At 71.4% G+C, this 54,978-nt stretch carries 58 protein-coding genes, 1 tRNA gene and 1 pseudogene (2 of these 60 running past the window's edge); 25 read left to right on the top strand and 35 right to left on the bottom strand.

Going from position 1 to position 54,978, the window contains the following annotated elements; all coding sequences use genetic code 11:
- The 4 genes from FVE25_RS03710 to FVE25_RS03695 form a co-directional block, all read right to left on the bottom strand.
- Positions 1-5: the 5' portion of a LacI family DNA-binding transcriptional regulator gene (locus tag FVE25_RS03710; protein ID WP_157244929.1), read on the bottom strand. Its footprint begins 985 nt before the window's first position; only the first 5 of its 990 coding nucleotides appear in the window; its start codon is at positions 3-5; the stop codon falls past the left edge of the window.
- A 173-nt stretch (positions 6-178) separates the two neighbouring features.
- Positions 179-802, bottom strand: a complete 624-nt coding sequence (locus FVE25_RS03705; protein ID WP_157244928.1) for an HNH endonuclease family protein — start codon at positions 800-802, stop codon at positions 179-181.
- Between the two features lie 391 nt (positions 803-1,193).
- Positions 1,194-2,279, bottom strand: a complete 1,086-nt coding sequence (locus tag FVE25_RS03700) for an nSTAND1 domain-containing NTPase (RefSeq protein ID WP_343046128.1) — start codon at positions 2,277-2,279, stop codon at positions 1,194-1,196.
- Positions 2,280-2,371: 92 nt separating this feature from the next.
- The gene (locus FVE25_RS03695) at positions 2,372-3,829 is read right to left on the bottom strand and encodes an MFS transporter (RefSeq protein WP_246266586.1); all 1,458 of its coding nucleotides are present in this window, start codon (positions 3,827-3,829) and stop codon (positions 2,372-2,374) included.
- Between the two features lie 123 nt (positions 3,830-3,952).
- On the opposite strand from FVE25_RS03695, the gene FVE25_RS03690 reads away from it, so the two are divergent.
- Positions 3,953-4,975 carry a GlxA family transcriptional regulator gene (locus FVE25_RS03690; RefSeq protein WP_157244925.1) on the top strand — a complete coding sequence of 341 codons (1,023 nt, stop codon included), beginning with the start codon at positions 3,953-3,955 and terminating at the stop codon, positions 4,973-4,975.
- Positions 4,976-5,066: 91 nt separating this feature from the next.
- Here the strand turns inward: FVE25_RS03690 and FVE25_RS03685 are convergent.
- Together FVE25_RS03685 and FVE25_RS03680 are read right to left on the bottom strand one after the other, a co-directional pair.
- A pseudogene (locus tag FVE25_RS03685) lies at positions 5,067-6,257 on the bottom strand (serine hydrolase domain-containing protein); the annotation flags it as partial.
- Between the two features lie 159 nt (positions 6,258-6,416).
- The gene (locus FVE25_RS03680; protein ID WP_157244924.1) at positions 6,417-6,788 is read right to left on the bottom strand and encodes a DUF1048 domain-containing protein; all 372 of its coding nucleotides are present in this window, start codon (positions 6,786-6,788) and stop codon (positions 6,417-6,419) included.
- A gap of 37 nt (positions 6,789-6,825) precedes the next feature.
- Here FVE25_RS03680 and FVE25_RS56940 point away from each other — a divergent pair, with 37 nt between their 5' ends.
- The gene (locus tag FVE25_RS56940; RefSeq protein ID WP_425489470.1) at positions 6,826-7,089 is read left to right on the top strand and encodes a hypothetical protein; all 264 of its coding nucleotides are present in this window, start codon (positions 6,826-6,828) and stop codon (positions 7,087-7,089) included.
- 641 nt (positions 7,090-7,730) lie between these two features.
- Here FVE25_RS56940 and FVE25_RS03670 read toward each other — a convergent pair.
- The 4 genes from FVE25_RS03670 to FVE25_RS03655 are packed head-to-tail and all read right to left on the bottom strand — an operon-like array spanning position 7,731 to position 9,267.
- Positions 7,731-8,057 (bottom strand): DUF1048 domain-containing protein, encoded by a 327-nt coding sequence (locus FVE25_RS03670; RefSeq protein ID WP_157244923.1) that lies wholly within the window; start codon positions 8,055-8,057, stop codon positions 7,731-7,733.
- A 1-nt stretch (position 8,058) separates the two neighbouring features.
- Positions 8,059-8,415, bottom strand: coding sequence for a DUF1048 domain-containing protein (locus FVE25_RS03665; protein WP_157244922.1), 357 nt, complete (start codon positions 8,413-8,415; stop codon positions 8,059-8,061).
- A complete protein-coding gene (locus tag FVE25_RS03660) occupies positions 8,412-8,738 on the bottom strand; it encodes a PadR family transcriptional regulator (RefSeq protein WP_157244921.1) in 327 nt (108 codons plus the stop codon). Before FVE25_RS03660 ends, FVE25_RS03665 begins: the two co-directional genes overlap by 4 nt.
- A 46-nt stretch (positions 8,739-8,784) precedes the next feature.
- Positions 8,785-9,267 (bottom strand): MarR family transcriptional regulator, encoded by a 483-nt coding sequence (locus FVE25_RS03655; RefSeq protein ID WP_246266582.1) that lies wholly within the window; start codon positions 9,265-9,267, stop codon positions 8,785-8,787.
- A gap of 85 nt (positions 9,268-9,352) precedes the next feature.
- Between FVE25_RS03655 and FVE25_RS03650 the strand changes: the two genes are divergently transcribed.
- From FVE25_RS03650 to FVE25_RS54260, 4 genes are all read left to right on the top strand, one after another.
- Positions 9,353-9,838 (top strand): serine hydrolase domain-containing protein, encoded by a 486-nt coding sequence (locus FVE25_RS03650; RefSeq protein ID WP_157244920.1) that lies wholly within the window; start codon positions 9,353-9,355, stop codon positions 9,836-9,838.
- Positions 9,835-10,062, top strand: coding sequence for a hypothetical protein (locus tag FVE25_RS03645; RefSeq protein ID WP_157244919.1), 228 nt, complete (start codon positions 9,835-9,837; stop codon positions 10,060-10,062). The genes FVE25_RS03650 and FVE25_RS03645 overlap by 4 nt, the downstream gene beginning before the upstream one ends.
- Before the next feature lie 64 nt (positions 10,063-10,126).
- Entirely contained in the window at positions 10,127-10,300 is a 174-nt protein-coding gene (locus FVE25_RS54265) for a hypothetical protein (RefSeq protein WP_219825283.1), read from the top strand.
- Between the two features lie 17 nt (positions 10,301-10,317).
- Positions 10,318-10,533, top strand: a complete 216-nt coding sequence (locus FVE25_RS54260) for a hypothetical protein (protein WP_219825282.1) — start codon at positions 10,318-10,320, stop codon at positions 10,531-10,533.
- A gap of 12 nt (positions 10,534-10,545) precedes the next feature.
- On the opposite strand, the gene FVE25_RS03635 is transcribed toward FVE25_RS54260, so the two are convergent.
- The 5 genes from FVE25_RS03635 to FVE25_RS03620 all read right to left on the bottom strand — a co-directional run bounded on the left by FVE25_RS03635 (position 10,546) and on the right by FVE25_RS03620 (position 13,515).
- Complete coding sequence (locus FVE25_RS03635) at positions 10,546-10,908, bottom strand: ArsR/SmtB family transcription factor (RefSeq protein WP_157244918.1); 363 nt, start codon at positions 10,906-10,908, stop codon at positions 10,546-10,548.
- 30 nt (positions 10,909-10,938) lie between these two features.
- On the bottom strand, positions 10,939-11,268 hold the full coding sequence (locus tag FVE25_RS03630) for a hypothetical protein (RefSeq protein WP_157244917.1): 330 nt from the start codon (positions 11,266-11,268) through the stop codon (positions 10,939-10,941).
- A gap of 244 nt (positions 11,269-11,512) precedes the next feature.
- The gene (locus FVE25_RS03625; RefSeq protein WP_157244916.1) at positions 11,513-12,907 is read right to left on the bottom strand and encodes an FAD-dependent oxidoreductase; all 1,395 of its coding nucleotides are present in this window, start codon (positions 12,905-12,907) and stop codon (positions 11,513-11,515) included.
- Between the two features lie 28 nt (positions 12,908-12,935).
- A complete protein-coding gene (locus FVE25_RS53705; RefSeq protein WP_181019431.1) occupies positions 12,936-13,073 on the bottom strand; it encodes a hypothetical protein in 138 nt (45 codons plus the stop codon).
- A gap of 94 nt (positions 13,074-13,167) precedes the next feature.
- The gene (locus FVE25_RS03620; RefSeq protein ID WP_157244915.1) at positions 13,168-13,515 is read right to left on the bottom strand and encodes an ArsR/SmtB family transcription factor; all 348 of its coding nucleotides are present in this window, start codon (positions 13,513-13,515) and stop codon (positions 13,168-13,170) included.
- A gap of 57 nt (positions 13,516-13,572) precedes the next feature.
- Here FVE25_RS03620 and FVE25_RS03615 point away from each other — a divergent pair, with 57 nt between their 5' ends.
- Together FVE25_RS03615 and arsM are read left to right on the top strand one after the other, a co-directional pair.
- Complete coding sequence (locus tag FVE25_RS03615; protein WP_157244914.1) at positions 13,573-14,613, top strand: flavin-containing monooxygenase; 1,041 nt, start codon at positions 13,573-13,575, stop codon at positions 14,611-14,613.
- Between the two features lie 100 nt (positions 14,614-14,713).
- Positions 14,714-15,508, top strand: coding sequence for an arsenite methyltransferase (arsM, locus tag FVE25_RS03610; protein WP_157244913.1), 795 nt, complete (start codon positions 14,714-14,716; stop codon positions 15,506-15,508).
- A 342-nt stretch (positions 15,509-15,850) separates the two neighbouring features.
- Here the strand turns inward: arsM and FVE25_RS03605 are convergent.
- Both FVE25_RS03605 and FVE25_RS03600 read right to left on the bottom strand, forming a co-directional pair.
- Positions 15,851-15,927, bottom strand: a tRNA-Pro gene (locus FVE25_RS03605).
- A 107-nt stretch (positions 15,928-16,034) separates the two neighbouring features.
- Positions 16,035-17,681 carry an alpha/beta hydrolase gene (locus FVE25_RS03600; protein ID WP_157244912.1) on the bottom strand — a complete coding sequence of 549 codons (1,647 nt, stop codon included), beginning with the start codon at positions 17,679-17,681 and terminating at the stop codon, positions 16,035-16,037.
- Between the two features lie 203 nt (positions 17,682-17,884).
- Here FVE25_RS03600 and FVE25_RS03595 point away from each other — a divergent pair, with 203 nt between their 5' ends.
- The 3 genes from FVE25_RS03595 (at position 17,885) to FVE25_RS03585 (ending at position 21,205) form a co-directional block, all read left to right on the top strand.
- Entirely contained in the window at positions 17,885-18,679 is a 795-nt protein-coding gene (locus FVE25_RS03595) for a carbonic anhydrase family protein (RefSeq protein ID WP_157244911.1), read from the top strand.
- A gap of 91 nt (positions 18,680-18,770) precedes the next feature.
- Positions 18,771-19,913 (top strand): epoxide hydrolase family protein, encoded by a 1,143-nt coding sequence (locus FVE25_RS03590; RefSeq protein WP_157244910.1) that lies wholly within the window; start codon positions 18,771-18,773, stop codon positions 19,911-19,913.
- A gap of 41 nt (positions 19,914-19,954) precedes the next feature.
- Positions 19,955-21,205, top strand: coding sequence for a cryptochrome/photolyase family protein (locus FVE25_RS03585; protein ID WP_157244909.1), 1,251 nt, complete (start codon positions 19,955-19,957; stop codon positions 21,203-21,205).
- Here the strand turns inward: FVE25_RS03585 and FVE25_RS03580 are convergent.
- Positions 21,183-22,406 (bottom strand): ion channel protein, encoded by a 1,224-nt coding sequence (locus tag FVE25_RS03580; protein ID WP_181019430.1) that lies wholly within the window; start codon positions 22,404-22,406, stop codon positions 21,183-21,185. The genes FVE25_RS03585 and FVE25_RS03580 overlap by 23 nt on opposite strands.
- Positions 22,407-22,467: 61 nt before the next feature.
- Positions 22,468-22,857, bottom strand: a complete 390-nt coding sequence (locus FVE25_RS03575) for a MarR family winged helix-turn-helix transcriptional regulator (RefSeq protein WP_157244908.1) — start codon at positions 22,855-22,857, stop codon at positions 22,468-22,470.
- A gap of 20 nt (positions 22,858-22,877) precedes the next feature.
- Here FVE25_RS03575 and FVE25_RS03570 point away from each other — a divergent pair, with 20 nt between their 5' ends.
- On the top strand, positions 22,878-23,897 hold the full coding sequence (locus FVE25_RS03570) for an MDR family NADP-dependent oxidoreductase (RefSeq protein WP_246266580.1): 1,020 nt from the start codon (positions 22,878-22,880) through the stop codon (positions 23,895-23,897).
- Here FVE25_RS03570 and FVE25_RS03565 read toward each other — a convergent pair.
- The 3 genes from FVE25_RS03565 to fusA form a co-directional block, all read right to left on the bottom strand.
- Positions 23,875-24,195: a DMT family transporter gene (locus tag FVE25_RS03565; RefSeq protein ID WP_157244907.1), complete on the bottom strand. Its 321-nt coding sequence runs from the start codon at positions 24,193-24,195 to the stop codon at positions 23,875-23,877. The genes FVE25_RS03570 and FVE25_RS03565 overlap by 23 nt on opposite strands.
- A 28-nt stretch (positions 24,196-24,223) precedes the next feature.
- A complete protein-coding gene (locus FVE25_RS03560; protein ID WP_157244906.1) occupies positions 24,224-24,553 on the bottom strand; it encodes a DMT family transporter in 330 nt (109 codons plus the stop codon).
- 115 nt (positions 24,554-24,668) lie between these two features.
- Positions 24,669-26,672 carry an elongation factor G gene (gene fusA, locus FVE25_RS03555; RefSeq protein ID WP_157244905.1) on the bottom strand — a complete coding sequence of 668 codons (2,004 nt, stop codon included), beginning with the start codon at positions 26,670-26,672 and terminating at the stop codon, positions 24,669-24,671.
- A 489-nt stretch (positions 26,673-27,161) separates the two neighbouring features.
- Between fusA and FVE25_RS03550 the strand changes: the two genes are divergently transcribed.
- Positions 27,162-27,587: a hypothetical protein gene (locus FVE25_RS03550; RefSeq protein WP_157244904.1), complete on the top strand. Its 426-nt coding sequence runs from the start codon at positions 27,162-27,164 to the stop codon at positions 27,585-27,587.
- A 30-nt stretch (positions 27,588-27,617) separates the two neighbouring features.
- Here FVE25_RS03550 and FVE25_RS03545 read toward each other — a convergent pair whose 3' ends face one another.
- From FVE25_RS03545 to FVE25_RS03530, 4 genes are all read right to left on the bottom strand, one after another.
- On the bottom strand, positions 27,618-28,043 hold the full coding sequence (locus tag FVE25_RS03545; protein ID WP_157244903.1) for a hypothetical protein: 426 nt from the start codon (positions 28,041-28,043) through the stop codon (positions 27,618-27,620).
- An 87-nt stretch (positions 28,044-28,130) separates the two neighbouring features.
- The gene (locus FVE25_RS03540; protein WP_425489469.1) at positions 28,131-28,727 is read right to left on the bottom strand and encodes a hypothetical protein; all 597 of its coding nucleotides are present in this window, start codon (positions 28,725-28,727) and stop codon (positions 28,131-28,133) included.
- On the bottom strand, positions 28,724-30,109 hold the full coding sequence (locus tag FVE25_RS03535; RefSeq protein ID WP_157244902.1) for a selenium-binding protein SBP56-related protein: 1,386 nt from the start codon (positions 30,107-30,109) through the stop codon (positions 28,724-28,726). The genes FVE25_RS03540 and FVE25_RS03535 overlap by 4 nt, the downstream gene beginning before the upstream one ends.
- A 45-nt stretch (positions 30,110-30,154) precedes the next feature.
- Positions 30,155-30,676 carry a DUF6609 family protein gene (locus FVE25_RS03530; RefSeq protein WP_157244901.1) on the bottom strand — a complete coding sequence of 174 codons (522 nt, stop codon included), beginning with the start codon at positions 30,674-30,676 and terminating at the stop codon, positions 30,155-30,157.
- Between the two features lie 88 nt (positions 30,677-30,764).
- Here FVE25_RS03530 and FVE25_RS03525 point away from each other — a divergent pair, with 88 nt between their 5' ends.
- On the top strand, positions 30,765-31,415 hold the full coding sequence (locus FVE25_RS03525) for a class I SAM-dependent methyltransferase (RefSeq protein WP_157244900.1): 651 nt from the start codon (positions 30,765-30,767) through the stop codon (positions 31,413-31,415).
- Positions 31,416-31,499: 84 nt separating this feature from the next.
- The gene (locus tag FVE25_RS03520; protein WP_157244899.1) at positions 31,500-32,429 is read left to right on the top strand and encodes an alpha/beta hydrolase; all 930 of its coding nucleotides are present in this window, start codon (positions 31,500-31,502) and stop codon (positions 32,427-32,429) included.
- Between the two features lie 529 nt (positions 32,430-32,958).
- Here the strand turns inward: FVE25_RS03520 and FVE25_RS54950 are convergent.
- Positions 32,959-33,282 (bottom strand): hypothetical protein, encoded by a 324-nt coding sequence (locus tag FVE25_RS54950; RefSeq protein WP_181019485.1) that lies wholly within the window; start codon positions 33,280-33,282, stop codon positions 32,959-32,961.
- An 87-nt stretch (positions 33,283-33,369) separates the two neighbouring features.
- On the opposite strand from FVE25_RS54950, the gene FVE25_RS54945 reads away from it, so the two are divergent.
- Complete coding sequence (locus FVE25_RS54945) at positions 33,370-34,437, top strand: acyltransferase family protein (protein WP_246266579.1); 1,068 nt, start codon at positions 33,370-33,372, stop codon at positions 34,435-34,437.
- Between the two features lie 84 nt (positions 34,438-34,521).
- Positions 34,522-35,046, top strand: coding sequence for a snapalysin family zinc-dependent metalloprotease (locus FVE25_RS03500; protein WP_157244895.1), 525 nt, complete (start codon positions 34,522-34,524; stop codon positions 35,044-35,046).
- Positions 35,047-35,465: 419 nt separating this feature from the next.
- On the opposite strand, the gene FVE25_RS03495 is transcribed toward FVE25_RS03500, so the two are convergent.
- Together FVE25_RS03495 and FVE25_RS56165 are read right to left on the bottom strand one after the other, a co-directional pair.
- Positions 35,466-36,326 carry an alpha/beta fold hydrolase gene (locus FVE25_RS03495; RefSeq protein WP_157244894.1) on the bottom strand — a complete coding sequence of 287 codons (861 nt, stop codon included), beginning with the start codon at positions 36,324-36,326 and terminating at the stop codon, positions 35,466-35,468.
- Between the two features lie 135 nt (positions 36,327-36,461).
- On the bottom strand, positions 36,462-38,033 hold the full coding sequence (locus tag FVE25_RS56165; RefSeq protein WP_181019429.1) for a PQQ-dependent sugar dehydrogenase: 1,572 nt from the start codon (positions 38,031-38,033) through the stop codon (positions 36,462-36,464).
- A gap of 206 nt (positions 38,034-38,239) precedes the next feature.
- Between FVE25_RS56165 and FVE25_RS03485 the strand changes: the two genes are divergently transcribed.
- Entirely contained in the window at positions 38,240-39,820 is a 1,581-nt protein-coding gene (locus FVE25_RS03485; protein ID WP_219825279.1) for an alpha/beta fold hydrolase, read from the top strand.
- Here FVE25_RS03485 and FVE25_RS03480 read toward each other — a convergent pair.
- From FVE25_RS03480 to FVE25_RS03460, 5 genes are read right to left on the bottom strand one after another with little or no spacing between them, the layout of a single operon-like run.
- Complete coding sequence (locus tag FVE25_RS03480) at positions 39,801-42,434, bottom strand: sugar-binding protein (RefSeq protein ID WP_157244892.1); 2,634 nt, start codon at positions 42,432-42,434, stop codon at positions 39,801-39,803. The genes FVE25_RS03485 and FVE25_RS03480 overlap by 20 nt on opposite strands.
- 19 nt (positions 42,435-42,453) lie before the next feature.
- Positions 42,454-43,233: a carbohydrate ABC transporter permease gene (locus tag FVE25_RS03475; protein WP_157244891.1), complete on the bottom strand. Its 780-nt coding sequence runs from the start codon at positions 43,231-43,233 to the stop codon at positions 42,454-42,456.
- Positions 43,230-44,108 (bottom strand): carbohydrate ABC transporter permease, encoded by an 879-nt coding sequence (locus FVE25_RS03470; protein ID WP_157244890.1) that lies wholly within the window; start codon positions 44,106-44,108, stop codon positions 43,230-43,232. Before FVE25_RS03470 ends, FVE25_RS03475 begins: the two co-directional genes overlap by 4 nt.
- Entirely contained in the window at positions 44,105-45,454 is a 1,350-nt protein-coding gene (locus tag FVE25_RS03465) for an extracellular solute-binding protein (protein ID WP_157244889.1), read from the bottom strand. The genes FVE25_RS03470 and FVE25_RS03465 overlap by 4 nt, the downstream gene beginning before the upstream one ends.
- 4 nt (positions 45,455-45,458) lie before the next feature.
- On the bottom strand, positions 45,459-46,607 hold the full coding sequence (locus FVE25_RS03460) for a PfkB family carbohydrate kinase (protein ID WP_246266577.1): 1,149 nt from the start codon (positions 46,605-46,607) through the stop codon (positions 45,459-45,461).
- A 122-nt stretch (positions 46,608-46,729) separates the two neighbouring features.
- Between FVE25_RS03460 and FVE25_RS03455 the strand changes: the two genes are divergently transcribed.
- Together FVE25_RS03455 and FVE25_RS03450 are read left to right on the top strand one after the other, a co-directional pair.
- On the top strand, positions 46,730-47,488 hold the full coding sequence (locus tag FVE25_RS03455) for a DeoR/GlpR family DNA-binding transcription regulator (protein ID WP_157244888.1): 759 nt from the start codon (positions 46,730-46,732) through the stop codon (positions 47,486-47,488).
- Positions 47,485-48,831, top strand: a complete 1,347-nt coding sequence (locus FVE25_RS03450; protein ID WP_157244887.1) for a 6-phospho-beta-glucosidase — start codon at positions 47,485-47,487, stop codon at positions 48,829-48,831. Before FVE25_RS03455 ends, FVE25_RS03450 begins: the two co-directional genes overlap by 4 nt.
- Here the strand turns inward: FVE25_RS03450 and FVE25_RS03445 are convergent.
- Positions 48,772-49,962: an acyltransferase family protein gene (locus FVE25_RS03445; RefSeq protein ID WP_157244886.1), complete on the bottom strand. Its 1,191-nt coding sequence runs from the start codon at positions 49,960-49,962 to the stop codon at positions 48,772-48,774. The genes FVE25_RS03450 and FVE25_RS03445 overlap by 60 nt on opposite strands.
- A 210-nt stretch (positions 49,963-50,172) precedes the next feature.
- Here FVE25_RS03445 and FVE25_RS03440 point away from each other — a divergent pair, with 210 nt between their 5' ends.
- The 5 genes from FVE25_RS03440 to FVE25_RS03420 all read left to right on the top strand — a co-directional run.
- Positions 50,173-51,243, top strand: a complete 1,071-nt coding sequence (locus FVE25_RS03440) for an iron-siderophore ABC transporter substrate-binding protein (RefSeq protein ID WP_157244885.1) — start codon at positions 50,173-50,175, stop codon at positions 51,241-51,243.
- Positions 51,244-51,253: 10 nt separating this feature from the next.
- Positions 51,254-52,282, top strand: a complete 1,029-nt coding sequence (locus tag FVE25_RS03435; protein WP_157244884.1) for a FecCD family ABC transporter permease — start codon at positions 51,254-51,256, stop codon at positions 52,280-52,282.
- Positions 52,283-52,320: 38 nt separating this feature from the next.
- Complete coding sequence (locus tag FVE25_RS03430) at positions 52,321-53,352, top strand: FecCD family ABC transporter permease (RefSeq protein ID WP_157245485.1); 1,032 nt, start codon at positions 52,321-52,323, stop codon at positions 53,350-53,352.
- On the top strand, positions 53,331-54,134 hold the full coding sequence (locus FVE25_RS03425) for an ABC transporter ATP-binding protein (RefSeq protein WP_157244883.1): 804 nt from the start codon (positions 53,331-53,333) through the stop codon (positions 54,132-54,134). The genes FVE25_RS03430 and FVE25_RS03425 overlap by 22 nt, the downstream gene beginning before the upstream one ends.
- An 81-nt stretch (positions 54,135-54,215) precedes the next feature.
- On the top strand, positions 54,216-54,978 hold the 5' portion of the coding sequence (locus tag FVE25_RS03420; protein WP_157244882.1) for a DUF6745 domain-containing protein. It continues 323 nt past the right edge of the window; the window shows 763 of its 1,086 coding nt (coding positions 1-763); its start codon is at positions 54,216-54,218; its stop codon lies off the right edge, out of view.

Genomic DNA, 54,978 nt, shown 5'->3' with positions numbered 1-54,978 from the left:
GGCACGCAGACAGCGTACTCACGCTACGCAAGAATCACCATCACTACGCAAAAACTCGACACGTGCGGCTTCCGAGCCGCTTTCGGCGTACGGCTATCGCCTCCGGGCAGGCCGCGCGGTGTCGCAGTCAGCCAGAGAGCCGTTGATCGTGCTCATGTTGCTGCGCGGCGCAAGGGTTTCAGGCGCAGAGAGCGAGCATCTCCCGGAGCGAGACCTTCTCCCGGGCGTCGATGCTGAGCTTCCAGAACCATTTGACCTGGATCCAGGCTCGGGCGTAGGTGCAGTGGAACGACCTGGCCGGTGGCCGCCACCTGGCCGGGCCCAGGCCGCCCTTGGCCTCGTTGATGTCCTGGGTCACCGCCCACAACTCCGGCCGGACGAGATCGTTGGCGAACGCCCGCCGCTTGGCGGTCGTCCACGCCCAGGCCCCGGACCCCCAGGCTTCGTGAAGGCTGACCAGGTGGTCAACGTCCAGGTCGGACGCCCGATGCCGGATCGCGCCGTCGTACGGGGAGCGCCAGGTGCCGGAGACTGCCGCGCAGGACTCATCCCGGACAACGTCCTGGCCGTCGCGTTCCAGCACCATCTCGCGGGTGTCGCAGGCGGCGTCGTACCGGCTCCAATGAGGGAAGAGCGCGCGGTTGTAGCTGCTGTTGTGACTTTCGGGAGCCACGGTGAGCTCGGCCAGCCGGGCTACGGCCGCCGACCGGGAAGGGATGCCGGCCGGGGCAGCGGAGGCGGGCGTGACGGTCAGCGTGAGGGTGGTGAGGATGACGGCGAGCAGGGCGGCCGAACGCGGCATGGGTGTGCCCTTCCGGCTGGCCGGCCGTACGAGGTGATCTCGCAGGGGAAACCAGCAGCCGGTCAGGGATATTGACAACCAGCTTTGCCGATGGGAGTCAGGCGAGTAAACCTGGGATGGCGGGCGACCGAAGGCATGATTCGGCCGCGTCCACGGATGTGGTGCATGAGCCGATCTTCGCGTGATCCTGTGCCTGCGTGGGTGGGTCGCCTGGGATCACTCGCAGGCGGGCTTCGGTCCATCTGACTCAGGGTGCAGGTGCTCAACGAGCACCGAGGACACTGGGTCGGCCGTGCCCATGGCGTGCAGGCGCCGCCCGTCCGCAGCGTCCCAGACCTCAACCCTGCCCTTCTCGCCATCCCCGATCCTGCCGGCGGAGATGATCACGGGCTTACCGTTGAACTGCCCCATGGCCACCGCGGAGACCGAACTGACCACGGTGGACAGGACGCCCCGGCGAGGATCGGCCCAGGCTTGATCCAGCCTCAGATGTTTCACTCAAGGCGAATGCCGTTGCCGCCAGAAGCCGGGAAAGGTCGGGGTTGGTGTCAGCCAGCTCCACACTTTTGGTGGCGACTTTCTGCGAGAGGATGGCCAGCCGCTGGCGCTCGGCGTCGCGGGCCGCGTTTTCGGCGTTCACGGCAACACCGATCGCGGCGAGCAGTGCCAGGGTCAAGGATGTGGCCACGACACCGATGCCCCACCATCTGGCCCGCTTCGCCCGTTCGCGGGCCTGGATACTGGCCTGGAGAAACCGAGCAGAACGCTCAGACAGGGGTGGGAAGCCGGAAGGATCTTCTTCCCATCGCAGCTTCGCCTCCTCGGCCCCGGCCAAGCGGGTCCCCCCATACAGGTAAGAGGGGTCCTCCTGGTGGTCAGCCCAATTCCGGGCCTGGTGATCGAGCTGCTGGCGGGCGAGCAGTACGGCCCGGTTGACATTGATCCATTCACGTAGCCGAGGCCACGCGCGGATCAATGCCTCGTGACTGATTTCGATCGTGTCCGCGCCCACGGTGAGCAGTCGCGCTGCGGCAAAACGGTCCAGCGCCTGCCACGTCTCATGACGCTCGTCCGCGGTTGGCAACAGGTCGTCGAAGGGGATTTTGATGCGGGTGTCATCGGCGCCTTCGCCTAGTTGTACCAACCGTGGCAGAAGCTGACGAATGGCCTGCTGGCCGGGTAAGTGCAGTCCGGCCAGAGTCGCGTCGGCGGGCTTGGCCAGCGCCCGGCTGACGCCCCCGGTCGCCAGATAGCCGCCGACAGTCAGCATGCCGCCCTCTCGGCGCTGCCAGGTGGCCGGCAGCACGTGCGACAGCAAGGGCAATACGCTGCTCGGACCTTTACCGCCCAGGTCAGCGCCGACGTCCTCCAGCAACAGGTCGGCCAAGGCGGGCTGGACAGTGAGTCCCGCCACCCGAGCGGGCTCCTCACCGGGGCTCGGTGGTGATTGCGGAGTTCGTGCCCGCGCGCCGGGCAGCCGGGCATTGCAGTCGCAAGGCGTTGGCGCCGCTGCCGGAGTAAGCGCATCGGTTGGGGATTTGCCCCGAGCCGGTCACCCGGGTTGGCCGGTCATGGTGCCGCGCTGAGGGGATCGTGCAGGTCGGTGGGCGCGGAGTCGTTGTTGTGGGTGGCCTTGGGTTTCTTCAGCAGGAGCGCGAAGAAGGCGCCGATGACGGTGATGGCTCCGGCTGTCAAGCCTGCGGTGCGTATGCCGTCGAGGACCTGGCCGGGTGGTGCGTCGGCGGCGAGGCCGGCGTTGGCGATCGCGACGAGGACGGCGAGGCCGAGCGCGCCGCCGATCTGCTGGCTGGTGGTGGCCAGCGCGGAGGCGACGCCTTCCTCGCCGGTCGCCACGCCGGTGGCGGCTGCGGTGAACATGGTGACGAATGTGCTGCCTGCGGTGAGGCCGTAGAGGACCAGTCCTGGCAGGACAGCCAGGAACGAGCCGCCAACCGACATCCCGGCGGTGAGCACGCCCACGCTGAGGCCGGTGGTCACCATGCCGGTGAACAGGGTGGCGCGGACGCCCCAGCGAGCGATGACCCTCGGCACGATCTGTCCGGCGGCCAGCATCGACGTCAGGGCCAATGGGAGGAAGGCCAGACCGGCCCGCAGCGCGTCGTAACCCAGCACGGTCTGCACGTAGGTGGTGAACAGGTAGTACGTCCCGCCCAGCGAGATCTGGTAGGCGAGGATCACGGCCATCGCCGAGGTCAGGCTGGCATTGCCGAACATATGCAACGGTGCGAGCGGGTTCCTGCCGCGCCACTCGACCAGCACGAACAGGGCTAGGAGCACCACTCCGGCGCCGAGGGCACCCGCCGCACGCGGCGTGGCCCACCCGGCTTCGGGACCGGAGACCAGGCCCAGGACCAGCAGGGTGGAGCCCGCGGTGGCCAGCAGCGCGCCGGGCACGTCGAACCCGCCCGCGCCGTCAGGGCGTGGCACATCGCCGGGGAGCAGGGCGAGGGCGGCCGGTACGGCGAGCAAGGCCAGCGGGACGTTGATGAGCAGGACCCATTCCCAACCCGCGTAGTTGGTGAGCACGCCGCCCAGCAGCGCCCCGGCCGCCAGGCCGAAGCTTCCCGCCGCACCCCACACGCCGAGCGCCCGGTTGCGTGCGGGCCCCTCGGTGAACGCGCTGGTGATCAGCCCGAGTGTCGCCGGGGTCAGCAGCGCACCGCCCAGCCCCTGGACGGCGCGGGCGGCCACCAGCATGCCCGGACCGGTCGCCAGACCGCCCGCCAGCGAGGCGAGCGCATAGATCGCCAGAGCGAGCACGAACATACGCCGCTGTCCGAGCCGATCGACTGCGCGGCCGCCCAGCAGCAGGAACCCGCCAAAACCAACGGCATAGGCGCTGACCACCCACTGCAACGACTGCGCCGTGAAGCCCAGGTCACGGCCGATGGCGGGCAGGGCAACGTAGACGATGTTGTAGTCGACGGCGATGAGGAACTGCGCGAAGGCCAGCAGCACCAGCAGGAGAAGGGGCCGCCGTCGGGCCCCGGAAACGACTTCGGACACAGGTGATCCGTTCCTTAGGAGAATGAACGTGGAGGGGGAGCCGAGCCGGCTCGGACCCACTGTGCCCGGGAGGACCGGAGTACCGTGAGTGGCCAGAATGCCAAGCTGTTGGAGATTCCGGCCATGCATCGCGTCGCCGTCGTCGCCGTTCCTCCGGTCACGACCTTCGACCTGTCCATCCCCGAGCTGGTTTTCGGCCACACGACCGTGGACGGCCGTCCCGGCTACCAGGTGCGCGTCTGCACGCCCGATCCCTCAGGACCCGTCGTCAGCACCAGCAGTCTTGAGGTCATGGTGCCCCACGGCCTGGGGATCATCGATGAGGCCGACACCGTCATCGTCACCGGCACCGGTGCCCGCGAGGACGCCGACCCCCGCGTGTTGTCGGCCCTGCGCCGCGCCGCCGCCGACGGAAAGCGCATCGCCTCCATCTGCACCGGAGCGTTCGTGCTCGCACAGGCCGGACTGCTGGACGGGCGGGGCGCGACCACCTACTGGCTCTACTCCGCGCAACTGTGCCGCCGGTATCCGTCGGTCGACGTCCGCCCCGACGTGCTGTTCGTCGAGGACGGCCCCGTCCTGACCTCGGCCGGCCTGGCCGCCGGCATCGACCTGTGCGTGCATATCGTGCGTACCGACTACGGATCGGCGGTCGCCAACCAGATCGCCCGCCTGACCGTGGTCGCCCCGGTACGTCCGGGCGGACAGGCCCAGTTCATCGAAACGCCGCTGCCTGCCGAGAACGGCCGCTCGCTCGCGAGCACGCGGGAGTGGGCGCTAGAGCGACTCGACGTACCCCTGACCCTCAATGACCTCGCCGAGCACGCCGCCATGAGCGTCCGGACCCTGACGCGCCGGTTCCACGCCGAGACGGGCCTGAGCCCGCTGCAGTGGCTGCTCCACCAACGCCTCGACCGCGCCCGCCAGCTCCTCGAAACCACCCACCTGCCGATCCAGCAGGTCGCCCAACAGAGTGGTCTCGGCACCACCTACACCCTGCGCAACCATCTCCTGAAACGCCTGGGCCTCACACCCAGCGCCTACCGCGCCGCCTTCACCCACCGGCCCGGCTACGAACCCCGCAGGTTGGAGACTCCGGGGGTTCCGGATCGAGTCACGCGGCCGTCCGACCCCAACACCGATTGAGCCCACGTCTGTGCGGCCCTCGACGGCCACGTCCGGGTCCGGGGGTGGACTTCCCGGCCTGGGTGGCCTGGGTGTCGGGTGTCGGGGGTCGTTATCCGAGGCAGGCACGGACGGCGTTGGCCAGGTTCGACACTCGCGGGTCGTCGGGGCGCAGATCCCACAGGTTGGTGACGTAGCCGAAGCCGACACCGGCGTCGGGGTCGGCGAAGCCGATCGAGCCGCCGGAGCCGGGGTGGCCGAACGACCTCGGTCCGAGCATCGGCAGCGGCGGGCAGCCTCGCATGAAGCCGAGCGCCATGTTGAAGGAGCGGTAGGCCGGGATGTCCAGCCCCGGCGGCAGCCCGTGCATGCGCGTCCTGCCGGTCTGCACCGCGATCGCCCGCTCGACCGTGGCCGGTTCGAGCAGCCGCACGCCGTCGACCTCGCTCACCGTGGCGGCATACATCCGAGCCAGCGATCGCGCGTCGGATACTCCGTTGGCGGCCGGGAACTCCGCCGCCCGCCAGGCCCGCGTGCTGTAGTACGCGATCGCGGGGTCGGCCATGTTGTCCAGCGCGCCGCCGAGCGACCCGGCGCGCATCGCCACCGAATCCGGACCCCACCCCGCGCTCATCCACGCGATCACGGTGTCGGCGTCCAGCCCGGTGCTCTTGATCATTCCGGCGGTCAGTTCCTCCACGTCGAGCGGCGCGTTGTCGATACGGGCCAGGCGTGGCTCGTGCTCCTCGGGCAGCCCGATCCAGGTGCTCAGCCCGAGCGGAGCCGCCACCTCCTCGGCGAAGAACGTGCCGAGCGACTTGCCGGAGATCCGGCGCACGACCTCCCCGACCAGGAACCCGTAGGTGACGGCGTGGTAGACGTGCTCGGTGCCCGGCTCCCACAGCGGCGGCTGCGCCTCCAGCGCACGGATGACCGGACCCCAGGCACACGCCTGCTCAAAGGTCAACGGCCCGTCGACAACCGGCAGACCGGCCTGATGCGACAGCAACCAGCGCACCGGGATCCGCTCCTTACCGGCCGCGCCGAACTCCGGCCAATACTCGACCACCGGGGCGTCGAGATCCAGCTCACCACGCTGCGCCAGCATGTGGGCGCAGATCGCGGCAGCCCCCTTGGTCGTGGAGGCGACCCGGACGATGGTGTCCTCGCCCCACGCCCGGTCCGGCTCACGCCCAGCCGGGCCATCCACCTCCCGACCGGCCACACCACCCCACAAGTCGACCACACGGCGGCCGTCCACGTAGACGCAGCACGCCGCACCCAACTCGCCGGGACTGTCGAAGTTCGCGCGGAACGCGTCGGCGACCCTCCCTCAGCCATCCTCGACACCGTACTCATTCGTCCTACTCACCACTGCTGCAATCCCTTCTGAAGATCTGAAACTCACAGAACCGACATTTCCGTGACCATGCACCGGTTCGATTCAGGCTCGTGCGCACGGTCATCGGGGCGTCTGTTCCTGGGCGCGCGTGATGGCCTCGGACAGCTGCTTACGCGCAAGGGCGGGGACATAGCCACCCTCGGTGTACTTATGGACGAACGCCTCAACGAACTCCACCGGGTCCTTGCCGACGACCTCGCGGATCGGCGCCCCATTCGCCGCGGCCTGTTCGAACAGGTCGGCGAGGTCTTCGAACCTCGACGCATCGCTGTCACCGTCGGTCGGCACGAAATGCATCATGTACCGCTCGATCGCTTCGACCGCCGCGCGATAGCTGGGTGGCAGCTGCTCCTTGCGCGCCTTGTACTGCCGCCACCGCAGCTTGGAGCCGATCACCTTTGCGATGACGCCGCCCTTTTCAGCGTTGGACATGGTTACCTGCCTCCTTTGCGGAGCTGTTGGAGCGTCCGTGAGGAGGCTCCGGTTTCTAAAACTCGTCGAGGTGCTCGTATCCCTGAGCGTTGAGGGAGTACACCTTGCGCGGCGGCCCCTTCTCCGACGGGATCTTCCGCACGTCGACGAGGCCGCGCTGTTCGATCCTGACCAGCAGCGCGTAGATGGTGCCCTCGGCGATGCCGGAGAAAGCCCTGATCCCGTGGCGTATGCGGACCGGCCGGACAAGATCGCCAGGACTACACCCCTTCAGCTACTCAGTAATACCAGCTACCGGTAGAACGTAACACTGACTACCGGTATATAGCAACACCGAATAGCAGGGTGGAGGCCGAGACCGTAAGCGTGCGGCTTTGATCAAGGGCTGGCCGGGCGAGATGCCCCGGGACAGGCTGGTCCGGCCCGCGATGGCGTCGGCAAGTGCCCAGCCGGCCTGGGCGAGGGCCAACCGCTGGGGCGGGGTCTTTGCGCAGCCGTCCGGCCAGCAGCCCGGTCGGCGGGCCGGCCTGCACCGCTGCAACAGCTCCTCGCTCACTCCGCAGACGACATCTGCCCCGAGGCGGCGCGCCTGCGGCTTGCCGTACACCACCCCGCCCGCCCGGCACGCGGGGCGGACTGCAGCGCGCATCTCGCCGCCCACCCGCCGACAACGCGGGGCGGCACCACGCCCAGCGGCGGCAGCGCTCGTCCACGACGCCAGTCCTAGGCGCGCTGGGCCGCGCTCACCGTGGTGCAGCACGCACCTCCGCGGATCCGCGGGACGGGCCACCGCATCCTCACCGCTGCCGGCCGGTCTCATCCCGGCTGCAGATGTCTGCGTGATCAGAGAGTGGCGAAGCTCCTGCCCGCCGGGCGCCTTCTCGGCGGTGAGGATGGCCAGGGTGTCGGTCTGGGGCGGGGTCGACCCTGGGGCGGCGGGTGCTACTTCCCAGCTGTGCCGGGTTCCCCCATGATGGATTCCTGATAAAGGTCCGCGTAGGTGCGCGAGTCTTTCACCAGGTCATCGCAGAAGGCCGCGACGTCGTTGCCGATGAGCTCCAGGATTCCCTTGCCGGCCGCCACGCCCTCCTCGAAGAAGTCGACAAGCCGCGGGAGCAGGGAGCCGTCAGCCATCCCGACCGGCCCGACCTTGAAGAAATACCGCTGAATCTCCTGGTAGACGATCTCATAGTCCCGAGGGAGCGCCTTGACCCGGGCCTTGTGCGCCCGCCACTGCCTTTTGCCCTCGATGATGTCCTGGATTCCCATATCAGCCTCCTAGCCGGCCCAGTTTCCTTGCGACGTTCTTGTTCAACTGCTCGCGCCACCGGTCGCGAACGCTCCGGGCTCCTTCATCGCCGACCAGCGCCGCACAGAAGCCCGTGATGTCGTCACCCAGCACCTCGTGGATGCTCTGCCCCTCGGACGCCGTCTCTTCGAGCAGTCCCAGAACACCGTCGAGAATCGGCATCAGATTGCGGCCCGTGAAGTCCCCGTAAGGGGAAAGATGATCCTTGACCTTTTCCCACGCCGCCTGATGATCGGCCGGCAATGCTGCGACCCGGGCTTCGAATGTCTTCCATTCCCTGCTGAGGTCACTACCGGTGATGGTCTCCCAGAAGTTCATTCCCCGCTCTCCTTGAGCTTGTTGATCCGTGATGAGACGTACTCCCATTTCGCCCAGAACGTCGTGAGTTCTTGGCGTCCCGCGTCATTGAGCGCATAGAACCTGCGCGGCGGGCCTTGCGCGGACGGTCGCTTCGTGACCTGGACGAGCCCCTTCTTTTCCAGCCGCAGCAGGATGGTGTACACCGTCCCCTCGATGACGTCGACGAAGCCGAGCTCGTTCAGCCGACGCGTGATGGCATATCCATAGGTCTCCTCGCCGCCGATGATCTCAAGCACACAACCCTCTAGCGTGCCCTTGAGCATCTCCGTCAGGTCCTCCATCCCTGCCCTCCTGACCCACATCGGTACTCCGTGGCACCGAATACCACTATACGGTACCACAAAGTAGCGGAAGCCAGGCGAGCGGCGATCGACCTCGAGGGGAGTTCTCGGACTCGATTCGTCGGAGTAGATGGATCTTCCGCCAGAGGTTGGCCGAGCGTACAAGGTCCTGGTTGACGTGCTCGAGGAAGCGGCTAGCGCCCTGGAGGCGGGCGCCGCCGGGCGTGGCGGCACCCAGCACACTGGCTCCCTGCTCGACGATTTCCGCCAGACCCATGCCCACGCGGGCACTGGCCAACAGCGCCCGATACCAGACGTCATCGTCGATGACGTAGCGGTCGCGTCGCTGCCGAGGGTCGCGCTCGCGCCGGATCAGCGCTTGCCGTTCGAGGTACTGGACGGCCTTCGAGATCGAGGCCGGGCTGACGTGCAGTTGCTGGGCCAGGTCGGCCGAGGTGAGGCTACCCGAGTCGGTGGCGTACAGACAGGCCAGCACCTTGCCCATCATGGGCGGCAGCTTCGCGAGCAACGAGACACCTCAACATTGAGTGAGTAGAAAACGAGATATAGCGTGTCCGTCATTCCAAAACCGAGAAGCAGGTGTTCGTTCATCCATGGAATGGAGGGGAAATGCCACCGTTGATTCCCAGGACAGCGACCCGGATCGCTACCACGCCGTGACCGAGCTGCGCCTTCCCGGCATCATCGCGACGGTCCGCGGCCGCCATGGCACCTGGTCCGGTACGGCAGGCGTGGCCGACACCCGGGCCGGGCGCAAACGCCAGGCGCAGGAGCGCTTCCGCATCGGCAGCATCACCAAGACCTTCACCGCCACGGTGGTGCTGCAACTCGTCGCCGAAGGCGAGCTCAGCCTGGACGACACCGTGGAGACGTGGCTGCCCGGGCTGCTGCGCGGCGACGGCTACGACGGCCGTCTGATCACCATCAAGCAGTTGCTCAACATGACCAGCGGCCTCTTCAATTACGCGCTCGACAAGGAGATGCTGCGCCGGTTCTACACGCCGGCCTTCCTCAAACACCGCTTCGACGCCTACCGCTGTCCCTCTCCCCCGACCCGCAGTCCAAGACCTACGACGTGACCGAGTTCAACCCCTCCGCGGCATGGGCGGCAGGAAGCATGGTCTCCAGCACCGCCGACCTCGACCGCTTCTTCACGGCTCTGCTCGTGGGCAAACTGCTGCCACCGACCCAGCAGCGCCAGATGTTCGACAGCAAAGTGGTCCCCGACGGAAAGTGGACACCCAACAGCACCTACGGCCTCGGCATGTCATCGGTGAAGCCGTCCTGTGGCACCACCGTCTGAGGGATGGGCGGCGCCGTACCCGGCTCCTGGTCCTACGCGTGCGGCAACACCGCCTGACCTCACGTTGACCCTCCACAACGCCGTACCTATCGCGGCGACGACTGCCGGACTCATCCGCGAATATCCCACCGCTCCGGGGACGCTGCCCCTGCCCGGCCCTGCGCAGACGATCGCCGCGGTCGCGGCCGGCTTCGATATCGGGGTGGTGGCCGTGATCATGGGGGTGGCCGGAGGCTAGTTGCTGATCCCACGATCGTGCTGCTCTACTCCGTCGACATCATGACCGCCGGCAGCCTGTCCCCGGTCGTCTCCTTGCCCACCATGCTGATCGCCTTCGCCCGCTGCCGCCGCGACGGCAGCTTCGCCGGTTTGGGCGCCAACCTCCGCTTCGCCGCCGTCATAGTCGCCGACCGGCTCCTGTGCGGCGTAGGTAGTAGCCCGCCGCGAGTCCTGCCTGGCCGCCGCCGATGACGACGACGTCGCTCACGCGGGGACGAGGCCCAGGTCGGCTCGGGCGGGCTCGGTCAGCGGGGTGAACAGGGCGCCCAGCGTGTTCACGGCTTCGGGGATGATGCGGTAGTAGACCCAGGTTCCGCGGCGTTCGCCGTCGATCAGGCCTGCCGTACGCAGGATCTTCAGGTGATGGGAGATGGTGGGCGCGGTCAGGTCGAAGGCGCCGGTCAGGTCGCACACGCAGGCTTCGCCGCCCGCGTGGGAGCCGATCATCGACAGCAGGCGCAGGCGGACGGGGTCGGCGACGGCCTTGAGCATGACCGCCAGGTCCGCGGCCTCGCTCTCCGACAGCGGCTCACGCGCGATCGGGGCGCAGCACTGGATCGTGGTCATACCCGCTCCTTACTTTGAAATCTGTCGAAATTATACGCGATGGTAGGCGACCAGCGCCAAGGCGGCGCTCACACCCGCCAGTGCGATGGCGGCCATCACCCAGGTGTAGCCGACGGCCGGGGCCAGGGCGAACGCACCGAGCGGAGCCAGAGCCTTGTCGGCGACCGAGAAGATCGCGATCCGGCCGGACAGGGTGGCGTAGGCGGCGGTGCCATACCGCTGGACGAGCAGCTGCGGCAGGGCGACGGAGGCGATACCGAAGCCCAGGCCGAACAGCAGCACGCGGCCGATCGCGCCGGGCGCCGACCGGCCGAGGAACGGCAGCAGCATTGCCGCCACGCCCTGCAGAGCGAAGATCACCGCTGCGATGAGGGCGGCGGCGCACGGCCGACCTGACGATCTCGGCGCGTTCCTCGACCGCCTCCGGGCTGCGGGCTGACGCCGGGCGGCTGCGGAGCACGAGGGCGTGCAGAATGATGGCCGCCAGGCCGTAGCTGAGAGCGAGCACGGCGCTCGGTGTCCAGCCGGTCCTGGGAGCAGATGAGGCGCAGCGCTTCCTTCTGCGCGGCGGTGGGGTATCCGTCGGACGCGTCGATCTCCTTGATCAGCCGCAGCAGCCGGCACCGTCAGCGGCCGAGACGGTGACGAGCGGGAGCGGGGTGGCCAGCAGGCCGCCGCTGAGGCCGGTGGTCAGGCCGACCCGCTGTTCCTGGGCTTGGGCGAGGTTGGAGGAGCAGACGCCGGTCTCGGGCAGGTCGAGCTGCACGTCGCGGGCGTCCTGCCAGTCTCCGGCCAGGGCGGCGACGACGGAGCGGACCTGCTCGTAGCCGGTGGCCATGAGGAAGGTGGGGGCGCGGCCGTAGCTCTTGACGCCGACGGCGTAGTAGCCGGGCTCGGGGTGGGTCAGTTCGTCCACGCCGTGCGCCGGGACGGTGCCGCAGGAGTGCTGGTTGGGGTCGATCAGCGGAGCCAGCGCGCGGGTGCTGCCGAGGATCGGGTCCAGGTCCAGGCGTAGCTCGGAGGCGATGGAGTGATCGGGCCGGTAGCCGGTCGCCGACACGATCTGGTCGACCGTGACGGACTGCTCACGGCCGGACGGGTCACGGCTGACCACCTCGACGCCGTGCCCGGTGGCGTTGACGCGGTGGGTGAAGAACCCGGTGAGCAACCGAATGCGGCCGGCATCCACGTGAGCGCGCAGCCGGGTGCCGAGAGCACCGCGTGCGGGCAGCGCGTCGGCCTCGCCGCCGCCATAGGTACGGCTGGCGCCACCTGACCGGATGGCCCAGGTGATCGTGGCGTCCGGCAGTTCGGCCAGGGCCAGCAGGGTGGTGGCCGCCGAATGGCCCGCGCCGGCCACCAGGGTGTGCTTGCCCTCAAAGCGATCGCGGTCAGCGCCGAGGACGTCCGGCAGGGCGTGGTCGACATCGGCCGCCTCTTCCCCGTGGGCGGGTAGGCCGCTGGCGCCCAGGACGTTGGGCGTGGTGTAGGTGCCGGAGGCGTCGATGATCGCGCGGGCCCGCAGCTCCTCACCGCTCTCCAGACGGATGAGGAACGGCGCGTCTTCGCGGCCGTTGGTGCGCACCCGGTCGTAGCCCAGGCGGCTGATCGCTGTGACGCGGGCGCCCAGCCGTACCTTGTCGCCGAAGAGCTTGGCCAGCGGGGCCAGATAGTCGGAGATCAGTTCGCCGCCGGTGGGCAGCCGGCCGGGGTCCGGCCCCGTCCAGCCGTCGGCTTCCAGCAGGCGGCGGGCGGCGGCGTCGATGTTGTACTTCCACGGGCTGAAGACCCGCACATGCCCCCACCGGACGACCGAGGCGGCAACCTGCTCGCCCGCCTCCAGGACCAGGAAGTCCTGTCCGCGCTCGGCCAGATGCGCGGCGGCGGCAAGCCCGACCGGGCCCGCTCCGATCACCACGACCGGCAGTCCACCGGCACCGGCGTTCACGTTCTGCTCAAGCTCAAGGGAGGCGGTGGTGCCGCAGCAACTTGCGCTCATGATGGCTTCTCCTGGGTCTCGGTACGGCTTAGCGGAAGAGCAGGACCTGCGTGCGGAGGCGATCCACGGCGGCGTCGGCGCGGCAGGCGGTGTCGCAGACCTCACCGGTGGCCTCGTTGAAGGAGAGGGCCGGGGCCCGGCGGACACGACGGAACAGAGTGCGCATCGCGCACCTCCTGTTTAGAAGTTCGTCTAAGTTGCCTGCAGCATGCCCGACTGCTTAGAGATTTGTCAAATTAGATGCTTACCTAAGCTGTCCGTCACTCCGGCTGGCCACAACCGCCGGCAGACGGAAGCTCGCCGGGAGGGCAACACGCCGCCAAGGCGGCCTGCAGGTCGATCAGTGCGCGCCGCACCCCGTCGGGGTCGGCGCGGTAGTAGACGGTCTTCCACTCGCGCCGGGAGGTGAGGACACCGCCGTCGCGCAGGGTCGCCAGGTGCGTGGAGGCGGCGGACTGGGCCAGCGACAGGCGCTCGGCCACCTCGCCCACGGTCAATTCCACCCCGCCTTCGAACAGGAAGAGGATCTGCTGGCGGGTGTCGCTGGCCAGGGCCTTGAGGAAGCCGCGCGCCGCGTCGGTGAGCTGGATGCCACTGCCTGCCGTCATGGGACTACCCTACTTCATCGCATTGTCATTTCTAGATTTGAAGATATGATACGCAACATGGACACGATCGTCATCGGCGGCGGCCAGTCCGGCCTCACCGCCGCCCGCGCCCTGAAGAACGCCGGCCTCTCACCCGTCATCCTCGAAGCAGGAGAGCAACCCACCGGCTCCTGGTCGCGCTACTACGACAGCCTCACCCTGTTCTCCCCCGCCCGCTACAGCTCGATTCCCGGCCACCCCTTCCCGGGGGACCCCGACGGCTACCCGCACCGGGACGCCGTCGTCGCCTACCTCCAGGACTTCGCCGACAGCCTGGGCGTCGAGATCCGCACCGGCACCCGCGTCACCTCCGTCGAGGCCGCGCAGGGCGGCTTCGCCGTACACACCGCTGACGGGCAGCTGCTGCACGCGGCAGGCGTTGTCGCGGCGACCGGCTCCTTCGGCAACCCCTACGTTCCCGACCTGCCCGGCGCCTTCACGGGCCGCACCCTGCACGCCGCCGACTACCGCAACCCGAAAGAGCACGCCGGGCAGCGGATCGTTGTCATCGGCGCCGGCAACTCCGCCGTCCAGATCGGCTACGAGCTGGCCGAGGTCGCCTCCGTCACCCTGGCCACCCGCTATCCCGTGCAGCTCGTGCCGCAACTCATCGGAGGCAAGGACATTCACCACTGGCACCACACCACCGGTTTCGACAGCCTGCCGCCCGCCTGGCTGGCCCGCATCGCCCAGCACACGCCCGTCCTGGACACCGGGGACTACGCCGCCGCCCTCAGCGACGGACGGATGGACCGGCGGCCCATGTTCACCGCCTTCGACGGCGAGGCCGTCGTCTGGTCCGATGGCGACCGCGAGCCGGTCGACACCGTCATCTTCGCCACCGGCTACCGGCCCGACCTCGGCTACCTCGCCCCACTCGGGCCCATCGAGCACGTCGGCGGCATCTCCACCACACACCCCGGCCTCGCCTACGTGGGCCTGGAGTTCCAGCGCTCCTTCGCCTCCAACACCCTGCGGGGCGTCACCGCAGACGCCGAGCACATCGCAACACCCCTGGCCGCCTGGGCCAGCGGCGCCCTCGCCGCTTACGGGCTCTGATGTGAAGAGCATCTATCTTGACATACGTCTAAGCAAGGCAAAGTGTTCTATCCAAAGCCGTCGATAGAAACGACGGCCCCGGCAGAAGAAGGGACCCGTCATGACGGAACAGGTACCGGACGTGCGGGAGATGGTCCGCGAGAGGTACGCAGCGGCCGCGGTGGCGAGCAGCTCTGGGGCCGCGAGCTGTTGCGACGTCACCTCACGGGATGGACAGGAGGTGTTCGGAGCCGCGCTGTACGACGACGCCGAGCGTACAGGGCTGCCGCAGGCGACAGTCGCGGCTTCGCTCGGGTGCGGCAACCCCACCGCCGTCGCCGAGTTGCGCGAGGGCGAGCGGGTACTCGACCTCGGCTCCGGCGGCGGGATCGACGTCCTGCTGTCGGCACGGCGGGTGGGCCCAACCGGCAAGGCGTACGGGCTGGACATGACCGAGGAGATGCTGGCGCTCGCCCTGGCCAACGCCCGCGAGGCGGACGCACGCAACGTCGAGTTCCTCAAAGGGGCCATCGAAGACATCCCCTTGCCCGCCGCCACCGTCGACGTCGTGATCTCCAACTGCGTCATCAACCTCTCCCCCGACAAGCAGGCGGTCTTCACCGAGTCCTTCCGTGTCTTGGTGCCGGGTGGGCGGCTGGGCATCTCCGACGTCGTCGCCGACGACGCACTGAGCCCCGCTCAACGGGCCGAACGAGGCTCGTACGTGGCGTGCATCGCCGGAGCGCTGTCCTTCACCGAGTACCGCCAGGGCCTGGAGGCGGCCGGGTTCACGGAGGTTGAGATCACGCCTACGCACCAGGTCGCCGACGGCATGCACTCGGCGATCATCCGGGCGGTCAAGCCTCACATAGCAGTTGAGCTTCAAGCAGAGGCTGCTACGTCACCCGGTTTGTGACTCGGATTCCTTGACGGCATGATTCTTTGAACGTTATCTGTCGAGATCTTTGATCTTGCTTCTCCTTCGATGCAGGAAGGCAGGCGTCGGAGGGCCACGGTCTCACGGTGATGATCGCGCCGGGGCACCTCGCCTGTTCCGCTGGAGGACATCGCCCGCCTCGTCGGCCACGGCGGCACGGCCGTTACCGAAGCCGTCTACCGCAAGCAGATCCGCCCCGTACTTCTCCAGGGAGCTGCGGCGATGGACGGGATCTTCACCCGATAGCCACCCAGTTGGTCACTCAGCAACGCGAAAGGGTGCCACCCACTAGAGTGACACCCTGATCGACCAGCTAAAACCTGGTCGGGACGACAGGATTTGAACCTGCGACCCCTTGACCCCCAGTCAAGTGCGCTACCAAGCTGCGCTACGTCCCGCCAAGAGTCCGGCGGAACCGTTTTCGTCGTGTTCCGCTCGGCCTTGCGTGGAAAACACTATCACGGCTCGCGGACCCCTCCGCGCCATTTCTGACGAGGCCAGACCCTCACCGGACCCCCTGAAACGGCGCGGCATCCTGCGTGCAGACCGTGCCTTCCGGCGGCAGGGTGCCGTTGATCAGATAGGCCGTCTGGTGGCGGTCGGCGCAGGTGCTCGGGTTGAGGATGACGCCGTGGCCGTAGCCGTCCACGGTCAGCAGGCGGGCTCGGGAGAGTTCGCGGGTCAGGCGCTGGGCGTTGTGGTACGGGTCCGCGGGGTCGTACGTCGTGGACATCACGAGGATGGGTGCCGCCGTGCGCCGGTTCCATGGGCCCGTGTAGCGGTCGGCGTCCATGGTGGGCCAGACCGAGCAGGGGGCCAGTCTCCAGGTGGCGAGTCTGCCGAAGTCGCCGCTTCGGCGGGCGGCCCACTCGGCCTGGCCGGGGAACGTCGCCGGGGCTGGGCGGTCGGTGTCGGCGCAGACCACGGCGCCCGCCTGCTCCAGGCCGGCGTAGCGGTCCACGGGGTTCTGCTCGGGCGCCTTCTGCTGGGGTGCGGCCGGGATGGGGGTGTTGCGGGCCAGCCACAGGGTCTGCAGGAGCCGGGCGGCCTGGGGCCAGCCGTGGTCGACGTAGCCGGGCAGGGGTTCGACCACGTCCATGGCCTGGGCGACGGCGGCCATCGTGGTGGCGCGGGTGAACACGTCGTCGCCGGCCCGGATCGGGCCCTTCGCCAGACGCGCCGTCAGCTCGGCGTATTTGCGCCGCGTCTCAATCCGCGCAGCCTCAATCCGCCGCGTCTCAGCCCTCCGCGTCTCAGCCCTCCGCGTCTCAGCCCTCCGCGTCTCAGCCCTCCGCGTCTCAACGCGTCCTGTCTCAATCGGGTTCGGGGCCGCGGCGAAGGGGCACCTGGATGGGCCGGCCTCGGCGCACAGGTCCAGGAAGCGGCTGAACACGCGGCGCCGTTCGACATCCTCCTTTAGCCGCAGGGCCGTGCTCAGCCGGCGCCCTTCACCACCCCGCCCGGTGGTGTAGGCCACGGGCTCGAGGACGGCGTCCAGGACCATGGCGCGGATCCGGCCGGGGAAGAGGTTGGCGTAGGTGGCGCCCAGGAAGGTGCCGTAGGACAGGCCGTAGTAGGTGAGGGTGGGTTCGCCCAGGGCCTGGCGGATGAGGTCGAGGTCGCGGGCGGTGTTGGCGGTGGACATGTGGGGCAGCAGGTCTCCGGCGCGGTCGCGGCAGGCGGTGGCGAAGCGGCGGTAGGCGGCCTCGGTGGCGCGTTCCTCGTCGCGGCCCAGCGGGAAGCCGGCGGGGATCGAGGCCAGGACGCGCTGCTGGTCGGCGAGGGTGTCGAAGCACTGGACGGCGGTGCTCTGGCCGATGCCGCGCTGGTCGAAGCCGACGACGTCGAAGCGTTCGCGGACGGCCGCGGGGATGCGGGTGTACAGCTTCGGCAGCGTGTCGGTCAGCGCTTCGCCGGGGCCGCCGGAGTGGAGGAACAGGGTGCCGATGCGGGCGCCGGTGGCGGCGCGTTTGATCAGGCGCAGGTCGATGCGCCGGCCGTGGGGGGCGTCGTGGTCCAGGGGGACGGTCAGGGTGGCGCATTGGTACGGCGGGCCGGCCGTACAGTCGCTTCTCCAGCGGACCGCGGCGGGCAGCGGGGCCAGGGTCGTGGTGAGCGTGAGCAGGGCGGTGCCGATGGCGGTCGTCCACATGTGCCCACTGTGGCCTGGGATGTACGGCGGGGCAGTCAGGGATACCCCCTGATCACAGTAGGGTCAACCCCACCGCTTATCATCATGTGGTAATGGTCACAACAAAATGACGCTAAACGGTTATAGTATGTGCAGTCGTGACACCAAGAAATAAAGGCAGTCATGGCGTAATGCCCACCCCCTCATCCCTCAGAAGGGCACACATGCGCATAAATCCGCCTCTTAAGCGGTTTGCCCAATTAGTTGCCGCTGGCTCCGTCGTCCTCCTCACCGTCCCCGCCACCGCCCAGGCACAGACCACGTCCTGCCCGGGCCCCGGCACCGACACCGCCGTCGAGACCCCGGTGGTGATCAACCCGGCGACTGCCTGCCCGGACACCGCTCAGGCCCTGAAAATCGCCTACGCCCCCCGCGTCGACGGCACCCTCACCCTCGACGACAAGGACCCCCACGGCGGCGAGCCGAGCGAGCACGACGACATCAGGTTCACACCCTCACCAAACACAAACTCCTACGTCGTCTTCAACAAAAAGACATATATCCTGAAAAATGTGCACTACCATGGCCCGGCCGAGCACAAAATCGCCGGACAGCCGGACTTCTCCCCCCTTGAAGCCCACCTGGTGCACGAACTCGACGGCCCGGAACTCGGCTACGTCGTCCTGTCAGTCCTGGTGAACCCCGCCAAGGCCAAGTCGGAACACGACCGCCTGCTGCACGAGCCGCCCACCACCCCCGGCGCCAGCAAGAACGTCCAGGGCGTCAGCCTCAAGGCCCTGCTGCCCCCGCAGGGCAGCCGCGCCTACTACCGCTACAAGGGCTCCCTCACGACCCCCGACGCCAGCCACGTCTACTACAAGCCGGTGAACTGGTTCGTGTTCAAGCGGTACGGCACCGCCACCCCCGAGAACATCGCCGCGGTCCACGCGCTGTGGCCCGAGGGCAACAAGCGTGAACTCCAGAACAACCCGGTCCCGCCGAACATCTACCGGCACTGACCGGCCGCCTCCGCTACATCGGATCTAGCGGATGCGCGAAGGGATCTCGCGTCCAAGGGATGACCAGGGCAAGCACGAGAGGATCATCCCGATGAGCATCCGTCCCTTCCGCATCGACATCCCGCAGGAGCAGCTCGACGACCTGGCCGCCCGCCTGGCCGGCACCCGCTGGCCGGACGAGCTGCCGGGCGTCGGCTGGACCCGGGGCGTGCCGGTGGCCTACCTGAAGGAGCTGGCCGAGTACTGGCGCACCGCCTACGACTGGCGCGCGCAGGAAGCGGCGATCAACGAGCACCCGCAGTTCATGACCACCATCGACGGGCAGAACATCCATTTCCTCCACGTCCGCTCCCCCGAACCCGGTGCCCGGCCGCTCGTCCTCCTGCACGGCTGGCCGGGCGCGGTGACCGACTTCCTCGACGTCATCGGCCCGCTGACGGACCCGCGCGCCCACGGCGGGGACCCGGACGACGCCTTCCACCTGGTGATCCCCTCCCTGCCGGGCTTCGGCTTCTCGACGCCGCTGGCGGGGCCGGGCATGACCGCGGCCAGGATGGCCGAGCTGTTCGTGCGGCTCATGGCCGGCCTCGGTTACGAGCGGTACGGCGTGCAGGGCTACGACTCCGGCTCCTGGATCGCCCCCGCGATGGCCAGGCAGGATCCCGGGCACGTCACCGGCGTCCACGTGAACGCCATGATCGCCTTCCCCGCCGGGATCGACGGCGAGATGGACGGGCTGCCGGCGGCCGACCGGCAGCGCTGGCAGCGCATGCTGGACTTCAACGACGGCTACCTGCAGTGCAACTCCAAGCGACCCCAGACGGTCACGTACGGCCTGCACGACTCCCCGGTGGGACAGCTGGCGTGGATCGTGGAGAAGTTCAAGGAGCTCACCCACCCGGAGGACGCGCTGCCGGAGGCGGCCATCAGCCGCGACCGCATGCTCACCGGCGTCTCGATCTACTGGCTGACCGGCACCGCGGGCTCGGCGGCGCAGATCTACTACGAGGAGCTCTCGGCGGCCGGCTGGGACGACACCGCGCCGGAGCGGGGCACGGTGCCGACCGGGGTGCTGGTCTCGGCCCACGACGTGACCATCCGGCCCTGGGCCGAGCGTGACCACGCCATCGTCCACTGGACCGAGCTGGACGAGGGCGGCCACTTCCTGTCGATGGAACGGCCCGGTCTGCTGATCGACGACGTGCGCACGTTCTTCGCCAAGATTGGCGGATAAGCTCCGCCGGGCGCGACGGCCGGCCGTACGCTCTCGGAAGCGTGGAGACCGTGATCGTCCTGTTCAATCGTGACCTGCGGGTGCACGACCATCCGGCGCTGAGCGCGGCGTGTGAGCGCGGGCGGGCGGTGGTGCCGTTGTTCGTCCTGGATCCGGCCGTTCCGGCGGGGCGGCGGACGGCGTTCCTGCTGGCCTGTCTCGCCGATCTGCGTGAGGGGCTGCGGGCGCGGGGCGGCGAGTTGTTCGTACGGCGGGGCGACACGGTCGCCGAGACGCTGCGGATGGCCGGGGAGACCGGCGCCACGGCCGTCTACGCCAGCGCGGACGTGAGCGAGCTGGCCGGCGCCCGTGAGCGCCGCCTGGCCGGGGCGGCGCGGATCGAGGTGCGGCTGTTTCCCGGGGTGACCGTCGTCCCGCCCGGCCTGCTGCGGCCTTCGGGGGGCGGTGATCATTACCGGGTGTTCACCCCGTACTGGCGGGCCTGGTCGGCGGCGGCGCGCAGGCCGCTGCTGCCGCCGCCGGGGCGGGTGGAGGTGCCGTCCGGGCTGGAGCCGGGCGAGCTGCCCACCTCGGCGGCGCCGGGCGGGGAGGCGCGGGCCCGCGCGCGCATGGCGGCCTTCGCCCGCGAGCACCTGGCCGGTTACGCCGACGGGCACGACGACCTGGCCGGTGACCGGACCTCGCGGCTGAGCCCGTTCCTGCGCTTCGGCTGCGTGTCGCCGCTGGAGGTGGCGGGGCTGGGGAACGAGGCGTTCGTCCGGCAGCTGTGCTGGCGCGACTTCCACCACCAGGTCACGCTCGCCTTCCCGCGGATCGACCGCGACGACTACCGCCCGCGCGGCCATGCCTGGCACGACGACGCCGGCGCCGAGCAGGCGTGGAAGGCGGGCATGACCGGGCTCCCGATCGTGGACGCGGGCATGCGCCAGCTGCTGGCCGAGGGCTGGATGCACAACCGCGCGCGGCTCATCACCGCCGCGTACCTGGTCAAGCATCTGAGGATCGACTGGCGGACGGGCGCGGCCCACTTCTTCGACCTGCTGCTGGACGGCGACGTCGCCGACAACCACGGCAACTGGCAGTGGGTGGCGGGCACCGGCAACGACACGCGGCCCAACCGGTCGTTCAGCCCGATCCGGCAGTCCAGGCGCTTCGACCCGGCCGGGGACTACATCCGCGCTCATGTCCCCGAGCTGGCCGGCGTGCCCGCGCCCTATGTGCACGAGCCGTGGTCGTCCCCGCGGCCGATCCCCGGCTATCCGCGGCCGCTCACGCCGCCGGCTCCTCGATGATCATCTGGGGCCGGCCGCTGACGAGCAGCCAGGCGGGCAGCAGGGCGAGGCAGAGGATGGGCAGCATGTCCAGGTCGGTCACGACGGTGGCGGCCATGAACAGGCTCAGCCAGCCCTGCTGCGTGATCGCCAGCACCACGCCCATGACCGCGCAGGCGATCGCCAGCCCGACCGGCACCCCGGGCACCAGCGCGGCGGCCAGCAGGCCGAGGGCGGCGCCGATGAACACCGCGGGGAAGATCCGGCCGCCGACGAACCCCGAGGTCGCCGCGATGAGCAGGGCCACGAGCTTCACGACGACGATCAGGGCCAGCGCGGCGGCGCCGTACGAGAGATGGACGAGCTCCTTCATCTCCTCCAGCCCCTTGAACAGGGTGATCTGACCGCCGATCATCCCGGCCACGCCGAGGGCCAGTCCGCCGAGCGTGAGCCGGGCGAGGGGGTGGCGGACGCGGTGGAAGAGGCGGTGGACGTGCGGGAAGGCGTAGACGGCGGCCAGCCCGGCCAGCGCCGCGGCGGAGGTGATCACCATGCTGGTGACCAGGTCGAGCAGGTGCGGGGTGTAGTCGGGCAGGCCCAGGCTGAAGACGGGCTGGGCGATGAGGACGGTGGTGAGCGCGCCCGCCCCGGCGGCGATCAACGGGCCGAAGAGCCGGTCCCAGAGCGGCTCGTCCTTGGGGCCGAGGGCCAGCTCCGACAGGATGAGCGCCGCGGCCACCGGCGTGCCGAACAGCGCCCCGATGGTGCCCGCGGCGCCCAGCCCGAGCCAGACCGGGGCCTTGACGCCGGGCATCAGACGGGCGCCTACGGCTACGGCCAGCGCCACGTTCGCGGCGGTGATGGGGTTCTCCGGCCCGAGGCTGACGCCGCCGGCCAGGGTCAGCACGGTGGCCAGCAGCATGCCGGGCAGCACGGACACGGGTACCGGCGGTCCCACCAGCCCTTCGGTGGCCGGGTCCGGGCCCGAGGGGATCTTCCAGACGACCAGGCCGACCGCCACGCCCGCGAGCGTGAGCATGATCAGGGTCCACCAGGGCGAGCCGCCGTCGAGGCTCAGGGCGGCAGGCAGGTGCGTCCAGAGCACCTCTTGCAGGGCTTCGGCGGCGAAGCTGAGCGCGAGCAGGATGAGGCTGCAGCCGACGCCGACGATCAGCGCGGGCAGCGCCAGCCGGGCCAGCGCCGCCACGGGGCGGCCGCTCAACGCGGCCCCACGCAACCATGCGTCATGGTTTGTCCCTTGCCGGGCGACGCTCACGCCAAGGTCAAGCAGGGTTAACTTTCTCTCCCGAGGTCAGCTCCGGGGAGCGGCGCATGAGGCGGAGCATCGCGCGGTGGAACCGCTCCCGCTCCCCCGGCGCCCAGTCGCCGGTGAGCCGGTCGAAGACCTCCTCCTGCCAGGCGTGCGCGTGTGCCAGCAGCTCGCGGCCCTCCTCGGTGAGCACGACGGTACGGCGGCGCCCGTCGGCGGCCGAGGCGGTGACCGCCAGGTAGCCGCGCTCCGCGGCCTGCGCCACCATGCGGGAGGCGCCCGACTGGTCGAGCCCCAGCTCCCCCGCGATCTCGTTGACCGTCACCTCGCCCCGCTCGCGCAGCGCGTGGACCGGGGGTGATCGGCCCGGCGCCCTTGGGACGAGGAAGCTCGCCTTCCGCATCGCTTCCTACCGTGGCCGCCATGAACACGTACGCCATGGAGGCCCGGCTGATCGCGCGCCCGTCCGCCGACTTGGGTGAAGAGCATTTCGAGGTGGTCCGCACCGAGATCGGGCCCCCGGGAGAGGGCGAGTTCCTCGTGCGCAACGACTGGATGGCCCTCTCGGTCGTCATGCGCGAGCTGATGGCGGCCGAGCCCCACCCCGAGCTGCCGATGTCCGCCTACGAGCTCGGCGAGCCGCCCTGGGCACCGACGGTCGGCACGGTCCTCGCCTCCCGCAGCGGGGGCTACGCCGCCGGCGATCTCGTCCTGCACCTGTACGGCTTCCGCGACCACGTCCTGGCCGCCGAGGGGGACGAGACGGTCACCAAGCTCGACCCCGGCCTGCTGCCCGGTCCCGAGTACCACCTCAACCAGGGCGCCACCGCCTGGCGCGGCATGGTGGAGATCGGCCGCGCCGGTCCCGGCGACACCGTCTTCGTCTCGGGCGCGAGCACCGCGGTCGGCTCCGTGGCCGGGCAGATCGCCCGCTGCCTGGGCGCCGGGCGGGTGATCGGCAGCACCGGGAGCAAGGAGAAGATCGGCTACCTGGTGAACGAGCTGGGCTTCGACGCCGCCTTCGACTACCACGACGGTCCCGTGGCGGAACGGCTGGCCGAGCTGGCCCCTGACGGCATCGACGTCTTCTTCGACAACGTCGCCGGGGAGCAGTTCGAGGCCGCGCTGGGGCTGGCCGCCCCGCATGCCCGGTTCGCGTTGTGCGGCTCGCTGTCGGGCCGCAATCCGACGCTCGACCTGGAGCCCGCCGTACTGCGTGATGTGAGCATCCGCGGGTTCACCACCCCCTACGAGCGCTGCGACGCCTGGATCGAGCACTATGCCCGGTGGGTGCGGGAGGGCCGGTTCGTCTTCCCGCACACGGTGGTCGAGGGCGGCGTCGCCGCCGCGCCGGGCGCGCTCGTCTCCCAGCTCGCGGGCCGGTTCCGGGGTACGGCGCTGCTGAAGCTGCGACCCGCCCCTAGAGTCCCGAGGCGACTTTGAGGGTGATCACGCCGAGGATGATGGCGGCGAACGACACCAGCTTGGGCACGGTGATCTTCTCCTTGTAGATGAGGGCGCCGAGGATCACCGTGCCGATGGAGCCGAGCCCGGTCCACATCGTGTAGCCGACGCCGACGTCGAGCGTCCTGAGGGCCAGGCTGAGGGTGTAGATGCCGCCGGCGGCGGCGGCGAGGGTGAAGACCGAGGGCCAGAGCCGGGTGAAGCCCTTGGTGGCGTTGGTGCCGAGCGCGAAGGCGATCTCGAAGACGATGGCGATCGCCAGATAGAACCAGGCCATGGGAGTGCTCCTTGGGTTGAGACGGGGGTCAGGCGGTGGCGAGTTTGTCGGAGAGCTTGAGGCCCAGCACGCCGCCGATGATGAGGACGAACGCCAGGGCCTTCCAGATGGTCATCGACTCGCCGAAGATCACCGTGCCGAGCACGACGGTTCCCACCGAGCCGATGCCGGTCCAGACGGTGTAGCCGACGCCCACGTCGAGGGTCTTGAGCGCGAGGCTGAGGAAGAAGATGCCACCGGCCGCCGCGGCGGCGGTCAGCAGGGACGGCCAGAGCTCGGTGAAACCGTTGGTCGCGTTGGTGGCCAGTGCGAAGACCACCTCGAAGACCGCGGCCACGAGCAGATAGATCCAGGCCATTGCGGGGACTCCCTTAGTATGCATGTACCTACAAACAAGAAGTATGTATGTACAAGCAAATCTCGTCAACCCGGAGACCGCCCGCCCCGCGGACGCGGAGCGGGCGGCCCGAGGGTCAGCCCGTCGCCGGGGCGTAACCCGCCGGCCGGGTGGTGAACCCGGCCCGGCCGCGGGTCCGGCCACGCAGCCCCGTCGCGTACCCGAACAGCTCGGCCAGCGGCACCACGGCCGTCAGCACGGTGCTGCCCGAGGCGCCGGCAGACCCGGTCACCCGGCCGCGCCGGGCGGCCAGATCACCGAGGACCGGGCCGACTGCGTCGTCCGGCGTGGTCACCGTGACCTCGGACATCGGCTCCAGCAGCACCATCGCGCACCGCCGCAGCGCCTCGCGCAACGCCAGCCGCCCGGCGGTACGGAAGGCCGGCTCCGAGGAGTCCTTCGGATGGGTGGCCCCGTCCGTCAGCGTGACGCGCAGGCCGGTGACCTCATGGCCGAGCGGCCCCTCGGCCAGCGCGTCCCGGCAGCCCGCCTCGACCGCGGCCACGTACTCACGCGGCACCCGGCCGCCGGTCACCGCCGAGCCGAAGGCGAACCCGGACTCCAGCGGCGCCACGTCGATCGTGACCACCGCGTACTGCCCCGCCCCGCCGTCCTGCTTGACGTGGCGATACAGCACGCCGCTCACCCCGCGCCCGACGGTCTCCCGGTAGGTCACCCGCGGGCGGCCCACGGCGACCTCCAGCCCATGGACGCGGCGGACGCGCTCCACCGCCACCTCGAGCTGCAGCTCACCCATCCCGGACAGCAGTGTCTGCCCGGTCTCGGCGTCGGTCCGCACGACCAGCGACGGCTCCTCCTCCACCAGCCGGGCCAGCGCGCCGGCCAGCCTGCCGGCGTCCGTCCTCCGGCGCGCCTCGACGGCGACCGAGACGACCGGCTCGGCGGCGTCCGGCGGCTCCAGCACCAGCGGCTCGGCCGGCGCGCACAGGGTGGCGCCCGCGCGGGCCGCCTTGAGCCCGGCGACGGCGACGATGTCGCCCGCCCCGGCCCGGTCGAGCTCGTCGTACCGGTCCGCCTGGACATGCAGGATGCGGCCCACCCGCTCCGTGCGCCCGGCCACCGCGTCGTACACGCTCGCGCCCTTCTCAAGCGTGCCCGAGTACACCCGCAGGAAGGTCAGCCGCCCGCCGGTCCCGGTGCTCACCTTGAAGGCGAGCGCGGCGAACGGCGCCGCCGGGTCCGCCGGCCGTTCCCGCCGCTCGCCCCGCCACTCCCCGCGTACGGCGGGCAGGTCGGCGGGCCCGGGCAGGTAGGCCACGACGGCGTCGAGCAGCGGCTCGATCCCGCGGTTGCGGTAAGCCGAGCCGCACAGCACCACGACCGCCTCCCGGCTCAGCGTCAGCTCGCGCAGCGCGGTGACCAGCGTGCGCTCGCTCAGCTCCGGCCGGTCCGCGTACTCCTCCAGCGCCAGCGGGTGCAGGGAGGCCACGGTCTCGGCCAGCAGGCGGCGCCGCCGTACCGCCTCGTCGCTCAGCTCGGCGGGGACGGGACCCTCGCGCAGGCCGTCGTCCCAGGTCAGCGCACGCATGCGGACCAGATCGACGACGCCGGTGAAGCCGTCCTCGCGGCCGATGGGCAGTTGTACGGCCAGCGGCACCACCCCGAGCCGCGTGCGGATGGACTCGACCGCGCGGTCCAGGTCGGCGCCGGCGCGGTCGAGCTTGTTGACGAACGCCAGGCGGGGCACGCCGTGCCGGTCGGCGCGGCGCCAGACCGACTCGCTCTGCGGCTCGACGCCGGCCACCGCGTCGAAGACCGCGACGGCGCCGTCGAGCACGCGCAGGGCGCGCTCGACCTCGCCGGCGAAGTCCACGTGGCCGGGGGTGTCGATCAGGTTGACGCGGCAGCCGCGCCAGTCGCAGCTGACGGCGGCGGCCGAGATGGTGATGCCGCGTTCGCGCTCCTGGGGGTCGAAGTCGGTGACGGTGGTGCCGTGGTGGACCTCGCCGCGTTTGTAGGTGGTGCCGGTGACGTACAGGATGCGTTCGGTGACGGTGGTCTTGCCAGCGTCGACGTGGGCGAGGATGCCGATGTTCCGGAGTTTTCGGGTGGTGCGCACGGTCCGCTGCCTTTCGGCGTGGTTCTGGGCAGGACGGCGCGATTGACGCCCCGAGCTCGTCAGGGCGCGAGGTGCCGGTGGCGGGCGCGCAGCCGCCGCCGACCGGCAGGAGACACCTGGATCACCTCGTGGCGGGCCCGGGGGGCGAACGTGGCGTCACGCACGGCCGTCTCCCCTCGCTCGGTGATCTCTGGTTCCCGGCGAGTGTAAGGAGACGGGCGGCGGCGAGGGAAACGTTTTTCAGAGCCCGGGCCTCGATGCCGCCGTGGGGCCGGCCCGGGCTCGGCCTCTGCGGCGGTACCGGCGGTGAAGACGCTGGTCAGAAGGGTTTGGCGGGCTGTCTTCGCCAGCAGGAAGGCGTGGCCGCGCGGCAAGGCCGGCGGCCTGGAACTCCGGGCACAACCGAATATCGACCGCCTGTTTACTTCGACCACACGCCCGATCGCCTACTACTAGGAAGGTAACGATTACGCGCACGAGGAGGTCACGATGAATCCGAACGCGTTAGAGACCAAGGCCCAGCAGCGAGGTTGGAAGGTGGTCAGCAAGTACGACGCGGACGGGCCGATGATGACGCTGGTCCGTGACGATTGGGAGATCTGGGTGGCGTTCTCCGGATCCGCCCCAGAATCCGCCACACTGCGCAAGCCCGGGCGCACCGAGCCGAAGAGGCTCCTGTTGCGTGACATCGGCATGTGGGTACGACGTGACCGCGGGCAGATGAGCCGCTTCGCCGTCGGCGACCACGTCGTCGTCAAAGGCAGACCCGGCAGAGTCACCGACATCACGCTCGCCCGCAGCACGGATGAGAAGCGCGGGCGTATCCGCCTCAGTGTCGTCTACGACGACGGCGGCACCGGAACCCCGTTCAGCGACCAGGTCCCGCGGCCACGTGCCGGACTGCGCCGGAGATAGTCACCCCGAGCGACGCGCCCTCCACCCCCCTCACCGCAGGAACGACGGCAGCGCGCACGCGCCGATCGCGTGGTAATCGTGCACGGCCAGCGCCACCGGCCCGGCGAACGAGATCGCGACGACCAGGGTCAGAACCACGAGCTCCAGCCCGATCGAGCCCTTGATCGGCCAGGTCCGCGCCAGCATCAGCACGGGCACCGACAGCACCGCCGAGCACACGGAGACCACCGGGAACAGCAGGATCCGCCCGAGGCTCCAGAAGACGCCGCCCACCAGCCCGGCGAACTTCTCGCCCGAGCCGAGGTCGCCCGCGCAGAAGCCGCGCCCCCACATGACCAGGCGGATCTCCAGGACCGTCCCGGCCGTGGCGCACAGCAGAGCGATGACCGCCGGGAAAGCGCACCCGAAGGCCCAGCGCGCCTCCCCGGCCTCGAACGGCAGCCGTTGCTTCGTCACGGGAGCCAGCAGACCAGAGCCGTGTGATGCGCCTCCGCAGCCCGTGTGGAGATTCCGTCGAGGTTCGGCACTTCTTCGCCGGACGGCTCAGAGGACGGCCTGCGCCAGGGTGATCCCGCCCGCCACCACCAGGGCCGCCGCCCACATGCGGTCCACGTTGAACCAGGCCCGCTTCAGGACCGTCAGCCCCGCCGCCTCGTAGGCGAGCACCGCCGTCAGTCCGGCCGCGGCGAACATGGCCAGCGTGTGCAGCGCGGCGGCGCCGAGGCCGCCGGTCATGGCGTGGCCGTGCGCGTGCATGCCGGTGAAGACGGGCAGCAGCATCAGCCCGGCCCCGTGTGCCGAGGACATGAGGAAGGACCACCCGGCCAGCTGCGGGAGCGTCAGCCGCATGCCGGCCCAGCGGAAGTGCCGCTCCGACAGCAGCCGCCACAGCCCGAACCCGACCAGGAGCACGCCGCCGCCGATGGCCAGCGCCGACCCGGTCACGAGCGAGCCGGTGGCGGCCACGACCATCGCCACCAGCGCCACCGAGGCGAGGTGGCCGGCGGCGATGGCGGGCAGCGAGGCCAGCATGCGCCCGCGCGAGCGCTCCTGCAGGCCCCTGGCGACCGCGAACAGCCAGCCCATGGCCGGGTTCAGCCCGTGGAAGGCGCCCAGCAGCACGATCGCCGCGACCGTCACGGGAAGCAGTAGGAGTCGGAGGAGGCGTCGCCGCCCTGCAGCTTGACCTGGTGGGGACGCAGGCCGCGGAAGTCGGTGACGAACACCCGCTCGTCGAAGGTGAAGCTGTCGGTGTTCACCAGGGCCAGCCAGGAGCCGACGCCCTCGGGGTAGAACTGGTCGTCCCAGGAGCCGTACAGCGAGTTGGTCAGGTAGACGCGCTTGCCGTCCCGGCTGATCTCGACCATCTGGGGGCCGCCGCGCAGCTCCCGATCGGGCTGGGCCGGGTGCGCCTTCTTCCCGGTGATGCCGCCGATGCGCAGGGAGCCGATCTCGATCGGGTCGAACGGATCGGTGACGTCGTACTGCTTGAGCTCGCCGGTCCCCCAGCACGAGACGTAGAGGTGCCGGTCGTCCACGGACAGGTCGAGGTCGGTGACCAGCGGCGGCACCGCCCCGAACGGCTGCAGCAGCGGCGGCAGGTCGGCGGCGTCGGCCGGTTCGGCCGGGATCGTGATGACCTTGCGCACCGCGAACCGCTCGCCGTCGCGGAACCAGACCCACACCGAGGCCGACAGATCCGCCACGCTGGTGACGACGCCCACGAAACCGTACTGTTGGCTGGGATCGTGGGCGGGGCGCAGCTCGAGCGGCATCTGGTGTTCGTCGCCCAGGTCGATCTCCTGCACGTGGCGGCCCTTGGGCAGATCCCAGATGTGCAGCCGGTGACCGTACTTGCGGTTGAGCAGCAGCGCCCCGTCGAGCCCGTCCTCGATCATCGACGGCGTGCCCCACTCGGAGGTGATCAGCACGTCGTGGTTGAGGTGCCACCAGAAGTCATAGGCCAGGTACTGCGGCCCGCGCTCCACCTCCCACCGCCTGCGCACCTCGAAACTCTGGTGATCGAGTACGGCGATGCCGCCCGGGCCGTCGTCCCCGTTGGCCCCGCCCAACGCCGAGACGTAGAGCCCGTCGGGCCCGCAGTGCACGGTGTGCGGCCGCGAGTAGCCGGCCTTGGCGGCCAGTTCCTCCGCCTCGATGACCTTGACCAGTTCCGGGCTGACCCGGTCCTTGGTGTCGAAGATGTGGATGCGGGAGCTGCGTAATCCGGGCACGACCAGGTAGCGCCGCTCGGTGTGGGGGTGCGGTGCCGACGGGCACAGGGCGCTGCTGCAGGCGTTCCAGCCGAAGTGGTGAAGTTCGTCGCCGGTGTTGGGCAGGTCCGTCCAGCCCACGAGCGTGCCGTACGTGGCCGAGGCCGAGTCGGTGTCGAGGACGGCTATCGCGTCGGGCTTCTCTGCCTTACGGTCGAAGGCGGCGATGTAGGCCAGCTTCTCGGGCGGCCCCGCGGCCGCGTCGCGGGGCGAAGGGTAGAAGGTGGGATCAGGAGTCCAGAGGGCCATACCCCCAGGATTCCTATATTTCCTACAAGGTCAATAGATATCGGCTCAGGTGAACGTGAGCGCCGGGTAGGCCAGCAGCATGACGGCGCCGAACCCCATCTTCAGCAGGGCGTCGAGGATGCCGAAGACCTGCATGGGCACGCGCGTGAGCTTGAGGCCGGCCACGGCGTTGGCCATGAGCAGCAGGCCGAGCACGACGATGAGCGGGCCGTGCGCCAGGCCCATGGGCAGGAAGTGCACGCCCACGACGAACAGGATCGCCAGGATGAGCGTGCGCTCGCCGGCGTCCTTGAACCGGGTCACGGTCAGGTAGATGAGCCCCATCTCGAGGACGATGGCGCCGGCCAGACCGGCGATGTGCGCGAACGAGGGCGAGCCGAGCGAGGGCAGCAGCGCGCTCAGCCCGCTCGCGGTCAGGCCGGTGGCGAAGCCGCCGATGACGAAGACCAGCCAGCGCGTGCGGAAGATCCAGCTCAGGAGGAAACCGAGGCCGAGGAAGAGCAGGAACAGGCCACCGCCCCGGATCAACGGGTACGGATGGGCCAGAAGGGGCTCGAGGGTACTCACGCCGCATAGCCTCCCACGTCCCGATATATACCTTGTTCCGGGTCGTTCCTGGCTGGGCAGGGAATATGCACCGGGGAAGGAGGCCCTCATGGGACTGGGCAGGCTGCTGCACAACCACGACGAGCACATGGACGAGGGCGGCACCATCGACCATCCGCGCGCCTACGAGTTCCTCGCCGGCCTGGGCTACCTCGGCCGCCGCCGCGAGGCGTTCACCCGGCTTGCCGCGCTGGCCGGCATCCGCCCCGGCCACGCCGTGCTGGACGTCGGCTGCGGCACCGGGTACCTGACCCGGATCATGGCCCCGGTGATCGGCCCGGCCGGGCACGTGACCGGCGTGGACCCGTCGCCGCCGATGATCGACCACGCCCGGCGGCACGCACCGGGCAACTGCGCCTACATCGTCGGCGAGGGGCAGGACCTCGACCTGCCGGACGGCACCTTCGACGTCGTGACCTCGAGCCTGGCCGTGCACCACATGCCGGTGGCGGCGCGCGGGCGGGCGGTGCAGGAGATGTACCGGGTGCTGCGGCCGGGCGGGCGCCTGCTCATCGCCGAGTTCCGGCCGCCCGCGCACCCGCTGCTGCGCCGCCTGACCGGGATGCTGTCCGGGCCCGCCATGCGCCACGAGCCGCGTGACCTGCTGGGCGAGCTGATCCCGGACGCGGGCTTCGAGGTCGTGGACGACGGGGACGTCAAGCCGATGCTCTACTACGTGCGGGCCACCCGCCCGGCCTAGCCTGCGTCCCCCCTGAGAGGGACTTCCGCGTTCCCCCCTCGCGCGGGACGCTTGTGACAGAGCGTGATGCCTACCGTCGTGGGCATGCGCTTCTCCACCCGTCTGCGACGTCGCCTGCTCACCGCGCTGGTCGCCGCCTCCGTGGCGGCGCCGGTCTCGGGGGCGGCCGGCTCCTCGGCGGTCCCGGCACCGGTGCCGACGGCCCTGCCGTACCTCAGCGTGACCACCCTCGACGCGCGGTACGCCGCCGCCCGCGCCGAGATCCGCGGCGCGGAGCGGGCGGCCGCGGCGGCGGGCCACGAGGGACGGGCGGCGGCGCTGCGCGCGATGGCCGCGCCGGGGCGGCGCTTCCTCTCCTTCGACGGGCGGGACGGCGGGCGCAGCGCGGAGGTCTTCGGCGACCTCGCGCGCGCCGACCGCATCGCCGTGCTCGTCCCCGGCTCCGGCACCACCCTGGACACCTACGGCCGCCTGTACGGCGGGGCCGCCAACCTGGCCGCGGCGCTGGGCGAGCGCGGGGCCGTCATCGCGTGGCTCGGGTACGCCACGCCGTCCGGCACCGGCCTGACCGTCGCGACCACCACCCGAGCCGAGGAGGCGGCGCCCGGCCTGCGCGCCTTCACCCGCTCCCTGGCCGCCGCCCGGCCCGGCGCCCGGTTGTCACTGCTCTGCCACTCCTACGGCGCCGTCGTCTGCGGCAGCGCCGCCCCGGGCCTGCCCGTGGACGACATCGTCCTCTACGGCAGCCCCGGCGCCGGCACCACCACCGCCGCCGGGCTCCGCACCACCGCCACCGTCTGGGCCGGGCGCGGCAGCCGCGACTGGATCGCCGGCGTTCCGCACGCCAGCTTCGCGCTCGGCTTCGCCACGCTCGGCCTCGGCGCCGACCCGGTCTCCCCCGCTTTCGGCGCCCGCGTCTTCCCCGCGGGCACGGCCACCCACAACGACTACCTGACCCCCGGCTTCCCCTCCCTACGGGCCATCGCCCAGATCGTGACCGGCCATGACCACTGAAACCCTCCCCAACCAACCCCAAGACCCCAGCAAACCGAGCGGACCGGCAGGACTGGGCGGACCCAGCCAACTGGACAGGCCGGACAGAGCCGGCGGACCCGAGACACCGGGGGGACCGGGCGGAGCAAGGGGACGGGGCGGACCGGACGGAGAAAGGGGGCCGCGAGGACCCGGCGGGCCGGGCGGCCCCAGCGGACCCGAGACACGGGGCGGACCCAGCCGGCCGGACAGCCCACGCAGAGCCGGCGGACCCGAGACACCGGGCGCACCCAGCAAACGGGGCGAACCGGGAGGACCCGAGGGACTCGAGGGACCCGGCGAGCATGACCGACCCAGCAGACCTGAGGGACCGGGTGGGCCCAGCGGGCAGGGCGGGCCCGGCGGGCCGGACAGTGCCGGCGGACCCAGCGGGCCCGAGACACCGGGCGCACCCAGCAGACCGGGCCAACCGGGAGGACCCGGCGGGCAGGGCGGACCCGGCGAACCCGGGAGACCCAGCGAGCCGGGCGGACCCGGCGGGCCGGTAGGACTAGCCCATGCCCATGGACTCGGCAGACGGGACCGGCCCATCCAGCTCACCCAACCCGGGCAGCTCACCCAACTCGGCCAACCAACGCAACCCGATCAGCTCTATCAGCGCGACCAACCCAGCCAGACCGACCAGACCGACCAGCTTGGACGACCCGACCAGTCCGGCCACGTTGGACGCCCCAGCCACCCCGGCCGCCTTGACCGCCTTGGTCACCTTGGCCACCCCGGCCACCCCGGCCATGCCGGTCGCCTTGGGCAGCCGGCCCTGCCTGGTCTGTCCGGCTTGGGTGGCCGAAACGGCCGCCCGGAGCCGTCCGGTCAACCTTCTCAGTCTGATCCGGCTGGTTCGGATGACCGGAACGGGCACCGCGGCCCGGATGCGCGTGGTGGCCGGGGGCGGGGTGGGCTGGTGGGGCGGATTGAGGGGGCTACGCCGGCTACCAGGGATCGTGCCGTTGACGGGCTGCGTGCCGTTGCCATCCTGGGCGTCGTCCTGGGCCACTGGCTGGTGACCGCGCTGGTCGCCGAGAGCGGGACGATCCGGGTGACCAGCCCGCTGAAGTTCCTGCCCGAGATGACCCCGCTGTCCTGGGCGTTCCAGACCCTCGCCCTGTTCTTCCTGGTGGGCGGCATCACGGCGGCCACGTCGTACACCGGTTCCTACCGGCTCTGGCTGCGGAGGCGGCTGGTCAGGCTGGCGCGGCCGGTGTTTCCCGTCGTGCTGGTGTGGGCCGGGACCGCCGGGGTGATGCTGGCGTCCGGGTCGGCCGTGGACACCGTCGCGGCCCTGGTGAAGCTGGTGGTCTCGCCGCTGTGGTTCCTGCTGGTGTTCGCGGCCCTGACCGCCGCTACCCCGCTGGTGCTCCGGCTGCATCCCGGCTGGCCGCTGGGCGTGGTCGTGGTCGTCGACGTGCTCCGGTACGGCCTGGCCGCCCCCGAGTGGCTGGGCTGGGTCAACCTGGCCGCCGGCTGGCTGGTGCCGTACACGCTGGGAGCGGCCTGGGCGGCGGGAAGGTGGCGCGGCCGGTCGGCGAGGTGGGGGCTGCTGGCCGGCGGCGCGGCGGCCGCGGCGGCGCTGGTGGTGTGGGCGGGGTATCCGGCGGCGATGGTCGGGGTTCCGGGCGCGCCGGTGTCGAACCTGAATCCGCCCACGCTGGCGGCGGTCGCGTTCGGGCTGGCCCAGTGCGGCGCGGGGCTGCTGCTGTACCGGCCGCTGGGGCGGGTGCTGCGCCGGCCGGTGGCGTGGGCGGCGACGGCGCTGCTCAATCTGTCGGCGATGACGATCTTCCTATGGCACCAGACGGCGATGATCGCCGTGACCGCGTTGGCCCTGCCGATGGGCCCGTTGCCGGGGGTGCACACGGCGCCAGGGGAGGTGGCGTGGCTTGGGTGGCGGCTGGTGTGGCTGCCGGTGTTCGGGGCGGCGCTGCTGGTGTGCCTGGCGGCGTTCCGGTCCTCCGAGCGCCCGCGACCATAACACGATGTTAGGGACAATCTGGGGCGTCCCCGAAGAGGGAAGACCCGCATAACGTGACAGCACCCCCCATTTCTAGGAGGACCTATGTCACGAACCCTCCGATTAGTCTTCTCCCTCCTCCTCACCGTCGCCATTCTCCTGATCAGCTCGCCGGCGCAGTCCCTCACCATGGTGCGGGTGCTGCGGTACGACGCGAGCCGGGCGGCGGAGTTCCGTGGCGCAATCGACCAAGCGGCGCAGGTCTGGAACTCCAGCGTCGTCAACGTCCGCATGGTGCCGGGCACCCCCGCCGACTTCGTCGTCCTCGCCGACAACGGCTGGCCGCGGGCGCTGCCGACCAGCCTCGGGCGCGGGACCATCTGGATGGGCCGCACGGCCGTCCAGCAGGGCCACTACGTGCCGCGCATCGCCACGCACGAGATCGGCCACATCCTCGGCCTGCCCGACCGGCGCACCGGCCGGTGCACGGATCTCATGTCGGGGTCCAGCGCGGGCACGTCCTGCCGCAACCCCAACCCGAACGCGGCCGAAAGGGCCGAGGTGGACCGGAACTTCTCCGGCAGCGTCGTTCCCGAAGTCGAGTTCGGCATCGTGCACGTGGACCGCTGATCCGCCCTCCGGGTTCCCGGGCTCAGCGGATCTGGGTCCGCTGAGCCTTCCCCAGGGTCCGCTGATCCGCCCCCCGGGATCAGTGGCCCCTGGTCCGCCGGTCCCTCCTGAGGGTCCGCTGATCCGCCTCCCGCGTTTCCAGGATCAGTGGACCCGGGTCCGCCGGTCCCTCCCGAGGTCCGCTGATCCGCCCCCGGTTCCCGGGATCAGTGGACCCGGGTCCGCCGGCACTGTCCGGCCCGCCCGGTCCGCTGGCTCCGCCCGGCCCCTCCCCCAGGGTCCGCTGATCCGCCCCCCGGGATCAGTGGCCCCTGGTCCGCCGGTCCCTCCTGAGGGTCCGCTGATCCGCCTCCCGCGTTTCCAGGATCAGTGGACCTGGGTCCGCACCCCCAGGGTCCGCTGGTCATCCCTCCCCAGGGTCACAGGACGCCGGCCAGCCAGGGCCGGATGAGGGGCAGCACGGCCGCTCCGTGCATCCCGCTCATGTGGTCGAGCCCGTCGAGGAGGCGCACGTCCCAGCCGTGCGCCTCCATCTCCGCCCGCCGCGCGGTGAACGGCCCGGCGATGTCGACGGTGACCCCGCCCCATCGCGGGCCGTATTCGATCACGTCGTTCGCCCCGGCGAAGCACAGCCGCGGGCAACCGACGCGCTCCTGGGCGGCCGGTTCGTCGAAGTTCTGCAGGGCCTCGTAGAGGGTGACGAACTGCTGGGTCTGCTCCGGCGACATCGAGACCTGCACGCCGCCCCAGTCACCCGCCTCCGCCGCCTCCCCCGTCTCCGCCGTCTCCCCCGCCGGTGTGGCGGGCTGCGGGTCCAGTGCCATGCGGTGGGTGGCCGCGGTCACCGCGAGCATCTCCTTGTACGGCCCGCCGATGGGCGGGAAGCCGCCCATGACCAGGGCGGACAGCCGGTCGGTGCGGATGGCCAGTTGCAGCCCGGTCAGCGCCAGCCACGAGTAGCCGTAGTAGGCGAAGCGGTCCGCTCCGGCGGCGCCGGCGACGGCCAGGATGTCGCGGGCCAGGTTGTCCGGGGTGAGGGTGGCGGGCTTGGGCCGGGTCAGCACGTGGCCCTCGTAGTCGAAGGCGATGACGCGGAAGGCGTCGCTCAGGCCGGTGACCAGGGTGTGGCCGAGGGACAGGTCGGCGCCCCACTGGGCGGCCTCGGCCGCCTTCACCGGGTCGTCGGCGGGCCTGGGGTTGAGGGGCAGCAGCAGGGCGGGCCCGTCGCCGTGGATCTCGAACTCGATGGACGCCCCGTCGTGAAGGGTCGCGGTCGGCATGACAGGCTCCTATCTCTTTACGGCGTAAGTGATTACCACGATACCTTACGCCATAAGGAGTTAGGTCGCACGGCGCTCAACCCGCCCGCCGCCTCCCTCCGGGGTGAGGAGACGGCGGCCGAGTGGCCGGAAGAATCAGGACTTGGTGATGCGGACGTTGTCCACGCCCGCCTCCACCAGGCTGGCGGTCGCGCCGTCGTTGGCCTGGACCTCCAGCTGGATCGTCTGGCCGGCGAAGGCGGTGAGGTCGGCGGTGGCCGGCTGCCAGGAACCGGCTACCTGGGTCGCGGAACCGAGGCGTTCGAACACGGTGGTGCCGGCGACCCGCACGCGCAGGTAGTCGGCCGAGGAGGCGTTGTTGAGGTGGGCCAGGTAAGCCGAGAACGACAGGGTCAGGCGGGTGGCCGCCGGCAGGGTGATCTGGGGTGAGCGGATGGTGGTCAGGCCGCCGTCCACGTCGTTGGCGCCGACCTGCGCGCCGGCGGTGCGACCGGTGACGAGGTCGTTGGCGCCGCCGGCGGTGGTGCCGAGCTGGATGACGGCGCCGGCGTTGGTCGTCTGCTCGGGGTCACCCCGCTCCCAGCGGCCGGAGGTGGCGGTGTCGCCGGGGTCGGTGGTCCAGCCCTTGTCGGTTTCGAAGTCGTCCTCGAAGACGGTCTCGCCGCCCGGGCCGCCGCCGGGAGGGAAGCGGACGACGCGGTCGTCCTGGGCGGAGGGGGTACCGCGGCCGTCGCGGTTGCTGGTCATGATCCAGAGGTAGCCGTCGGGGGCCGCCGCGGCGTGGCGGAGCCTGCCGTACGTGCCGCGCAGGACGGAGTCGGGCGAGCCGCCCGTCACGGAGACGCGCCACAGGCGGGTGCCGCGCAGGGCTGCGGCGAACAGCGTGTCGGCGATGATGGCCGCGCCGCTGGGCGAGGCTTCCGAGGTGCTCCAGGTGACGATGGGGTTGCGGAAGCGCGGGTCGCCGCCGTTGCCCTCGACGATCGGCCAGCCGTAGTTGCCGCCGGCGACGATCTGGTTGACCTCGTCCCAGGTGTTCTGGCCGAACTCGGTGGCGTACATCTGACCGGCCGCCGTCCAGGCCAGTCCCTGCACGTTGCGGTGGCCGAGGGTGTAGACGGGCGAGCCGCCGAAGGGGTTGTCCGGCGGCACGGTGCCGTCGGGGCGCATGCGCAGGATCTTGCCGCCCAGGCTCTGCACGTTCTGGGCGTTGCCCGTGTTGTTGGCGTCGCCGGTGCTGGCGTAGAGCATGCCGTCGGGGCCGAAGGCCAGGCGGCCGCCGTTGTGGATGCTGGACTTGGGAATGCCGCTGCGGATCACGGTGGTGGCGGTGGGGCTGGCCAGCGTGAAGCGCACGATCCGGTTGTCGGAGGCGGCGGTGTGGTAGGCGTAGACGAAGCGGTCCTGAGCGTAGGTGGGGGATACGGCGATGCCCAGCAGGCCGCCCTCACCGCCGGGGACGACGCCGGGGACCCGGGCCACCTCCACCGGCGCGGAGCCCGGCCTGACCTGGACGATCCTGGCGCTGTTGCGTTCGGAGACCAGCGCGCTCCCGTCCGGCAGGAACGCGAGGCCCCACGGGATCTGCAGGCCGCTGGCCACTACTTCCGGACGGGTGAAGTCGATGTTGGCCGGCGCGGCGTGGGCCGGGGCTTGGATGGCTGTCGCGATGAGGGTGGTCGCGAGCAGCGTGCGGATAAGCACCATGAGGCGACATGACAAAACCCCACATCCGGTTGTCAAGGACCGAAACACCCGCCACAAAGACCGTTTACCCTGCCATCTGGCGACATTTCGGGTTTTTCAGGTTTTTAGTGTTGGGTACGGCTTCCGCCGGGTCAGCCGGATGGCCATCGGGTCTCCCCCGTCCGGCCGATACGCCGCCTTCCGGAGCACGCCTAGCCTCGGTCCCCATGCCGAAGATCTACAAGTCGAAGATCTACATGCCGAATCTCCGCCTGTCACGGACCACCCCGGCGCGTCTCGCGGCCGGCGCCCTCTGCCTGGCCCTCGCCTCGAGCGTGCTCACCGCCGTCCCAGCCCGGGCCGACGCGGCCCCGGGCCGGGCCGACGCCGCCCCGGCCCGGGCCGACGCCTCCCTGACCTGGGGCGCGTGCCGGGACAGGGCGCTCAGGGAGGCGGGCGCCCAGTGCGCCAAGGTGAGCGTGCCCCTGGACTACGCCGACCCGGCCGGCCGTACGATCCAGATCGCGATCTCCCGGGTCAAGGCCACGGGCCCGCGGCGTGGCGTCCTGCTGTCCAATCCCGGCGGGCCGGGCGGGACCGGGCTGGCGTTCACGCTCGGGCTGCGCGCCACGCTCAAGGACGTCGCCGGCCGCTACGACCTGATCGGGTTCGACCCGCGCTTCCTCGGCGAGAGCACGCCGATCTCCTGCGGCCCGGCGCGGGCCAGGCCCGCCACACCGGCCAGGACCACGCCGCGCGCCGACTTCGAGGCCACCTTGCGAGCCTCACGGGAGACCGCCCGCCGATGCCTGGAGCACGGCGACAACCGGGACCTGCTCCCCCACGCCTCCACCCGCAACGTCGCCAGGGACATGGACGCCATCCGCGCCGCGCTGGGCGAGCGGAAGCTGTCCTTCTTCGGCGTCTCCTACGGCGCCGATCTGGGCGCGGTGTTCACCCAGTTGTTCCCCGGCAGCGTGGATCGCATGGTGATCGACTCCTCCAGCGATCCCGGGGCCACGCAGTACGAGCTCTTCCAGCAGGCCGGTGCGCCGCTGGAGGCCGCGCTGGACGACTGGGCGCGGTGGGCGGCGGCCCGGCACGGGCGGTTCGGGCTGGGCCGTACCGGGGCGAAGGTGCGGGCGGTGGTGCAGCGGGTGCTCGACCGGGCGGAATACCGGCCGCCGTCCGTGGGCGGGGCGCGGCTGGACGCCGGCACGGTGCGGCTCCTGCTGAGGCAGCTCGTCCAGCACCGGGAACAGGACGTCGCCCTGGCGGAGGTCGTGCGCGATCTGGCCGCCGGCCCGCGGGCCGAGCCGAGCCCGTCGCTCAAGGCCATGATCCGGCTGCTGCGCTCGGACGAGCTGGCCCGGAGCATGGAGGGCGCGGTCCTGTACATGTGCGGGGACGCGGGCTGGCCCGCGGGCGGCTGGCCGCAGGAGCCGGGCACGTACTGGCGCAACATGACCCGCGGCCGTGCCGCCCAGCCGGTGTTCGGCCCGCTGGTCAACGGCATGATGGCGCCCTGCGCGTACTGGGATGCCGAGCGGCCGGAGCCGGTGACCGCCATCCGCAACCGGGTGCCGGTGCTGATGCTGCAGGCCGCCTCGGACAACCTCGCCGGCGCCCGGGTCCTGCACCGCAGGCTGGCCGGATCCCGCCTGGTGACGGCGGAGATCCGGGCCCACGGGGTGTACGGAAGGGGCGCGGAAGGCGGCACGCCGGTGCCCTGTGCCGATCGGGCCGTCAACGCCTACCTCGCCGGCGGCCGCCTTCCGTCCCGCGACTTCACCTGCCCAGGGGCCTGACCGACGCCCGGGTGCCGTCGCCGGCCTGCCATCCGGTGGCCAACGTGCCCGGGCCGGACACCTCCCGGCCGAGCGGCACGCCGACCGTGGTGACCCCCTTGCGGGACACGGTGACCACGCGGCTGCCCGCCGTACCCTTGGCGTCCCGCACGAACAGGTGCGCCTTGCCCGGCGCCCCGGCCACCAGCGTGACCTTCACCTCGTCCCCGCGGACGACGGCCGCGGCGACCCGCAGAGGGGCCGCCGCCGGAGGCCCGCCCGCCAGGGGCAGGCCGAGCCTGGCCGCCTGCTCCAGCGACGCCGGCGAGTCCAGGCTGGACAGCGCCGTCGCAGGCAGGACCGGGGCGGGCGGCGTGGCCGGGCGGCCGGGCGGGGGCTGGTAGCCGGGCAGCGTGGCCAGGCCCCACCGGTACGGGTCACCCTGGACGCCGCCCCAGGTGGACCAGCCGATCCGGGTCTGGCCGGTCTTGTCCTGGGTGTCGGAGTCGTAGTAGAGGATGTTGAGCCCGAGCCGGCCCGGATCCACGGCCCCGGGCACCTGCTCCAGCGGGATCGCCAGCTCGATGGTGTGGCCGCCCTCGGCGGGCTTCACCGCGACGGGCAGATTCGCCGGGCCCTGGCGGTTGTCGGCGTCGCGCAGCGTGCACGGCGGCCCCTCGGCCGTCACCGGCAGCACGGCCGCCTTGAACGTGGTGGAGGTGTTCTCCGACACCCCGCGCGGGTCCAGGGTGACCTCCAGCGCGTCGGTGCGCCAGTGCCGCTTGCAGTCGGCGGCGGGCAGCCGCGTGCCGGCGACGTCGTCCTTGACCGTGGCCAGGACGTAGAGGGTGTCGTCGTGCCAGGCCACCTTGGCGCTCCCGGAGCAGTCGGCCGCCGAGGAGCACGCCGTGCCCTCCCAGAGCCGGGAGACGTCGAGCGCCGGGCCCGGGTACTCGCCGGGTCCCTCCACGCCGTCCACCGTCACCGCGGAGCGCGGGATCACGGTGGCGGGCACGAGTTCCAGGGCGGGCCGGCTCACGCTGGAACCGCCGTCGCTCGTGGCGGTGACGGTGTAGACGTAGTCGCCGCCCTCGTTGGCGGTCTTCAGCGACGGATCGGAGTTGGTCACGGTGAACGGCACGGTCACGGACGCCCCGGGCGCCAGGCCGCTGTAGGGGGCCTCCGCCCGGTCTGCGGTGAACCCGCGGGGCAGCTCCACCTTCACGGTCCCCGACTGGGCGGTGTCGCCGACGTTCGTCACCACGACCCCGACCTGCCGCGAGCCGCCGGACGCCAGGGTGAGCACGGGCGTCACCAGCCCGCGAAGCTGCGCCGCGGGCAGCCCGCCGACCCACTTCTCGTACTGGCCGACCTGCGGGAGCAGCTGCTGCGTCACCCGTACGGCGGCGCCCACCTCGACCGGCCGATCGGTGTACCCGGTGCCCCGCTCGGTGGTCAGCGTGGCGGCCAGCCGTACCCGCTGACCGGTGGCGGCCCCCTGCGGCGGGGTGATCGTGAACGTGGCGGCGGCCCGGCGGCCGGGCGTGAGGCGGCCGAGGTCGCCGGAGCCCGTGACCTGCCACCCGGCGGGGACCTGCGGTTTCACCGACGCGCGCCCCAGCGCCTCGCGCCCGCGCACCTCGGCCCGGACGGTGAACGGCTTGCCCGGGCGCACGTCGAAGGCGGCGGCCGTCAGCGTGAACTCGGTGCCCAGCGGCACCGTCCCGGGGGCCCGGACGAGCGCCCCGTCGAGGATCGCGGTCGGCGCGGCGGCCGCGGGCGAGCCCGGCGCGGGGAAGGGCACCCGGGAGTCCACCTGCGTGAACAGGTCGCAGCCGAGCTTGGCCGGATCGGCCGGCACGTCGGGGAAACCGGCCCAGCCCTGGGAGGCGTACATGCGCTGGGCGTCACGCTCGATCGCCGCCCAGGTGCGTCCCTGGTGCGCGCGCCCGCTCCACACGCCGTAGACGTTGCGCACGGGGTCGGTGACGGCCTCGCACCCGGGGCCGGCGGGCGCGGTGATGCCGCGGGCGCCGCCGAGCAGCAGGCGGGCGGGGGCGAACGGCCGCAGGCCCTCCTCGGTCAATTGCTCGGGGAACGCCTCGGGGTCGGCGGCGGCGTAGAACGCCTCGACGGCGAGCCTGGCGGCCTGCTGGTGGTTGCCGTGGTTGCCCGGCGAGGGCGCCGGGTCCATGGTGAGCAGCACCTCCGGCCGGGTCTGCCGGACGATGCGGACGACCTTGGCCAGCGTGTCGCCGCCCCAGACCTGGTCGGTGAGCGGCGCGCTGACGGTGTAGTAGAAGTCGGCGTCGTCGAGGTTGAACACCTCGGTGATGCCGGCCTTGCCGACCGCGGCGCGCTCCTCGCCTTCGCGCAGGAGCCCGAGCGCGGGCCCCTCCTCGGGGCCGACCGCGTTGCCGCCGCCCTCGCCGCGGGTGACGGTGACCACGCCGGTGCGCACGCCGTGGTCCTGCTTCCACTGGCCCAGCGTGGAGAGGCTGAACGCCTCGTCGTCGGGGTGCGCGCCGACGAAGAGCGCGCCGAGGTCGGCGGGAGGCTGCGGCGAAGCCTGCGCGGGTACGGCGGGCGTCAATGTGAGCAGGAGAGCGGTGAGTAAGGGTGTCGCCAGACGCAAGAGGACCTCCGGAAGGGAGCTATTCGCGGACCGCCCCCTGGAGCAGCCCGCGGATGAAGTGGCGCTGGAGGAACAGGTAGAAGACGACGACCGGCGTCGCGACGATGACGGAGCCGGCGGCGAGCAGGGCGAAGTCGGCGGTGTACTGCCCCTGGAAGAAGGCCAGCCCGAGCGGCGCGGTGCGCAGCCCCTCGCTGGTGACCATGATCAGCGGGATGAGGAACTCGTTCCACGTCCACATGAAGACCAGCAGGGTGAGGGTGACGATGGCCGGCCGGGCCGGGGGCACGAGCACGAGCCAGAGGGTGCGCCAGGTGGAGGCGCCGTCGATGCGGGCGGCCTCGACGATGGCGCGGCTGCTGGAGCGGAAGTAGGCGCGCATCCAGAAGGTGCCGAACGCCACCGACAGCGCCACCTGCGGCAGCACGATCGACCAGAACGTGTCGGTGAGCCCCAGGCTGCGCAGGTCGAAGTAGAGGGGGACGGCGATGGCCTCGCTCGGCATCATGATCCCGAGCAGGAACAGGTAGAAGAGCGCGTTCTGCCCGCGGAAGCGCATGGTCCCGAAGGCGTACCCGCTCATGATCGACAGGATCACGCTGACCACGACGACGAACGCCGACACCCCGAGGCTCGTGCGCAGGTAGGTGTGGAAGTGCCCGGTCTCCCACGCCTGGACGAAGCCGTCGACGCCGCCGCCGGCCGCCGCCTGGAGGATCGTGAGGATGGGGAAGAGGGCGAAGAGCGCGAAGACGGACAGGATCGCGTAGTTGGCCAGGCGCTCCGAGCGGGAGATCACGAGGTGCTCCTGTCGGCGAAGCGGTTGATCACGAAGGAGATCGCGAAGATGACGAGGGTCAGGGTGACGCCGATCGCCGCCGCGGAGCCGACCTGGCCGAGCTGGAAGGCGCGGTGGTAGACCTCGTAGGAGGGCACGGAGGTGGAGGTGCCCGGCCCGCCCTCGGTGGTGATGTAGACGAGGTCGAACGTGCGCAGCGCGGCGATCACGGTGAGCGTGAGCGCGACCGCGATCTCGCCGCGCACCGACGGCAGCGTGACGGCGAAGAACTCGCGCACCGCGCCGGCGCCGTCGAGCCGGGCGGCCTCGTACAACTCCGGCGCGATCTTGCTCATCCCGGCCAGCATGAGCACGGTCACCAGCCCGGTCTCGAACCAGGTGCCGATGACGCCGACGGCCGGCAGGGCGAAGGTGTAGTCGCCGAGCCAGCCGCGGGTGAGCGCGCCCAGGCCGACCGCCTCCAGCAGGGCGTTGAGCGAGCCGTCGGAGGCGTACACCTGCCGCCAGGCGACCGCCACCACGACCATGGCCACGACCTGGGGCAGGAAGACGACGGTCCGGAAGAAGCCGAGCCCGCGCACCTTGGCGTGGTTGAGGACGGCCGCCAGCATCAGCCCGATCGCCAGCGGCAGCAGCGCGTAGAACACCATGAGCACGAAGGCGTGCCCGAAGGCGGCGCGCAGGTCCTCGTCGGCGACGATGGCCGCGTAGTTGCCCAGCCCCGCCCACGTGCCGAGGCTCAGCCCGTCCCAGTCGTAGAGCGAGAGCTGGACCGCCCGGCCGATCGGGTAGAGCAGGAAGGCCGCGTAGACGGCGAAGGCCGGCAGCAGGTACAGATAGGCGACCCGGCGCGGCTCGCCCGGCGGCCGGTTCATCCGTTGCTGTCCACGAACTTCTTGTAGTCCTTCTCCAGCGTGGCCAGGAACTCCTCGGGTGTGGCCTTCTTGGCCAGCAGGTCCTGGAGCGCGGCGCCGAGCGTGTCGGAGAAGGTGGGCGTGGCGTAGTCGAGGTACGGCACCAGCCCGTCCTGCTTGGTGATCGCGGCGAAGGCGGTGAACATGTCCTTCTGCGGCCCTTCCTCGACGGCCTGCTGGTCGGTGTCGGCGACCGGCAGCAGGTCGTTCTGGGTGAGCACCTTCATCGCCTCGGGGTTGGTGATGAAGTCGAGGTAGGCCGCCGCCGCGTCCGGGTTGGGGCTCTTGGCGGTGACCGCGAACGGCAGGCCGGTGCCGCCGGTGGCGACCGGGGCGCCGGGCGGCAGCATGAAGCCGAGATCCTTGCCCATGTCCGGGCCCAGCTCGCCGATCAGCCAGCTCCCGCCGATGACGAAGACGCCTTTGCCCTTGCCGAACGCCTGCCAGCCGGCGTCGTAGCCGAGGCCGTTGACGTCCTTGTTGAGGTAGCCCTTGTCCATCCACTCGACGAGCTGGGCGGCGGCCGCGGTGTTCTCCGGCGTGCTCCAGCTCGCGCCCTTGCGGCCGAAGCCGAGGGTGGCGATCTGCTCCTTGGGCACGTGCTGGCCCTGGACGGTGCCGAAGACGTGGACGGCGGGCCATTTGTCGAGGTTGCCGAGCATGATCGGCTGCTCGCCCGCCTGCTTGGCCTTCTCCAGCGCCGCCTGGAAGTCCGCCCACGTCGCCGGTGGCTGGACGCCGAGCTTGGCGAGCTTGGCGCGGTTGTACAGGATGCCGACGACCTCGCCCGCCTGGGGCATGCCGTACACGTTGCCCCGGCCGAAGTCCTTGCCGTCGGGGGTGTAGCTGACGTACTGCAGGACCGACTGGGGGTAGCGCTTCTTCCAGCCGTACGCCTCGGCGTAGGGGTCGAGCGGGCGTAGCTGGCCGGCCTTGACGAAGGCGCCCATCTGGGGGCGGCCGTTGTTGGCCTGGACGACGTCCGGCGGCTCGTTGCCGCTCAGGGCCAGGCGCAGGGTGGTGTTGAGGTCGTCGAAGGAGCGGGAGACCCGCTTGATCGTGATGTTGGGGTACTTCGCCATGAAGGCGGAGTTCAGCGCGGTCATCTGGGCGTTCTGCGCGCCGCGCACCTCCTGGTCCCAGACGGTCAGCGTCACCTTGCCGAGGGCGGCGGCGTCGGTGCGGACGGCGGCGGGGCTCGACGGGGCGGAGGACGCGGCCGGCGGCGCCGAGGACCCCGGGGCGCAGGCGGTCGCGGTGAGCGCCACTACGGCTGCGGCCAGCAGGGCACGCGTCGAGGCGGTCATGGGCTTACTCCTTCGGGGCGGGCGTGCGTGGCGGCTCGGGGGCCATCCCGAGGTCGGCGTAACGTGCGACGGTCGCGGCCGCCCGGCGTACCGCCCCGACCGGCACGGAGGGGACCAGCGTGTCGAGGAAGGCGTAGCGCCGCGCCAGCGACTCGCCGTAGGCGCCGGTGTGGCCGGACGACGCGCGCACCTCGTGCCACCAGTCGGCGATGTCACCCCACCCGGGCGCCGCGAGCGAGCCGCCGAACTGCTGTACGGCCAGCGACGCGCAGAGTCCGGCGAAGGCGAGCCGGTCGGCCAGCGGCCACGAGGACAGGGTGCCGAGCACGAACGCGGCGCCGAAGACGTCGCCGGCGCCGGTGGGGTCGAGCGCGTGGACCCGGGGCGAGGGCACGAACGCCTCCTCGCCGGTGGCCGAGTCGATGGCCATCGCGCCGTTGGCGCCGTCGGTGACCACGGCGACCGGTACCCGGTCGGCGAGGGCGTAGAGCGCGTCGCGCGGGGTGTCCATCCCGGTGTAGGCCATGGCCTCGACGGCGTTGGGCATGAACGCGTGGCAGACGGAGAGCTGGTCGAGCAGGCTGGCCGGCCAGGCGCCCGAGGGATCCCAGCCGACGTCGGCGAAGAGCAGGGCGCCGTCGCGGTGGGCGAGGTCGGCCCAGTTGCAGCCGCCGTCGGCGTCGCCGCCGAGCGGCTCGTCGGGTGAGAGCGTGACGATGACGGCGCGGGTCGCGGGCGGCTTGCCGATCATCTCGGAGGCGGCCAGCGGCGAGGGGTGTCCGTGGGTGACCATGCTGCGGTCGCGGTCGACGGCCATGGAGACGGTCACCGGCGAGTGCCAGTGCTCGAAGCGCCGGGACCTGGACAGGTCCACGCGTTCCTGCTCCTCCAGCGTGCGCCAGCAGAAGTCGCCGTAGTCGTCGTCGCCGAAGGCGGCGGCCAGGGAGGTGCGCAGGCCGAGGCGGCTGGCGGCGATGGCGAGGTTGGCGATGCCGCCGGGGCACGAGCCCATGCCCTCGGCCCAGACCTCGCTGCCCGCGGTGGGCATGGCGGGCAGGCCGGTGAAGACGATGTCGAGGAAGACCATTCCTGCGAGGAACACGTCGAACTGGGGGCCCTCGGGGCTTCGCCGCTGGGCGAGAGGGTCGTACACGGTACCGCGTCCTCCTCGGCAGATCGACGATGTGCGCAATCTTGCATGTTTGCTCGCGCATATCAAGGGCTAATGGAAAATCATGCTCACAGTTGCGCGAAAATGACTGATACGATCCGAGCGTGCTTCAGCGCCTCCGGCATGAGGAGATCATGCGCCGTGTCCGCCTCTCCGGCGCCACGAGCGTGCACGACCTCGCCCGGCAGCTGGGGGTGAGCCCCTCGACCATCCGTCGGGACCTGGAGGTCCTCGACCGCGACGGCACGCTGCGCCGGGTGCGCGGCGGCGCCCTGGCCGGCGCCGATCCCGACCCCGACATGCCGTTCGCCCAGGTCGCCGGCATCCACGAGAGCGACAAGGAGGCGGTCGCCGTGGCCGCCGCGCGGCTCGTGCACGAGGGCGAGGTGGTCCTGCTGGACATCGGCACGACCACGATGCGCCTGGCCAGGCAACTGCGCGGGCGCAAGGTCACCGTGGTCACCTCCAGCCTGGCCGTGCTCGACGTGCTGCGCGCCGATCCGGCGGTGGAGTTGCTGCTGCTCGGGGGGATGGTGCGCCGGCCGTACCACTCGCTCGTGGGGGTGCTGACGGAGGAGGCGCTGCGGCAGGTGGTGGCCGACCGGGTCTTCCTCGGCACGAGCGGGGTGCGGCGCGACGGGCAGGTCGTCGACACCACGCTGGCCGAGGTGCCGATCAAGCGGGCGATGATCGCGGCGGCCGGGCAGGTGGTGCTGCTGGCCGACCGGCACAAGTTCCCCGGCACCGGCGCGCTGCGGGTGTGCGGGCCCGAGGACATCGACGTCGTCGTCACCAACGAGGGCGCGGACGACAGCACGCTGCGCGCATGCGCGGCGGCGGGAACGGAAGTGGTGCTGGCATGAAACTGGCCGTTCTCGGCGGCGGAGGCTTCCGGGTCCCGCTCGTGTACGGCGCGCTGCTGCGTGACACGGCGAAGCGGCGCGTGGACGAGGTGGTCCTCCACGACGTCTCGCCCGATCGGCTGGCGGCGATCGGGCACGTGCTCGGCCAGTTGGCCGAAGGACACGACGACCCGCCGCGGGTGCGCGTCACCACCGAGCTCGACGAGGCGCTGGGCGGCGCCGACTTCGTCTTCTCGGCCATCCGGGTGGGCGGGCTGGCCGGGCGGACCGCCGACGAGCGGGTCGCGCTCGACCTCGGCCTGCTCGGGCAGGAGACCACGGGTCCCGGCGGCGTCTCGTTCGGCCTGCGGACGATCCCGGTGGCGGTGCGCGTGGCCGAGCGGGTGGCTGCGGTGGCGCCGCGGGCCTGGGTGATCAACTTCACGAACCCGGCCGGGATGATCACCGAGGCCATGCGGAGCGTGCTCGGGGACCGGGTGGCCGGAATCTGCGACTCGCCGATCGGGCTGATCCGGCGGGCCGCCGGCGCGCTGGGCGTGGACCCGGCCCGCGTCTCCCCCGACTACGTGGGGCTCAACCATCTGGGCTGGCTGCGCGGGCTCGGTTACGAGGGGCGTGACCTGCTGCCCGGGCTGCTGGCCGACGAGGAGGGGCTGCGGCAGGTGGAGGAGGCGCGGCTGTTCGGCGCCGACTGGGTGCGCACGCTGGGGGCGCTGCCCAACGAGTACCTGTACTACTACTACTTCACCCGCGAGTCGGTGGCCGCCGCCGCGGCGGCCGAGCGGACCCGGGGCGAGGCGCTGGTCGTGCAGCAGGACCGGTTCTACGCCGCGGTGCGCGAGCGGCCGGAGCGGGCGCTGGCCGCGTGGCGGGCGACCCGGGCCGAGCGCGACGCCACCTACATGGCCGACTCCCGCGAGGTGTCCGGGGCGGGTGAGCGGGCCGCGGCCGACCTGGCGGCGGGCGGCTACGAGGGCATCGCGCTGGCGCTGATGGCGGCCATCGCCCGGGGCGAGCCGGCCACGATGATCCTCAACGTGGGCAACGGCGGGGCGGTGCCGGGGCTGCCGCCCGAGGCGGTGGTGGAGATCCCGTGCGCGGTGGACGGCTCGGGCATCCACCCGCTGGCCACCCGCCCGCTGCCGGGCCGCTTCCTCGGGCTGATGCAGCAGGTCAAGGCGGTCGAGCAGGCCACGATCGAGGCGGCGCTCACCCGGTCTCCCGCGCTGGCGGTGCAGGCGCTGGCGCTGCATCCGCTCGTGGACTCGGTGTCCACCGCGCGCCTACTGCTCGACGGCTACCGGGCCCGGATTCCCGAGCTGGCCGCGGTCCTGCCCGGCTGAGGTGAGGCGGCGGCCGAGCGCCTGCATGGGGCGCTCCAGGAGGCGGTAGGTCAGCCAGCTCGCCAGCACCACCAGGACGAGGCAGAGCAGGCTGACCCCGAGCTGGAGGGCGGCCGGGGCCCAGCGCAGGTCGCCGGTGATCGCGATCACCACGGTCAGGATCGGCAGGTGCAGCAGGTACAACGAATAGCTGATCACCCCGAACCACACCAGGACGCCCGGCAGCCGCCGCCCGCGCAGCGCCATGAGCCCGGCGAAGGTGGCCACGGCCAGGGCGATCGTGGAGATCCACACGTCGGGCTGGACCCACCACCAGCCGGCGTCCAGCGCCCAGACGGGGGTGAGCGCCACGAGCGCCCCGGCGGCGAGCGCGGGCCAGAGGCTGCCGGTCCCCCGCTCCCACTGGTGCACGGCGGTCCCGGCGAACATCACCGCCAGGATCGCCGCCCCGAACCAGGGTGTCGGGCTGGCGGTCAGGAGCAGCCCGAGTGCCATGACGCCGAGGACGGCGGCGCCCGCCGTACGGAACACCCCGGTCAGGACGCAGGCCAGGCCCGCGGCGAACAGCACCAGCGAGACCCACGACAGCCACGGCCCGGCCAGCGGCGCGTTGGCCAGCGCCAGGCCCGCGGCCATGGCGGCGACGGCGAAGGCCAGCGACAGCAGGCCGCGGCCCACGCGCACGCCGGTCACGAACAGGGCGGTGACCATGAGGTAGAAGACCATCTCGTAGGAGAGGGTCCACATGGTGTTGACCACGCCGCCGGCGCCGACGACGTCCAGCAGCATCGTGGCGTGCGCGGCCACCGCGGAGGGGTCGCGCGGCACCTCGGGGCGTACCGGCAGCCAGAACGACAGGGCCAGCACGATCACGATGACCCCCGCATAAAGGGGGTAGAGGCGGAAGAAGCGGCTGATCCAGAACCCGCGCACGTCCCCGCGCCGCTCCAGCGAGACGGGGATGATGTAGCCGCTGACCAGGAAGAACACCAGGACGCCGAACATGCCGAGGTTGATGAACGTGGGCCGCAGCCAGGGCACCGCCCAGGTGAGCAGGTGTTCGGCGACGACGGCCAGCGCGCCGATGCCGCGCAGGGCGTCGAGCCAGGCCAGCCGCGTGGGAGCGGGCACGGTGGACGCGAGTGTGGGCGAGGCGGCGGCTGGCACGGATTCCGTCCTACCCAGATGTCGGGAAAATCACCTTCCCGACCCTGAGTGCGAGATGCGGATATTTGTAGGTTAGTCTTACCTAACTTGCGGAGCCCCGGGTCATGTCCCGGGGCCACGCCGTACGGCCGGACGCCCGGCCGTACCTTTCCATGAAGCACCAAGGATCCTTTCATGCCGTTCCGGTTCCCCCGTGCGCGCCGTCACGCGCTCACTCTGTCCGCCGTCGTCACCGCCGCCCTCGCGCTCGGCGCCTGCTCCTCGGCCGCGAAGCAGCCCGCGGAGCAGACCGCGGAGCAGCCCGCCGCCGCCGAGAAGCCCGCCACCACCGCCGCGGGCGGCTTCCCCGTCACCATCGACAGCGCGCTCGGCCAGGCGAAGATCACGCAGCAGCCCAAGCGCGTGGTCACCCTCGGACAGGGGTCGGCCGAGACCGCGATCGCGCTCGGGACCATCCCGGTCGGCATCGAAAGCTACGAGTGGGGCAGCGACAAGACCGGCTACCTGCCCTGGATCCACGAGGCCGTGACCAGGGCCGGCGGCCAGTTGCCCAAGCAGTTCAAGGGCGGCGAGGACATCGACGTGGACACCATCGTCGAACTCGAGCCCGACGTGATCCTGGCCCCCTGGTCCGGCATCACCAAGGAGCAGTACGCGGTCCTGTCCGGCATCGCGCCCACCGTGGCCTACCCGGACCTGCCGTGGAGCACCAACTGGGACCAGCAGATCGAGATCGTCTCCAAGGCGCTGGGCAAGCCCGGGGAGGCGCCCAAGCTCATCGCCGGCATCAAGAAGAACCTGGGCGACGCCGCCGCCACCCGCCCGCAGTACCAGGGCAAGACGTTCTCCTACATCTACACCAGCGGCCCCGGCACCCTCGGCGTCTTCAAGCCCGAGGAGCAGCGCGTGGCCATGGTCTCCATGCTCGGCCTGACCGTCGACCCGGTCGTCGGCGAGTTCAAGGAGACCGAGGGCACCGACTCGGCGCTCATCGGCCTGGAGAACGCGCAGAAGCTGGCCAAGAGCGACCTCATCTTCACGTTCTACACCGACGAGAAGACGCGCAAGGAGATCGAGGCGCAGAAGCTCTACGCCGCCATCCCCGCGGTCAAGCGCGGCGGCGTCGTGGCCAGTGACGACACCCCGTTCGTCACCGCCTCCTCGATCATCAACCCGCTCACCGTGCCGTGGGTGATCGACCGCTACCTGCCGCTGATCGACAAGGCCGTCGCCACCCTCAAGTGACCACGGCCACGTGACCACGGCTCCCCTCGCCCAGCCCACCCGCCCGCGCGGCCGCGCCGCCCGGCGGGTGCCGGCGTTCCTGCTCGCGCTCGCCGTCCTGGCCCTCGCGCTGCTGGCCAGCGTCGCCTTCGGCAGCCACCCGACCTCACCGGCCGACGTTCTCGACGTCCTGTACGGCACCGCCGACCAGAACACCGTCACCGTGGTCGAGAGCCGCTACCCGCGCACCGCGCTCGGCCTGCTGGCCGGAGCCTGCCTGGCCGTCGCCGGCACGCTGATGCAGGGGGTGACCCGCAACCCGCTGGCCGACCCCGGGCTGCTCGGCGTCACCGCCGGCGCCGCGGCGGCGGTCGTCACCGCGATGGCCTTCCTCGGCGCCTCCGGCCAGGCCGGCACCGTGTGGTGGGCGCTGCCCGGCGCGCTGCTGGCGGGGCTGCTCGTGCACGTCATCGGCTCGGCCGGATCGGGCGCCGGGCTGTCGCGGCTGGTGCTGGCCGGGGCGGTCGTCTCGGCCGTGCTGACCGCGTACGTGCAGGCGGTCACGCTCGGCAAGCCGCAGGTCTTCGACAGCTACCGCTACTGGGTGGTCGGCGCGCTGGGCGGGCGTGACTTCCCCGTGCTGTGGTCGGTGCTGCCGCTGGCCGTCGCCGGGCTGGCATTGGCCCTGGTGACCGCGCCCGGCCTCAACGCGCTGGCGCTCGGCGACGAGTCCGCCTCCGCGCTGGGCGCCAGCCCGGCGCTCATGCGGGCGGGCGGCATGCTCGCGGCCGTCCTGCTCAGCACCGCCGCCACCGCCGCCGTCGGGCCGATCGCCTTCGTCGGGCTGGCCGTGCCGCACGTCGTGCGGGCCGTCGCCGGGGTGGACATGCGCACGCAGATCCTCTTCTCCCTGGTGGCCGGGCCCGCCCTGCTGCTCCTGGCGGACGTCGCCGGACGCGTGGTGCTCAGCCCGCAGGAGCTCATGGTGGGCGTGGTGACCGCGTTCATCGGCGCGCCGGCGTTGCTGCTGGCCGTACGGACGATGAAGGGGAGCGCGTGAAGCCGCGGAGTTCTCCGCAGCCCGGCCGCGCAGAGGCCATGCCGCGGGGCTACGTGCGGCTCGGCCGCGCCGTGGTGCTGCCACTGGCCCCGGCCGCCCTGGTCACGGGGCTGGTCACGCTGGCGCTGCTCCTCGTGGCCGCGCTGGCCACGCTGTCGATGGGACGGCTCGGCCTCGCCCTCCCGGATCTGTGGTCCGCGCTCACCCAGGGCGCCACGGGCAAGCAGGCGTTCGTGCTGGAGCGGCTGCGCGGCCCGCGCCTGGTGGTGGCCGTGGGCGCCGGGGCCGCCCTGGGACTGTCGGGGGCGTTGTTCCAGACCGTCACCCGCAACCCGCTGGCCAGCCCCGACGTGATCGGGCTGAACGCGGGCGCCGGAGCGGGCGCCGCCGTCGTGGTGCTGCTGCTGGCCGGGGTGGTTCCGGCGCCGCTGGGCGCGCTCGGCGGCGCGGTGCTGGCCATGGTGCTGGTCTACGTCTCCACCAGGGCCGGATTCCGCGACCCGGGACGGCTGATCGTGGCCGGCATCGGCGTCAACGCGATCGCCATCGCCTTCACCCAGTACGTCGTCTACGCGGTCGAACGCGACAAGGCTGCGGTCCTGACCGCCTACGTCAACGGCAGCCTCGCCGCCCGCTCCTGGGACCACGCGCTGACCGTGTGGCTGGTGCTGCTAGCCGTCGTCCCGGCGGTCGCGCTGCTGTCGCGGCGGCTGAGCGTCTCCGAGATGGGCGACGAACTGGCCGCCGGCCTCGGCGCGGAACCCGCGCGGGCCAGGACCGCCGCCGTGGTGGTCTCGGTCGTGCTGTCGGCCGGGGCCGTCGCCGTCGCCGGGCCGATCGCGTTCGTGGCGCTGACCGCCCCGCAGATCGCCCGCCGCCTGACCCGCCTGCCCGGCCCCCACCTGACGCTGTCGGCCCTCATGGGCGCGCTGCTGCTGGTCCTGGCCGACCTCGCCGCCCAGCAGTCGCCCATCCCCGGCAACCTGCCCGTCGGCATCTACACCCTGGCCGTCGGCGGCCTCTACCTCGGATACCTGCTGACCCGCGAATGGAAGAAGGGCACCCTGTGAGCACCGGCCTGGCCGTACGCGACCTCACGATCTCCTACGGCGGCGCCCCCGTGGTCCGCGACGTCAGCCTCGAGATCCCGCACGGCGCGTTCACCATGGTCATCGGCCCGAACGGGTGCGGCAAGTCCACCCTGGTCAAGGCGCTGGCCAGGGTGCTCAAACCGGCCAGGGGCACGATCACCCTGCACGGCCGCGACCTGTGGGCCTACCGGGGCAGGGAGGCGGCCAGGCACCTGGCGCTGCTGCCGCAGAACCCGGTCGCCCCCGAGGGCATCACCGTCGGCGGCCTGGTGCGCCGGGGCCGCTACCCGCACCACACGCTGCTGCGCCAGTGGTCGCCCGGCGACGAGGCGGCCATCGGCTTCGCCCTGGAGCGCACCGGCCTGCGCGAGCTGACCGGAACCCAGGCCGGGCAGCTGTCGGGCGGCCAGCGCCAGCGCGCCTGGATCGCGATGGTCCTGGCCCAGCAGACCGAGACGCTGCTGCTCGACGAGCCCACGACCTTCCTCGACATCGCCCACCAGTACGACCTGCTGGAGCTCTGCCGCGAACTGCACGAGGAGGGCCGGACCATCGTCGCCGTCCTGCACGACCTCAACCAGGCGGCCCGCTTCGCCACGCACCTGATCGTCATGAACGACGGCCGGGTCGTCGCCCAGGGGCCGCCGGCCGAGGTGCTCACCGCCGAGCTGGTCAAGCAGGTCTTCTGCCTCGACTGCGACATCGTGCCCGACCCGCGCACGGCCACGCCGATGGTGGTGCCGCACGCCCGCCGTACCTGACCCGCACTTGCGGGCGGCGCGCGCGAGGTGTCATGCTGACGGCATGATCGACAGTAGAAAGGGCGTGCGCGCCCTCGCCCGTTGACCGGGCCCCGGCGGCTGGGAGCCGTCGACCTCCGCGATGAATGGCTGGGCCACGCGCTTTCGACGCAGCCCGCCGACCGTCCGGCCGCAGAGGCGGCCATCACCCTCCTGTACGAACGGCTGGGCCGGCCCGCGCCCGCCTTCACCTGGGTGGACTCCCCCGGCGCCGCGCTGGCCCGCGTACCACCCGGTGTCCCGGTCCAGGCGTTCGGGACGATGAGGTCGCAGGCCGGCCTGTCGATCGCCCAGCGCCTGGCCACCCTCGTCGCCGACCTGCGCGCCGGGCTGGACGACGGCGTCGGCCACGCCTGGGCGCCCGGCTGGACCAGGCATCCGGACAACCCGATCGACAGCGTGGTGCGCGCCGCCCTGCTGGGCATCGTGCGCGACGGGATCTGCACGCCGATCCGCCTCGCGCTCCCCCTCGCCGACCGCCTCACCTGGTACGGCCAGCACGACGCCTACTGGATCGCCCACTACGACGCCTGGCATCGGGTAGGCGGGCGGACCTTCGGCGGCCGGATCGGCGAGCTGGCTCCCTGGGCGCAACTGGCCCGCTCCTGCGGCTGGTGGTGGCCCCTGGAGGACCGGTGCGTGATCGCCGAACGCCCGCTCTCGATCCGGCTGCGGGACGGCCGCCTGCACAGCGACACCGGCCCGGCCGTCACGTTCCCCGATGGCTGGTCCGTGTACGCGCTCGGCGGATTCGTCGTCCCGGAGTGGGTCGTCACCGGCCCCACCCCCGAGCTGATCGAGAACG

Source organism: Nonomuraea typhae, from assembly GCF_009760925.1.
Taxonomy (GTDB): Bacteria; Actinomycetota; Actinomycetes; order Streptosporangiales; family Streptosporangiaceae; genus Nonomuraea; species Nonomuraea typhae.
Note: the sequence above shows the minus strand (reverse complement) of the source record. Positions and strands in the feature narration are given on the sequence as shown.

What these genes read in the sequence shown, in the direction of transcription:
- FVE25_RS03705 (WP_157244928.1), bottom strand. Translation starts at nt 802, where the DNA reads ATGCCGCGTTCGGCCGCCCTGCTCGCCGTCATCCTCACCACCCTCACG.
- FVE25_RS03690 (WP_157244925.1), top strand. Translation starts at nt 3,953, where the DNA reads ATGCATCGCGTCGCCGTCGTCGCCGTTCCTCCGGTCACGACCTTCGAC.
- FVE25_RS03680 (WP_157244924.1), bottom strand. Translation starts at nt 6,788, where the DNA reads ATGTCCAACGCTGAAAAGGGCGGCGTCATCGCAAAGGTGATCGGCTCC.
- FVE25_RS03670 (WP_157244923.1), bottom strand. Translation starts at nt 8,057, where the DNA reads ATGGGAATCCAGGACATCATCGAGGGCAAAAGGCAGTGGCGGGCGCAC.
- FVE25_RS03665 (WP_157244922.1), bottom strand. Translation starts at nt 8,415, where the DNA reads ATGAACTTCTGGGAGACCATCACCGGTAGTGACCTCAGCAGGGAATGG.
- FVE25_RS03660 (WP_157244921.1), bottom strand. Translation starts at nt 8,738, where the DNA reads ATGGAGGACCTGACGGAGATGCTCAAGGGCACGCTAGAGGGTTGTGTG.
- FVE25_RS03650 (WP_157244920.1), top strand. Translation starts at nt 9,353, where the DNA reads ATGGAATGGAGGGGAAATGCCACCGTTGATTCCCAGGACAGCGACCCG.
- FVE25_RS03635 (WP_157244918.1), bottom strand. Translation starts at nt 10,908, where the DNA reads ATGACCACGATCCAGTGCTGCGCCCCGATCGCGCGTGAGCCGCTGTCG.
- FVE25_RS03625 (WP_157244916.1), bottom strand. Translation starts at nt 12,907, where the DNA reads ATGAGCGCAAGTTGCTGCGGCACCACCGCCTCCCTTGAGCTTGAGCAG.
- FVE25_RS53705 (WP_181019431.1), bottom strand. Translation starts at nt 13,073, where the DNA reads ATGCGCACTCTGTTCCGTCGTGTCCGCCGGGCCCCGGCCCTCTCCTTC.
- FVE25_RS03620 (WP_157244915.1), bottom strand. Translation starts at nt 13,515, where the DNA reads ATGACGGCAGGCAGTGGCATCCAGCTCACCGACGCGGCGCGCGGCTTC.
- FVE25_RS03615 (WP_157244914.1), top strand. Translation starts at nt 13,573, where the DNA reads ATGGACACGATCGTCATCGGCGGCGGCCAGTCCGGCCTCACCGCCGCC.
- arsM (WP_157244913.1), top strand. Translation starts at nt 14,714, where the DNA reads ATGACGGAACAGGTACCGGACGTGCGGGAGATGGTCCGCGAGAGGTAC.
- FVE25_RS03600 (WP_157244912.1), bottom strand. Translation starts at nt 17,681, where the DNA reads ATGTGGACGACCGCCATCGGCACCGCCCTGCTCACGCTCACCACGACC.
- FVE25_RS03595 (WP_157244911.1), top strand. Translation starts at nt 17,885, where the DNA reads ATGCGCATAAATCCGCCTCTTAAGCGGTTTGCCCAATTAGTTGCCGCT.
- FVE25_RS03590 (WP_157244910.1), top strand. Translation starts at nt 18,771, where the DNA reads ATGAGCATCCGTCCCTTCCGCATCGACATCCCGCAGGAGCAGCTCGAC.
- FVE25_RS03575 (WP_157244908.1), bottom strand. Translation starts at nt 22,857, where the DNA reads ATGCGGAAGGCGAGCTTCCTCGTCCCAAGGGCGCCGGGCCGATCACCC.
- FVE25_RS03570 (WP_246266580.1), top strand. Translation starts at nt 22,878, where the DNA reads ATGAACACGTACGCCATGGAGGCCCGGCTGATCGCGCGCCCGTCCGCC.
- FVE25_RS03565 (WP_157244907.1), bottom strand. Translation starts at nt 24,195, where the DNA reads ATGGCCTGGTTCTATCTGGCGATCGCCATCGTCTTCGAGATCGCCTTC.
- FVE25_RS03560 (WP_157244906.1), bottom strand. Translation starts at nt 24,553, where the DNA reads ATGGCCTGGATCTATCTGCTCGTGGCCGCGGTCTTCGAGGTGGTCTTC.
- FVE25_RS03550 (WP_157244904.1), top strand. Translation starts at nt 27,162, where the DNA reads ATGAATCCGAACGCGTTAGAGACCAAGGCCCAGCAGCGAGGTTGGAAG.
- FVE25_RS03535 (WP_157244902.1), bottom strand. Translation starts at nt 30,109, where the DNA reads ATGGCCCTCTGGACTCCTGATCCCACCTTCTACCCTTCGCCCCGCGAC.
- FVE25_RS03525 (WP_157244900.1), top strand. Translation starts at nt 30,765, where the DNA reads ATGGGACTGGGCAGGCTGCTGCACAACCACGACGAGCACATGGACGAG.
- FVE25_RS03520 (WP_157244899.1), top strand. Translation starts at nt 31,500, where the DNA reads ATGCGCTTCTCCACCCGTCTGCGACGTCGCCTGCTCACCGCGCTGGTC.
- FVE25_RS03500 (WP_157244895.1), top strand. Translation starts at nt 34,522, where the DNA reads ATGTCACGAACCCTCCGATTAGTCTTCTCCCTCCTCCTCACCGTCGCC.
- FVE25_RS03495 (WP_157244894.1), bottom strand. Translation starts at nt 36,326, where the DNA reads ATGCCGACCGCGACCCTTCACGACGGGGCGTCCATCGAGTTCGAGATC.
- FVE25_RS56165 (WP_181019429.1), bottom strand. Translation starts at nt 38,033, where the DNA reads ATGGTGCTTATCCGCACGCTGCTCGCGACCACCCTCATCGCGACAGCC.
- FVE25_RS03485 (WP_219825279.1), top strand. Translation starts at nt 38,240, where the DNA reads ATGCCGAAGATCTACAAGTCGAAGATCTACATGCCGAATCTCCGCCTG.
- FVE25_RS03470 (WP_157244890.1), bottom strand. Translation starts at nt 44,108, where the DNA reads ATGAACCGGCCGCCGGGCGAGCCGCGCCGGGTCGCCTATCTGTACCTG.
- FVE25_RS03465 (WP_157244889.1), bottom strand. Translation starts at nt 45,454, where the DNA reads ATGACCGCCTCGACGCGTGCCCTGCTGGCCGCAGCCGTAGTGGCGCTC.
- FVE25_RS03450 (WP_157244887.1), top strand. Translation starts at nt 47,485, where the DNA reads ATGAAACTGGCCGTTCTCGGCGGCGGAGGCTTCCGGGTCCCGCTCGTG.
- FVE25_RS03440 (WP_157244885.1), top strand. Translation starts at nt 50,173, where the DNA reads ATGCCGTTCCGGTTCCCCCGTGCGCGCCGTCACGCGCTCACTCTGTCC.
- FVE25_RS03430 (WP_157245485.1), top strand. Translation starts at nt 52,321, where the DNA reads ATGCCGCGGGGCTACGTGCGGCTCGGCCGCGCCGTGGTGCTGCCACTG.
- FVE25_RS03425 (WP_157244883.1), top strand. Translation starts at nt 53,331, where the DNA reads ATGGAAGAAGGGCACCCTGTGAGCACCGGCCTGGCCGTACGCGACCTC.